Origin of the sequence: Pseudoxanthomonas sp. J35, assembly GCF_000513995.1 — a bacterium.
Classification (GTDB): Bacteria; Pseudomonadota; Gammaproteobacteria; order Xanthomonadales; family Xanthomonadaceae; genus Pseudoxanthomonas.
In genome coordinates, this window is the sequence record NZ_AZVB01000011.1 from 54,857 (window position 1) to 109,760 (window position 54,904).

A 54,904-nucleotide genomic window follows, 5' to 3' on the forward strand; every position below is an offset into this window, starting at 1 on the left:
CTGCAGGAGGACCTGGGTCCGGAGCTGTGGGCGCGCCTGGAGCGCTACGCGCGCGACAACCAGATGTCGCTGGAAGGGCTGGCGCGTTTCGAGCCCTGGTTCATCGGCCTGAGCATCGGCATGGTCGAGATGGGCCGCCAGGGACTGGATCCGGAGCTGGGCCTGGACCGCCACCTGATGGCCGCCGCCGTGCGCGCGGGCAAGCCGGCCGCCGGCCTGGAACGGGCCGAGGACCAGCTGGCGGTGCTGGCCGGGATGGCGCTGGAGGAACAGAAGCAGTTGCTGGCCGAGGCGCTGGACGAGGCCGGACAGCCGTCGCAGTCGCGCGAGCTGTACAAGGCCTGGCGCGCCGGCGACGCGCAGCGCCTGTGGCAGGAAATGGCCGCGGAGATGAAGCGCCGGTACCCGGCGCTGTACCGGCGCATCAACATCGAGCGCAACGATGCCTGGGTGCCGCAGCTGGAGGCGCGCCTGGCGCTGGGCGAAGGCCAGGACACCCTGGCCGTGGTCGGCGCGCTGCACCTGCTTGGCGAGGACGGCGTGGTCGAGAAGCTGCGCGCGAAGGGCTACCGGGTCGAGCGGATCTGCTCGGCCTGCGCCGACTGAGCGGTGATACCCGCCGGCGGTGCCGGTTCCATCACGATGCAGTCCACCGGGCAGGCCGGCACGCACAGTTCGCAGCCGGTGCACAGCGGATCGACCACCACGTGCATGAGCTTGGCGGCGCCGACGATCGCGTCGACCGGGCAGGCCTGGATGCACTTGGTGCAGCCGATGCAGTCCGGCTCGACGATCACCGCGACCTGCGGCGGCTTGCACTCGCCGCGGCGGCGGTCGAAGGGTAGGGGCGGCACGCCCAGGAGCAGGGCCAGCGCGCGTGCGCCCTCGTCGCCGCCGGGCGGGCAGCGGTCCGGGCCGGCCTCGCCGCGCGCCATCGCCTCGGCATAGGGCCGGCAGCCGGCGTAGCCGCACTGGCCGCACTGGGTCTGCGGCAGCAGGCGATCGAGGCGTTCGACCAGGTCGGCGGGGGCGGAGGACGGGACCATGCGTGGCTGTACGAGTGCCGCGGCGCGGGCGCGGGCAGGCATTATCGCCTGCCTGCGTGCGCGGCGGGTTCAGGCGATACGCTTGCCGCGGTACCAGCGTTCGTGGGCGAGGGACAGCATCGGCAGGTCCTTGCGCCTGTCGCCGTAGGCATGGATGCGCGTGTAGCGGGACAGGTCGTAGCGCGCGCGGATGTCGGCGGCCTTGTGCGCGCCGCGGTCGCCGCCGAGGTGCCAGTGGGCCATCAGCCGGCGATAGCCGACGAAGTACCCGGCCAGTTCGGCCTGGTCGTAGGAGAACGGGTACATGTTGAAGAACAGCGTCTTGTACATCGCGTAGCAGCTGTCCAGCGGGTCGCGCACCAGGTGGATGATCCTGGCCTCCGGCAGGGCCTTGAGGATCGCGCCGCAGAACATGAAGTTTGCTGGCATCTTGTCGATGAACAGCGTGCTGCCGGGAATGATCTCGCGCAGGCCGCGCATGTACTCGCGGCCGATCGCGGCCAGGTCCAGGCCTGTGCTGGCCTGGGCCAGGGTCCGGGTGGTGTCGGCGCCGCGCATGCGGGCGCTGTTGTACAGCAGCAGGTGGCCGAAGTCCTGCGGTTCGCCCGCCGAAACCACCTGCCCGGACTGCACCAGCAGCCGTTCGACCAGGGTCGTGCCGCTGCGCGGCATGCCGACCACGAAGACCGGGCCGGCCTCCTGGTGGCCGGGTGTGGGCGCGGCCATGAAGGCCGCGTCGTAAGCCTCGGCCATCTCGGCCATGCCGGCGCACTCGGCGGCGACGTCGAACTCGAAGGTGCCGCGCATCAGGCGCGCACCTTCCTCCAGCGCCTGGAACGACGCCGCGTCCTGGCCCAGGTCCTCCACAGTTCCTTGCCCAGCGCGTACAGCGCGGCGGCGCGGTCGTTGGGCCGGGCCGAAGTGCTGCCCTGGAGCCGCTGGCGGAGGTCGGCGACGTTGTTGCGCTCCGGCGTCTGCTGGCGCACGCAGGCGCGGAGGTAGAGCGCCGATCCGCAGCCCGGATCGCGTGCCAGCAGGCGGTCCAGGTCGGCTTCGGCGGCGGCGAAATCGCCGCCGTAGAAGCGGGAGAACGCCAGTTCGTAGAGCAGGGCGGGCGGATGGTCGAGGAGCCTGGCCGCGTCGGCCAGGCAGGCGATCGCCTCGGCCACCAGGTCGTTGCGGAAGCAGAGGGATCCGGCGTGCCAGAGCAACTCGCCGTTGCCGCCGGCCATCGCGCGCACTTCCGCGACGATGTCGCGCAGTTCGCGCCGGCGCCGCATCGCGGCCAGCACCCGGGCCTTCCTCAGCTTGACCGACGGGGCGCCGCCGCTGCGCGTCAGGGCGCGCTCGGCCAGCGCCAGCGATTGCCGGGGATTGCCCGTGGCCAGCATCGCGTCCGTCCCCAGCAGCAGGACGTTGACGTCATCCGGGTGCAGCTGCAGCAGCTGCCGGGTGAGCCGGACCGCCTCGGCATCACGGTGCTGCCTCAGCAGTCCGAAACGTGGGCGAGCTGGCGCTGGAGCGGGCTGGGGGTGTCGGGGACGGTCGCGGTCGGCATCGATCCAGTGTATGTGGCCGACTGCGTTTGCGGCACCCACCGGCCGTCACGGTTCAGCGCACCGGCATGCCCGGCTGCGCGCCGGCGTCGGCATCCAGCAGCGCCAGGGCGCCGCCGTCGAAGCCGGCCGACAGGATCATGCCCTCGCTGATGCCGAAGCGCATCTTGCGCGGGGCGAGGTTGGCGATGAACACCACGTTGCGGCCGACCAGCTTCTCCGGTTCGCCGTAGCTGGCGCGGATGCCGGAGAAGATCTGGCGCTGGCCCAGTTCGCCGGCGTCCAGCAGGAAGCGCAGCAGCTTGTCCGAACCTTCGACGAAGCCGCACTCCAGTACCTTGCCGATGCGCAGGTCGAGCTTTGCGAAGTCCTCGATACCGATGTACTGCGGCGCGTCCGTGGCCGGGGCGGCCGGCGCGGCCTCCTTCTTCGCCTCGGCCTTCTTCCCCGGCTGGGCGGCGGCGGGAGCGGGGGCGAGGGTGTCCTTGGAGGCTTCGGTCATGGCGTCGATGAGCTTGGGGTCGATACGGGTGAACAGCGGGGCGTAGGCGGCGAGCGTGCGTCCGGCCAGGTCGATGCGGCGGTCCACCGCCAGCTCCGTGCCCAGCCAGCTTTCCGCGCGGGCGATGGTCGCCGGCACGATCGGCTTGAGCACGCCGGCGATGTCGGCGAAGGCCTGCAGCGCGGTGGTCAGCACCAGGTGCAGGTCGGCGCGGCGCGCCGGATCCTTGGCCAGCGCCCACGGCGCGGTGCGGGCGATGTATTCGTTGGCCAGGTCGGCGGCGGCCATGGCGTTGCGGGTGACCGCGGCGTAGTTGTCCTGCGCGTACAGCTCCGGCGCGGTGCCGAGCAGGGCGCGCACCTGGTCCAGCAGCTGCGCGGCGTCCTGCGCCCAGCCTTCGCTGGCGACCGCGTCGTCGCCGGCCGCGCGCAGCACGTTGCCGAAATGCACGTCCAGCAACTTCGCGCAGCGGCTGGCGATGTTGACGAACTTGCCGACCAGGTCGCTATTCACGCGGGCGACGAAGTCGGACAGGTTGAGGTCCAGGTCGTCCACGCCGCCGGAGGTCTTGCAGGCGAAGTAGTAGCGCAGCGCGTCCGGGTCCAGGCCCACGTCCAGGTAGGTGCGGGCCATGATGAAGGTGCCGCGCGACTTGGACATCTTCGCGCCGTCCACGGTCAGGTAGCCGTTGACGTGCAGGCGGTCCGGCTTGCGCAGGCCGTTGCCTTCCAGCACCGCCGGCCAGAACAGGCCGTGGAAGTTGACGATGTCCTTGCCGATGAAGTGGTGCAGCTCGGCGTGGTCGCCCGGCTTGAGCAGCCGTTCCATCGCCGCTTCGTCGAAGCCGGCCTTGTCGCCGCTGCGGGCCAGCGCCAGCAGGCTGGAGAAGTAGCCGATCGGCGCGTCCAGCCAGACGTAGAAGTACTTGCCCGGGTGGCCGGGGATCTCGAAGCCGAAGTAGGGCGCGTCGCGGGAGACGTCCCAGTCGCGCAGGCCGCCCTCGCCCTCGATCCATTCGGCCAGCTTGGCCTTGACCCCGGGCAGGGCGACGTCGCCCTTGAGCCACTCGCGCAGGCCTTCGGTGTACTGGCCGAGCTTGAAGAAGAAGTGCTCCGACGCGCGCAGTTCCGGCGTGGCCCCGGACACCGCCGAATGCGGGTCGATGAGGTCGGTCGGCGCGTAGGTGGCGCCGCAGACCTCGCAGTTGTCGCCGTACTGGTCCGGCGACTTGCAGTTCGGGCAGGTGCCCTTGACGTAACGGTCGGGCAGGAACATCTGCTTGACCGGGTCGTAGAGCTGCTCGATGGAGCGGCGCTCGATGCTGCCGCGCGCGTCCAGGGCCGCGTAGAAGCGCTCGGTCAGGGCGCGGTTCTCGTCCGAGTGGGTCGAGTGGTACCAGTCGAAGGCCACGCCGAACTCGCGGAAGTCGCGCTCGTGGCTGGCCTTGATCGCGGCGATGAAGGCCTCCGGGGTGACCCCGGCCTTCTCGGCGGCCAGCATGATCGGCGTGCCGTGGGTGTCGTCGGCGCAGACGTAGTGCACCGTGTCGCCGCGCATGCGCCGGGCCCTTACCCAGATGTCGGCCTGGATGTAGCCGACCAGGTGGCCCAGGTGCAGCGGGCCGTTGGCGTAGGGCAGGGCGTTGGTAACGAGCGCGGAACGGGACATGGGAGGCCGGGTGCTGGGGGACCGCGATTATCGCACGCGGGCGGGCCCGGCCCGGCTCCGGTGGCTTTCCGGGACTGGAAAAAGCGGCGACCCGGCAGGGGCCGGGTCGCCGGGTCATGCGGGGCGGCGCGGGAGTCCTACTGCCGCAGCCAGGTCTGCGACTTGCAGATGAAGGCCACGCAGCCGGACACCTCCAGCTTCTTGCCGCCTTCGACCAGCTCCATCTTCGACTTGTAGACCTTGCCCTCGTCGGGCTTGAGGATGGTGCCGCCGGAATACTGGCCACCGCCCTCGGCCTTCATGCCGCGGATGATCTCCATGCCGGTGATCGGCTGGTTCTTGCGGTCGTCCTTGCACTTGTCGCACACCGGGTTCGGCTTGCTCGGGTTGAGCAGCTCGACGATGCGGCCGGTGATGGTGCCGTTCGGCGCCTGGGTGATCTCCACGATCGACTTCGGCTTGCCGGTGTCGCCGTCGATGGTCTTCCAGCGGCCGACCACCGGGTCGGCGGCCAGGGCCGAGCCGGCGGCGAACAGCGCCGGCAGCAGCAGGGCGATGACGGAAAGCTTCTTGGAACCGGTACTGCGCATATCCCCTCCAGGACGTGGAAAGCCCGGCCATCGCGGCCGGGCCGTGGCCCCACTCTAGCGCAGGGGAAGCGCTCTGCCTACGCCCGCGTACGGTTCGCGCGGGCGCGGCATGAACCCCGGGTTAAGGGGTCTCGCGGGCCGGCACTTCCGGCTCCGGGGCGTCGCTCTGCGGCGCGGTCGGCGGCACGCGGCTGGCCTCGACCGTCTCCACGCCGCCGACCTCGACCTTGCCGGTGCGCGGTTTCATCCACACCTCGTCCTGCCACTGCCGGTACTGCACCGGATCCCAGTACCTGTCGTTGTAGAAGTGGGTGCCGTCGATCTGCATCGGCACGTCGCCGGGGCCGGTGACGTAGACCTTCACGTTGCCGGCGAAGCCGGTGAGGCTGCCGGTGCCGCGGCGGCGCTCGCGACGCAGCGCGGTGGCCAGGCGTGGCTCGGCCGCCGCGTCTCCGTAGCGGGCGTACACCTCCTGGCCGACCTCGATGGCCCGCTTCTGGCTGGCTTCGTCCAGTTCCTTCCAGTAGCGCTCGCGCAGCACCAGGAAGCCCTCGTAGCCGCGTTCGGCGGCCAGGTCCATCCAGGCGTAGGCCAGCGGGCGGTCCTGTTCGACGCCGCGGCCGTCCCACAGCATCTCGGCGACCATCGCCTGGGAGGGCTTGTCGGCGTACCAGGCGGCGCGCTTGAAGTAGGCGAAGGCCTCCTCGGGCTCGTCCTGCCTGAGCGCCTCCTGGGCGAGGTTGCGGAAACGCAGGTCGGGGTGGCCGGACAGGAATGCATCGGTCGACATGACCTCGTCGGCCATGGCCGGGGTCTTGGCCTGCTGGGGGGCGGCGTACGCGGCCGGCGCGCAGAGCGCGGCCAGCAGCAGCCAGCCGGCGTTCAGGACGTGCTTGCGGTCCATCGGTGTGTCCTCCTGGACGAGGCGCCTGCCGGCGCCAATGCGGGCATTCTCCGGCCGCCACGGGGGCGGCCGGAATGGCCATTGGTCATTGCGACGAGGGTCACGGATGGCCGGCGTGGCCGGCCATCCGCGCCCTGGGTCAGTCGGCGCGGGTCGGGGTGCCGACGGTGGCCTTGCCGCCGATGTGGCGGCCGAAGAAGTCCAGCATCTTCGTGTACAGGTTCACCCGGTTCGGCACGTCGTAGAAGCCGTGCATCTCGCCGGACTGGATGATCATGCCCTCCGGCGGGTTGCCCGCCGCGATCAGCGCCTTGTTCATCAGCTCGGTCTGCTCGGGCACGGCGCGTTCGTCGCGCGCACCGGCGGCCAGGTAGACCGGGATCTTCACCTCCGCCGCGCGGCGGGCCGGCGAGTTCTCCGCCCACTCCTTCGTGTCGGTGCCGTGGGTGCGGCGCAGGTAGCGCAGGCCCGACTCGCGCTGCGGGATGTCGCCCTTCTTGAACAGCATGTCCACGTCGTACACGCCGACGTAGCCGAAGGCGCACTTGAACAGGCCCGGGGCGCGGATCGGCGCCATCAGCGCCGAATAGCCGCCGAAGCTGCCGCCGTAGATGCAGATGCGCTCCTTGTCGGCGTAGCCGTTGCTGATCGCCCAGTGGGTGGCGTCGACGATGTCGTTCTGGATGCCCTGGCCCCACTGGCGGTGGCCGGCATCCTGGAAGGCCTTGCCGTAGCCGCTGGAGCCGCGGAAGTTCACCTGCAGGACGGCATAGCCGCGCGAGGCGAACAGCTGGGTTTCGCCGTTGAAGCGCCAGTGGTCGCGCGGGCCGATCGGGCCGCCGTGCGGGTTGACGATCAGCGGCAGGTTCCGGCCGTCCGAGCCGTTGGGGATGGTCAGGAAGCCGTGGACCCGCATGCCGTCGCGGGCGGTGAAGCTGAACGGCTTGACCGTGGCCATCCCGGCCTTGTCCAGCTGCGGGCGGCTCTGCATCAGGAAGCGCGCCTGCCTGGTGTCGCGGTCGTACAGGTACAGCTCGCCCGGATTGCTGTCGCTGTAGACGGCGACGATGATCTTGCGGCCGTCCTGGGTGTGGCTGGAGAAGTCGACCATCTCGCCCGGGAACGCGTCGGCCAGCGACACGTACAGCTCGGCGTCCGGATGGGTCTCGTCGATCAGCTGGACCTGCGGCGCGCCGGCCTCGGTGACTACGCCCAGCAGGGTCTTGCCGTCGGTGGACCACAGGTAGTCGGAGATCTCCGCGACCGGATCCTGGAACAGCTGCCTGAACTCGCCGGTGGCCACGTCCAGGGTGCCGATGGCCGGCGGCGACTTGTTGTCGCTCTGGATGGCGTAGACGGTGCCGTCCTCGGTGACCTGCTCGACCCACAGGTGCTTGCCGTCGGTCCTGGAGGCATTCACCAGGGTCCATTCGCGGCCGTCGCGGCGGTACAGCTCGGTGCGCTCGTCGTATTCGCCTTCCTCGTCGCGGCTGGACGAGCACACCGAGAAGCGCGGCTGCTTCTGCGCGTCGAGGACGATGTCGCAGTTTTCCTTGGGCGCGCGGGCCAGCGGGGTGCGGCGGCCGCTGATGGTGTCCAGCAGGACCAGCTCGGTGCCGGCGCCTTCGGTGGAGCGCGGCGTGGACGCGCGCATGACCACGTTCACGTCGTCGTCCTTGAGCGTGTCGACCAGGCTGAAGCGGGCGCTGCCGACGGCCTTGCTGCGCTGGGTGGCGTCGCGGGTGCCGTAGAAGATCAGCGGGCGGGGCAGGGTGCCGTCGGCGTTGACGGCGAACCATTCGCCGGTGGAGAACGGCTGCGCATAGCCGCCCATCTTGCGCACGGCGTTGAACATCAGCCGTTCCGGACTGACCCAGTAGAAGGCGCCGACGCTCTTCTTGTCCGGGAGCTGGTTGACCTTGAGGATCTTCAGGTCGGAGGTGCGCATCACGGTCAGCACGTCCTGGTCGCCGTAGTCGACGGTGATGGCCAGGTAGTCGCCGTTGGGCGAGATCTTCGCGGTGCTGTACAGCGGATGCTTGACGAATTCCTCGACCGGCAGCGGCTGGGCCGCGGCGGCCACGCCGGGCAGGAGGGCCAGCGCCAGCAGGGCTGCGTGCATCTTCTTCATCGGGAGTCCTTTCGATGGTGGGTGACAGAGAAAAGCCCGGCTTGCACCGGGCTTTTCCCTTGTTGCAGGTCCTTCGCCGGGGCTTAGAACCGGTACGCGATGCTCACGTAGTAGCGGCGACCCAGCGGGTCGGCGCCCAGCCAGGGATTGAAGAACGGATAGGCGGTGTAGCTGTTGTCCTCGCGGTACTGGTTGTCCAGCACGTTGACGACCTGCAGCTGGGCCTGGACGTTCGGGCCGAACTTCTTGGCCAGGGTCAGGTTGTACAGCATGTACGGCTGCAGGCGCGGACCGTAGTAGCCGCCGGCCGAGTTGCGGCCGGCCACTTCGGCGCGCGACCAGGCCGAGCCGTAGCGGGTGCCGAACACGGTGGTGGTCCAGTCGCCGTACATCCAGCTCACGCTGCCGCGGGCGCGGCTACGCTCCGGATACCAGTAGTTCTGGCTCGGCGGCAGGTCGCGGTAATCGACCAGGTCGTCCGTCGGCTCCTGCTTGAACTTGTTGCTCAGCTGCAGCGAGTACGACAGGTCGAAGTTGAACGAACCCAGGCGGTCGGTATTCAGACGGTACTTGTAGCTCGCGTCGATACCGGTGGTGTCCTGCAGCGCGGTGTTGATGTACGAGTTGTTGATCCGCTGGATGCGCAGGTGGTCCGGGGTGCCGGGGGCGTCGATACGGGTGATCAGGCCGTACAGGCTCTGGCAGAACGCGTTGTCCGGAGCCGGCGAACCGTCGGCGTAGGTACCCAGGCGGCAGGCGGCTTCGCGCTGCAGCAGGGTGCCCGCGTCGAACTGCGAGGCAGCGTCCTTCAGGCGGATGCGGTACCAGTCGACCGACAGGGACATGTCGTCGACGATGTCCCACACGAAGCCGGCGGTCCAGGACTCGCCTTCTTCTTCCTTCAGGCCCGGGTTGCCGGCGATGAGGGTCTGCGACTGGTAGATGGTCGGGTCGCCGGTGACGTTGCACTGGGTGCGGGTACGCGGCCCCAGGGCCTGGGCGACGCCGACGCCGGCACGGCAGGCGTACTCGTCGAGGATGCTCGAGTACGAGGCAGCACCCTGCGCGTAGATCAGCTGCATGTCCGGCGCGCGGAAGCTGGTGGCGTACGAACCGCGGACCAGCAGGCGGTCCGCCGGACGCCACTCGAGGCCGAAGTTGTAGGTGGTGGCCGCGTCGACGTCGGAGATGTCGTCGTACTTGTCCCAACGGGCCGCGATCTGCGCGCTCAGCGAGTTCAGGATCGGCACGCGGACTTCGGCGCCGATGGCGTAGCGGTCGCGCTCGCCGTGGGTCTCGCCCGAGCTGGTCAGGTTGTAGATCGTCTGGTCGTCGAGCGGACGCAGCTGGTTGGTACGCGGGTCGCTCAGCAGGTCGGTGGTCTGGCGGTTCCACTCCAGCACGCCGGCGAAGCCGACCGAGCCGGCAGGCAGCTCGAAGAGGTCGCCGCTGACGTTGAAGTTGACGTTGGAGACGGTGCTCTCGCCGCGGTTGACCACGCGCGTCGCGAACGAGCGGTAGATCTCCGGGGTGATCGGGCTGTTCCAGCGGTCCAGGTTCAGGGCGTGGGCCGCGTAGCCGCTCACGTAACCCAGGCGCGGGCCGAGGAAGTAGTCATGCACGGCCTTGGCCAGCAGGCGCGGGCGGTCGGCTTCGTAGTTGTACAGGCCGTAGCTGGCGCTCAGTTCCCAGTCGAAGCGGTCGGCGAACACGCCCTGGATGCCGGCGGCGACGTCGTAGCTGTACTCGTCGTACAGGGTCGAGGCCGCTTCCGGGCCGCCCAGCTCTTGCGGGGTGAAGATGCGCTGCAGCTGCAGGAAGTTCCGCGCCTGGGTGTCGTAGTAGTACACCGAGGTGCCGCCCGACGCGGTGGTGTTGAAGCGGTCGCCGCTGGTGCCCCAGAACTCGGTGCCGCCGCTCGACTTGGCCTTCGTCGAGTAGTAGTTCGCGCTGGCGAACAGGCGGGTGGTGTCGGTGATGTCGAACGTGCCGTAGCCGTAGGTGGAGTAGAACTGGCGCTTGTTCGAGATCGAGCGCGAGGCGCTGGTGGTGAAGGAACCGCAGATGTCGCCGCGGGTCGCGCTCTTGTAGGCCACCATGTTCATCGCTTCGCACGCCGCGGCGCCCGGGAAGAACGCGTTGGTGCCGACCGCGCCGTCGCCCACGTTGGCGCCACGGATGGCGATATGCGACAGCGACGGGGCCGCCAGGTCGCCCAGCGGGCCGTGGCGGGTATCGGACATGAAGTGGCGCTGGTCGGCGAACACCGGCTCGCGGTCGGAGTACTGGAAGGCCCACACGGCGCTCCAGCGGTCGCCGGTCTTGCCGCCGGTGAACTCGAGGTTGACCGAGTCGCCACCGCCCTCGGCAGTGGTGCCGGTGGTCAGGCGGACGAAGTTGCCGTCGTAGTTCTCGCGCAGGACGATGTTCACTACGCCGGCGACGGCGTCGGAACCGTAGATCGCCGAGGCGCCGCCGGTCAGGACTTCGATGCGCTCGACGATCGAGCTCGGGATCGCAGCGACGTTGACGATGTTGTTGTCGCGGTTGTACGGCTGCGGGTACTGGGCCGGGCGGCGGCCGTTGATCAGGGTCAGGGTGTAGCCCGGGCCCAGGTTGCGCAGGTTGACCACCTGGGCGTTCGGGGTGAAGCCGGTCACGCCCAGGTCGCCGGTGAACGAACTGGTGGTGTTCTGGCTCAGCGTCTGCAGCATGTCGCCGACGGTCTGGAAGCCTTCACGGTCGATCTCCGCGCGGGTGATGACCATGACCGGCGCCGGGCCTTCGATCTCGGAGCGCTTGATGCGCGAACCGACCACCGAGACGCGGTCCAGGGTGGTGGCGCCCTGGCTGGAGGTCTGCTGGTTGGTGGAGGTGTTCGACTCCTCGGTCTGGCCGTCCTGGGCGAACGCAGCGCCGGCCAGCGGCAGCATGAGCGCGGTCAGGAGGGCGGCCGAGAGACGGTGCCTTGCGGGTGCAGGCGCGTATTTCATTATTTAGGTTCCCCTAAGTCATTGATCTAACATCGGCCACCACTCCCGAGGCCGAACCTGAATGAGGCCCCAACAGCGGGCCTGAACGGACATTAACACGCTTTTAATTCCATTTGTATCCGTTTGTCACAATGACCTTGTGACTACCTCCGCGACAAAGCCATGACCCCCGTGACCGATTTCATCCAGTCCCTCCAGAACCTCCATGATCCCGTCACGGGACTGGCCCTGGCGCCGCCCCGCGCGCGCTGGGAGGCCAGGCCTTCCGGCAGCGCCTGCCAGGTCGAACTGACCACCGGTTGGCCGCTGGGCCCGGTGCCGCAGGCCCTGGTGGCGCAGGTCGAGGCTGCCGCCGCGGCCCATGGCTTCGCTGCGGCCAGGCTCGAGGTGCACAACCGGGTTGCCGCCCATGCGGTGCAGGCCGGCCTGTCGCCGCTGCCGCGGGTGCGCAACGTGATCGCGGTGGGCTCGGGCAAGGGCGGGGTGGGCAAGTCCACGACCGCGGTGAACCTGGCGCTGGCGCTGGCGCGGCTGGGTGCGCGGGTCGGCGTGCTGGACGCCGACGTCTACGGGCCGAGCGTACCGGCCATGCTGGGCCTGTCGGGGCGGCCGGAGAGCCCGGACGACAAGTCGATCGAGCCGATGCGGGCGTTCGGGGTGGAGGCGATGTCGATCGGGCTGCTGGTCGACACCGACACGCCGATGATCTGGCGCGGCCCGATGGCGACCTCGGCGCTGACCCAGCTGTTCACCGACACGCACTGGGGCGACCTGGACTACCTGCTGATCGACCTGCCGCCGGGCACCGGCGACATCCAGCTGACCCTGGCGCAGAAGATCCCGGTGGCCGGCGCGGTGATCGTCACCACGCCGCAGGAGATCGCCACGCTCGACGCGCGCAAGGCGCTGAAGATGTTCGAGAAGGTCAATGTGCCGGTGCTGGGCATCGTCGAGAACATGGCGGTGCACGTGTGCAGCAATTGCGGGCACGTGGAGCACCTGTTCGGGCAGGGCGGGGCGCAGACGATGGCCGAGCGCTACGGCGTGCCGCTGCTGGGTTCGCTGCCGCTGGACCTGCAGATCCGCGAGCAGGGCGACGTTGGCACGCCGGTGGTCGCGGCGGCGCCGGATTCGGCCCCGGCGCAGGCCTACCTGCGTGCGGCGCAGGCCATGGCGGCGCAGCTGGCCGGCCGCCCGCGGGCCTCGATCCCGATCGCCTCGACGCTGGCTTGATCCGGCGGCGTCGGGCGGAAGGGCGGAGACAGCAACGGCAACGGCGTTGCGGGCGTCGGCTTCGGACGGAGCCGCGGCGCTCCGCGGGGATGGCGCATCACGCGGTTCCGCCATCCATGGCTCCAACGCGCGAGCGCAGCACATCCATGTGCTGCTTGTGCCACGCCCCCGGAGCACCGCGTCCTCGGGGACGTCCGGGTCGTGGCTTCGTTCTTTAGCTCCCCCTTCTGGACGAGGGGCCATCGAAGGCGTGCGGTGCATCCTGTAGAGCGGGGCTTGCCCCGCTGCTTCTCATGCGGCCGGGGACATCCACCGGCCGCGGGCATCCGCCAGCCCGTGAAGGCCAATGCGCGCGCATGTGCAGCCGGCCCGGCGGCCCTCTACAATCGCCCGTTCACGGGCCAGGCCCGCAGGGAATACCGCATGAGCATCAAGAGCGACCGCTGGATCCGGCGCATGGCCGAACAGCACGGGATGATCGAGCCGTTCGAGCCGGGCCAGGTGAAGCACGCGGCCGATGGCCATCGCATCGTCAGCTACGGTACCTCCAGCTACGGCTACGACGTGCGCTGCTCGCGCGAGTTCAAGGTGTTCACCAACATCAACTCCACGATCGTCGATCCGAAGAACTTCGACCCGAAGAGCTTCGTCGACATCGAGGCCGACGAGTGCATCATCCCGCCGAATTCCTTCGCGCTGGCGCGCACGGTCGAGTACTTCCGCATCCCGCGCGACGTGCTGGTGGTGTGCCTGGGCAAGAGCACCTATGCGCGCTGCGGCATCATCGTCAACGTGACCCCGCTGGAGCCGGAGTGGGAAGGGCACGTGACCCTGGAGTTCTCCAACACCACGCCGCTGCCGGCGCGGATCTACGCCAACGAGGGCGTGGCGCAGATGCTGTTCTTCCAGTCCGACGCCGACGACGTGTGCGAGACCTCGTACAAGGACCGCGGCGGCAAGTACCAGGGCCAGACCGGAGTGACCCTGCCGCGGACCTGACGGTCCCGGCTGGTCGAGGGAAGGGCGCGGATTTCCGCGCCCTTTCATGTTGCGTCGGCGGTGGCTGGTCTGGTGTAGAGCGGGGCTTGCCCCGCTGCTGCCCGCCGTCGATCCGCCTGGAGCGGGTGAGGGCCCGGGTGTGGGTTCGCCGGGCGTGGGTAGCGGGCAAGCCCCGCTCTACGGGACGACGTTGATCCGCCTGCCGGGGCGCTGGTGCCGTCCCGGGTGTGGTTTCGCCACGCGTGGGTAGCGGGGCAAGCCCCGCTCTACCGGCGCTTGAGCAGCATGCCGACGCCGACGGCGACCAGGATCGCCGGCCACCAGGTGGCCAGCAGGGTGCCCAGCCCGCTGTCGATCCATCCCAGGTTGCGGGCCAGGAAGAACAGGCCCAGGACGATCAGGACGAGCGCGGCGAAGACGTTGGAGCCCATGGTGGCGAGGTCGGCGGTCGGGGAAGGAGGGCGCCTATCCTAGCCGCGAACGCCACAGCGCCGCACGCGCCTGCAGCGCGTCGGCCTCGAAGCGCTGCATCGGTCCGCTGCCCCATACCGGGCCCGGCCAGGCCGCGTCGCCGGCATGGCGGCCGACCAGGTGCACGTGCAGCTGGCGGACGATGTTGCCGAGCGCGCCGATGTTGAGCTTCTCCACGCCCGGTTCGGCGCGCAGCAGCTGCGAGACCCGGTTGAGTTCGGCCAGCAGCAGGCGCTGCTGGCTGCCGTCCAGGTCGATCCACTCCGCCGCGCCGGGCACGCGCGGCACCAGCAGCAGCCACGGGAAGCGCGTGTCGTCCATCAGCCGCACCTGCGAGAGCGGGCCGTCGGCGATGAACACGCTGTCGGCCGCCAGACGGGACTCCAGTTCGAACCCGCTCACCGCAGGTGCTCCGCCAGGAAAGCGAGGCTGCGTTCGCGGGCCAGCTCCGCGCTGGGCGCGTGGTAGGCCTTCGGATCGACGTCGCGGTTGAAGGCGTGTCCGGCCGGATAGGTGTACACCGGCATCGACGGCAGGGCCTCGCGGTGCTTCTGCACCGCCTCGGCGGTAATCGACGGGTCCTGCTCGCCGAAGTGGAACATCACCGGTGCCCTGGGCTTCGCGACCAGGGCGGGGTCTTCGAGGAACGGCACGTCGCGCGCGCCGTAGTAGGACACCGAGGGCAGGCCCAGGCGCAGCGCCGACAGCATCGCCACCGTGCCGCCCCAGCAGTAGCCGACCGTGCCGACCGCCTGCGGCGCCTGCGACGCGGCCAGGTGCCTGCGCAGGTGTCCGGCCGCCGCTTCGACGATCTGCATCGCCGCGTCGATGCCCAGCTGGGCGACCAGTTCGCGGCCGCGGGCGAAGCCGGCTTCGTCGTAGCCCAGTTCGACGCCGCGCTCGACCGGGTCGAAGAACGCCGGTGCCAGCACCGCGTAACCCTCCGCGGCATAGCCGTCGGCCACCGCACGCACGTGCGGGTTCACCCCGAAGATCTCCTGGATGACGACCAGGCCGCCTTTCGGCTGGGCAGGAGGTTCGGCCTGCCAGGCCGCGATCGTGCCGGCGGGCGTGTCGAGGGTGGTCCATTGGCCCATGGCTGGCTCCCGTGGAGGGTGGGCCTTCCATTATGGACGCTGGGCGCATGTAGGCCGGAAGGCCGAAGGGAGCAGCCGGCAGCGGACGGGCGTCATCGCCGGCATGCACGCCTACGCCCCGGATGCGCTTCGCTTATCCGGGCTACAGGAACGGAAGCCCCTGCCGGTGGGAGTGCTTCGTAGAGTCGGGCTTGCCCGACTCCCACCGTCTGGGGGAGCAGCGTGGCATGAGGCAGCGGGGTAGGCCCCGCTCTACAGGGGCCCGCCGGCAGCTTGTCTTACGGTCAGGGGCCGGAAGGGCCGGCCGGGTATAATCCCGCGCCCCCGGCCATGCCGGGTCCGCCACCGTCCCGGCCCCAGTCCAGCGTCCATGTCCCTGCAGAACCCCAAGGTGGGCTTCGTCAGCCTCGGCTGTCCGAAGGCCCTCGTCGATTCAGAGCGCATCCTCACCCAGCTGCGGGTCGAAGGCTACGACATCGTGCCCAGCTACGACGCCGCCGACGTGGTCGTGGTCAACACCTGTGGCTTCATCGATTCCGCCGTGGCCGAATCGCTGGACGCCATCGGCGAGGCGATGAACGAGAACGGCAAGGTCATCGTCACCGGCTGCCTGGGCAAGAAGTCGGAGATGATCCGCGAGCAGTATCCCGACGTCCTGTCGGTGTCCGGCCCGCAGGACTACACCAGCGTGATGGAAGCCGTGCACAAGGCGCTGCCGCCGAAGCACGACCCGTTCCTGGACCTGGTGCCGGACTACGGCCTGAAGCTCACGCCGCACCACTACGCGTACCTCAAGATTTCCGAGGGCTGCAACCACCGCTGCAGCTTCTGCATCATCCCCTCGATGCGCGGCGACCTGGTCTCGCGCCCCGTGGACGAAGTGCTGCGCGAGGCCGAGCGCCTGGTGAAGGGCGGCGTGCGCGAACTGCTGGTCGTCTCCCAGGACACCTCCGCCTACGGCGTGGACATGCGCTACGCACCGGGTACCTGGCGCGGCAGGGAATACGCCACCCGCATGAAGGCGCTGTGCGAAGGCCTGTCCGAGCTGGATGCCTGGACCCGCCTGCACTACGTCTACCCGTACCCGCACGTGGACGAGGTCATCCCGCTGATGGCCGAGGGCAAGGTGCTGCCGTACCTGGACATCCCGTTCCAGCACGCCAGCCCGCGCATCCTCAAGCTGATGAAGCGTCCCGGCGCGGTCGACAAGACCCTCGAGCGGATCCAGCGCTGGCGCGCGATCTGCCCCGAGCTGACCCTGCGCTCGACCTTCATCGTCGGTTTCCCCGGCGAGACCGAGCAGGAGTTCGAAGAGCTGCTGGATTTCCTCGACGAGGCCCAGCTGGACCGCGTCGGCGCCTTCGCCTATTCGCCGGTGGAAGGCGCGGCGGCCAACGAGCTGCCCGGCGCCGTGCCGGAAGAAGTGAAGCAGGAACGCCTGGCCCGCTTCATGGAGCGCCAGGGCGAAATCTCGGCCGCGCGCCTGGAAGCCAAGGTCGGCAGCGTGCAGCGCTGCCTGGTCGACTTCCTCGACGGCGAACTGGCGATCGCCCGTTCCATGGCCGATGCGCCGGAGATCGACGGCGTGGTGCAGATCCAGGACGGCCGCGACGCCGGCCTGCAGCCGGGCGAGTTCGTCGACGTGCGGATCATGGGCAGCGACGAGCACGACCTCTACGGCGAAGTCGAATACGCCGAAACCGGCGACACCCCGTCGCTGTCGCTGCGGGTGCTCTGAGCGACGGATTCCGGCGGCTGGGGCCGTGGCGCGCTCGTCGGCGCGCCATCGCCATCACACCTCGTAGTCCACCGCGACGATCGCGAACCGCGCCGGCCCGCCCGGCAGCTGCGCCTCGACCTCGTCGTCGATGCGCTTCTTCAGCAGGGCCCGGGCCAGCGGCGAGTCGATGCTGATCCAGCCGGCGCCGGCGTCGGTCTCGTCCGGGCCGACGATGCGGTAGCGCGCCACCTCGCCGGTGTCGAGCCGTTCCAGTTCCACCCACGCGCCGAAGAACACCGCCTCCGGATCGGCCGGCGCCTGGTCGACCACGCGCAGCGCCGGCACCCGCTTGCTCAGGTAGCGTACGCGCCGGTCGATCTCGGCCAGCTGCTTCTTGCGGTAGGTGTACTCGGCGTTCTCCGAACGGTCGCCCTCGGCCGCCGCCGCGGCCAGCGCCTTGACCACTTCCGGGCGTTGCACCCGCCACAGCTGGTCCAGCTCGGCCTTGAGCCGTTCGTGGCCTTCGCGGGTGATCAGGGCGGTGCTTTTCTCGGGAGGGGGACGCCAGCGGGACATCGGATTGCGGGGACTGCAGGTGGGAAGGATCAGCGGCGGCCGAAGATGCCGCCGAGGATGCCGCGCACGATCTGGTTGCCGATCTGGCCGCCGTACTTCTTGCCGGCCTTGCCGGCGATGCTCTCGCCGATCGAGCTGCCGACGCTGCGGCCGATCGAGCCGCCGACGTTGCGCGTGGTCTGCTTGGCCACCGATTCGACCACACCCTGGCGGCGTCTGGTGCCAAACAGGAATTCGTTGATCTTCTGGCCGAAACCGCCTTCCGCCGGGTCCTTGCCGGCGGCCGGTGCGTCCTGGGCGGCGGCCTGCACGCGCGCGGCCAGCAGCTCGGCGGCCGATTCGCGGTTGACCGCGGTGTCGTAGCGGGTGCCGACCGGGCTGCCGGCGCGCACCTTCATCCGCTCCGATTCGGTGATCGCGCCCATCCGGCAGCGCGGCGGGGCGATCCTCGTCTGCTGCACGGGCGAGGGGACGCCCTTGTCCTGCAGCGTGCTGACCAGCGCCTCTCCGGTGCCCAGCTGCGAGATCGCCGCGGCCACGTCCAGCTTCGGATTGGGCACGAAGGTCTGCGCCGCGGTCTTCACCGCCTTCTGGTCGCGCGGGGTGTAGGCGCGCAGCGCGTGCTGCACGCGGTTGCCGAGCTGGCCGAGGATGTTGTCCGGCACGTCGTCGGGGAACTGCGAGCAGAAGTACACGCCCACGCCCTTGGAGCGGATCAGGCGCACGACCTGCTCGATGCGCTGCTTCAGCGCGGCCGGCGCGTCGTCGAACAGCAGGTGCGCCTCGTCGAAGATGAAGGCCAGCTTCGGCTTGTCGAGGTCGCCGACCTCCGGCAGGGTCTCGAACAGCTCGCTGAGCAGCCACAGCAGGAAGGTCGCGTACAGGCGCGGCTTGAGGATCAGCTGGTCGGCGGCGAGGATGCCGATCACGCCGCGGCCGTCGTGGTTGACGCGCATGAGGTCGGCCAGCTCCAGGGCCGGCTCGCCGAAGAACCGTTCGCCGCCGTCCTGCGCCAGGCGCAGCAGGGCGCGCTGGATCGCCGCCACCGACTGCGGGCTGACCAGGCCGTATTCGGCCGAGATCGCCTTGCGTTCCTCGGCGACCAGGTTGAGCAGGGCGCGCAGGTCGTCCAGGTCCAGCAGCAACAGGCCGCGGTCGTCGGCCAGCTTGAACACGATGTCCAGGACGCCGGACTGGGTGTCGTTCAGCTCGAGGATGCGGCCCAGCAGCGTGGGCCCCATCTCGCTGACGGTGGTGCGCACCGGATGGCCCAGCTTGCCGTACAGGTCCCAGAACACCACCGGGCTGGCGGCCGGGGCCCAGTCGGCCACGCCGATCTCGGCGGCCCGCGCCTGCAGCTTCTCGCCGCCTTCGCCGGGCACCGCCAGGCCGGCCACGTCGCCCTTCACGTCGGCCATGAACACCGGCACGCCGATCCGCGAGAAGCCCTCGGCCAGGGTCATCAGGGTCACCGTCTTGCCGGTGCCGGTGGCCCCGGCCACCAGGCCGTGGCGGTTGCCGTACTTCGGCAGCAGGGTGACCGCGACGTCGTCGGTGACGCCCTTGCCCAGCAGGATCGGGTCCATTCGTTGCCCCAGTGGATTCCAGTTCGTCCGGGGATTCTAGCGGGCCGGGCCGGGTTGCCGCGCCCCGCCGCGCAGGGCTACCCTGCCTGCCGCTCCGTGCCGCAGAAGTCCCGATGTCCGCTGTGCTGCTGAAGACGCGCTGGCCGCTGGCCGCGCTCCTGTTCCTGTCCTGCCTGCCCGCCCCAGCCCTTGCCCAGCGGGTGTCCGCCAAGGACCGCGCCGCTTCCGAGGCGATGGTCCAGCGCATGGCCGCCGCCGAGCAGCGCTACAAGGACGCCGTGGTCCTGGTCCGCAACGGCGACGCGAAGGGCGTGGAGGAGAGCAACGCCGCGCTCGAGGACATGGAGGACGTGGTCGACGCCTGCGCCAAGCAGAAGGGCTGCCCGATGTCGGACATGCTCGCCGCGTGGAAGCGCCTGCTGAAGACCGAAGTGGACGTGGCCTCCGCGGAGGACGAAGGCCTGGAGGAGGACGAGCCGCTGGAGGCCGATACCGCCCTGGCCGCGGACATCCCCGAGGCCGCGCGCACGATCCGCCTGCTTGGCGACGACCGCCGCCACGCCTTCGACCACATGGTCCAGTTCAACCCGGCGATCCAGGCCGGCATCCGTCGCTGGCTGACCGACATGCGCCCGCAGCTGATGACCAGCTACGAGAACTACCAGTACATGCGCCACCTGATGTGGCCGGAGTTCGAGCGCCGCGGCCTGCCGGAGGCGCTGCTGTTCGGGATCATGGCCAAGGAATCCAACGGCCGCGTGCACGCCACCTCGCGCGCCGGTGCCGCCGGTCCGCTGCAGTTCATGCCGGCCACCGGGCGCCGCTTCGGCCTGGGTCCGGACGGCACCGGCTTCGACACCCGCTACGACCCGCGCAGCGCCGCCGCCGCCAGCGCCGCCTACCTCAACGAGCGCCTGAAGCAGCTCAACAACGACCTGGAAATGTCGCTGGCCGGCTACAACGGCGGCGAGGGCCGCGCGCTGCGCGTGCACCGCAACTACGGCGGCACCGGCTTCTGGAACGTCTCCGCCTACGAGCAGTTCCCGATCGAGACCCGCGACTACGTGCCGATGGTGATCGCCGCGGCGTGGATCTACCTGCACCCGAAGCAGTACGGCGTGGTGTTCCCGAAGGTCGAGCCGCATCCGGCCACGCTGAAGCTGGCCGCGCCGGCGAGCATCTACGAGCTGACCATCTGCCTGGGCAACAGCGGCAGCCGCGACGGCTACATGCGCGCCCTGCGCAACCTCAATCCGCGCTACGAGGCCGACAGCTGGATCCCGGCCGGGACCGTGCTCAACGCCACCAGCCACATCGTCGGCCTGTACCAGCGCCATTGCACGGGCGGCGCGCGTGCGCAGCTGGCGCAGGCGCTGGTGCGCGCCGATCCTACCGCCGCCCTGGTCCGCGACACCCCGGCCGGCACGGTGGCGGTGGGCGACCTGGTGCCGCTGCCGGGCGCCGCGCCGGTGCCGGCGTCGCCGGCCAGGGCGAAGCCCAGGCCGGGCAGCTACCGCGTGGCCAAGGGCGACACCCTAGGCCGCATCGCGCAGAAGCACGGCTGCGACGTGAAGTCGCTGGCGCGCGCCAACGGGCTGAAGGCGCCGGGTTACAGCGTGCGCGCCGGGCAGCAGCTGAAGCTGGAAGGCTGCCGCGGTTGAGGCACCACGCCGGATGACCGGCAGCCGGCACGACGGGCGCGCGTGCCGGCGGGTGGCCGGAGGACAGCAGCGGGGCAAGCCCCGCTCTACGGGGCGGTCGCGGACGGCGCGCAGGCGCGCGTCAGCGGCGCAGGTGGGCGAGGGCCTGGCCCAGCTTCACCGGGGATTCGGCGGCCAGGCCCGGGGCCAGGTCGGCCACGCCCGGCGGCAGCAGCACGATCACCGTGGAGCCGTAGTTGAAGCGCGCCATCTCGGCGAAGCGCTCCAGCACGATGCCCTTGCCGCGCCAGTCCTTGCGGGTGATGTCGTCGCCGTACTCGGGGATCTCGACGCCGCTCCACACCGTTTCCACGCCCGAGACCAGCAGCGCGCCGACCATCACCGAGGCCATCGGCCCGAAGTCGGTGTCGAAATGGCAGACCAGCCGCTCGTTGCGCGCGAACAGGCGCGGCACCGAGCGCACCGCGGCGGTGCCGACGCTGAACAGCCGGCCCGGGACGTGCACGGTCTCGCGCAGCACGCCGGTCCACGGCATGTGCACGCGGTGGTAGTCGCGCGGCGACAGGTACACGGTGGCGAAGCTGCCACCGGCGAAGACCCGCGCCGCCTCGGTATCGCCGAGCAGCTCGGCGGCGGTGAAGCCGTGGCCCTTGGCCTGGAAGATGCGGCCGTCCTCGCCGATCGCACCGAGCTGGCTGATGTGGCCGTCGGCCGGCATCAGGATCGCGCGCGGATCCGGGTCGGGCACGCGCGCGCCGGGCTTGAGCGCGCGGGTGAAGAACGCATTGAAGGTGGGGTAGGCGGTCGGATCCGGCTCGGCGGCTTCAGCGAGGTCGACGTTGAAGCGACGGATCGCCGTGTCGATCAGCGTCTGCTTCAGCCACGGGTTTTCCGAGTACGCGGCGCTCCGGGCGATGGAGCTCAGCAGGCGGTGCGGCAGGGCCCAGGTCAGCGCGGTGATCAGGCTCAAGGCGCGGCCTCCACCTGGTTCAGCACTTCCAGGTCGCGGGCGATGGCCAGCGGCTGGAACGGCGGGCGGATCAGCCCTGCCAGGCGGCCCTGCGGGTCGAGCAGGGCGATGTTGGCCGAGTGGTCGACGCTGTAGTCGTTAGGATTCGCGGCGTAGCCCTTGCCGGGCACCTTCATGAACACGAAGCCGAGCGAGGTGGCGAACTTCTCCAGCGCGGGGATGTCGGCCGTCGCCGCCAGGGTGTCCGGGTGGAACGCGTGGGCGTACTCGCCGGCCTTGGCGGGCGTGTCGCGCTCCGGGTCCACGGAGACGAACAGCACGCGCGGCCGGGTCGATTCCGGCAGCGCCTCCCACTGCTTCTGCGCCTGGGCCAGCTCGGCCAGGGTGGTCGGGCACACGTCCGGGCAGAAGGTGAAGCCGAGGAACACCAGGGTCCAGTGCCCGGCCAGTTCGCCGGGGACCAGCGGGGTGCCGTCGGACTGGCGCAGGTTGAAGGCCGGCAGCTGGCGCGGCTGCGGCAGCAGGGTCACGGTCTGCAGCTCCGGTGCGGGCGCGGCGGCGTCGCGGTCGAGCAGGTGGAAGGCGGCCAGCAGTCCCAGGCCCGCGGCGAGCGCGGCGGCCAGGATGTAGGCGGTGGTGCGGTTGAACATGCGCAGGTCCGGCGTCGTTCGGGCCGGACATGATACCGGCCCTGCGGGCGCGGGACGGTGAATGGCGGGCGCCTGGCCTATAATTCCCGGCCCCTTTCCGGTTGCGCCCGCGCGGCGCCGCGCCATGACTGCCGATTCGGCCGCCGAGCTGCACACCATCATCGACCTGATCCGCTACGGCGGCAGCCGCTTCAACGAGGCCGGGCTGACCTTCGGGCACAGCTACGACAACGCGATGGACGAGGCCACCCAGCTGGTCCTGCACGCGCTGCACCTGCCGCACGACCTGAGCCCGGTGTATGGCCAGTCGCGCCTGACCACGGCGGAGAAGCAGAAGATCCTGGGCCTGTTCCAGCGCCGCATCGACGAGCGCGTGCCGGCGGCCTACCTGACCGGCGAGGCCTGGTTCGCCGGGCTGAGCTTCAAGTCCGACCGCCGTGCGCTGGTGCCGCGTTCGCCGATCGCCGAGCTGATCGAGAACGGCTTCGAGCCGTGGCTGGGCGGGCGCGAGGTGCGCCACGCGCTGGACCTGTGCACCGGTTCCGGCTGCATTGCCATCGCCATGGCCCACTACAACCCGGACTGGCAGGTCGACGGCGTCGATATCAGCGACGACGCGCTGGCCCTGGCCGCGGAGAACAGGGCGCGCCTGCACGCGGACAACGTCACCCTGGTCAAGTCGGACCTGTTCGCCGGCCTGCAGGGCCGCCACTACGAGCTCATCGTCACCAATCCGCCGTACGTCACCGACGACGAGACCGACGCGCTGCCGAAGGAATACTCGTACGAGCCGGAGCTGGGCCTGCGCGCCGGCCCCGACGGCCTGGACCTGGTGCTGAAGATCCTGCGCGACGCGCCGCTGCACCTGTCGCAGGACGGCCTGCTGATCTGCGAGGTGGGCGAGTCCGAGCGCCACCTGGTCAAGCTGCTGCCGGAGCTGGACCTGGCCTGGATCGAGTTCAAGGTCGGGCAGATGGGCATCTTCGCGGTCGAGTGCCGCGAGCTGATCGCGCACAACGCACGCATCGCCGAGCTGGCCGCGGCGCGCGGCTGATCGGGCCGTTCGCGATCGACGCCCAGGCGGGAACGGGAGCAACCGCAAGAGCCTGACGGCGCGGGCTGCGGCGGGAGTCCGCCGCCGTACGGGTCCGCCCCTTGGGACGGCATCCTGTCTCTGCGCGGATCCGTGGCACCTCCATATGCCACGCGGTCCATGCCCCCGTGCGATGACGGCTTTCGGGGGGGGGGGGGGCGGGGTCTGCGGTGCCGCCAGCGTCGGAAACGCAGAACAGGCGCAATACCGTTACTGCGGCAACGGTTCCGCTGCACTGCAGCAGGCGTCGCCGATATGCGATGCTTGCACGTCTCCCATCGGAACCCCGCGCGGGGCGCGCCTTGAGCAGCAACACCTTCGGCAAGCTGTTGTCGGTCACCACCTTCGGCGAATCGCATGGTCCGGCCATCGGCTGCGTCATCGACGGCTGTCCGCCGGGGCTGGAGATCGCCGCGGAGGAGTTCGCCCACGACCTGCAGCGCCGCGCCACCGGCAAGTCGCGCCACACCTCCGCGCGGCGCGAGGCCGACGAGGTCGAGATCCTCTCCGGCGTCTACGAGGGCCGCACCACCGGCACCCCGATCGCGCTGCTGATCCGCAACACCGACCAGCGCAGCAAGGACTACGCGAACATCGCCGCGCAGTTCCGCCCCGGCCACGCCGACTACAGCTACTGGCGGAAGTACGGCATCCGCGATCCGCGCGGCGGCGGCCGCAGTTCCGCGCGCGAAACCACCATGCGCGTGGCCGCCGCGGTGATCGCCAAGAAGTGGCTGAAGCAGCGCCATGGCGTGACCGTGCGCGGCTTCATGGCGCAGATCGGCGAGGTGGTGCCGGCGGGCTTCGACTGGAGCGCGGTGGAGGAGAACCCGTTCTTCTGGCCGCACGCGCCGCAGGTGCCGGAGCTGGAGGCGTACATGGATGCGCTGCGCAAGTCCGGCGATTCGGTCGGCGCGCGGGTGACCGTGGTCGCCGACGGCGTGCCGCCGGGCTGGGGCGAGCCGATCTACGGCAAGCTCGACGGCGAACTGGCCGCGGCGCTGATGAGCATCAATGCGGTCAAGGGCGTGGAGATCGGCGACGGCTTCGGCGTGGTCGCGCAGAAGGGCACCCAGCACCGCGACCTGATCTCGCCGGAGGGCTTCGCCAGCAACCATGCCGGCGGCATCCTCGGCGGCATTTCCACCGGCCAGCAGGTGGTCGCGTCGATCGCGCTCAAGCCGACCTCCAGCCTGCGCCTGCCGGGCCCGACCGTCGATGTCGATGGCAACCCGGTCGAGGTCGTCACCACCGGCCGCCACGATCCCTGCGTGGGCATCCGCGCCACGCCCATTGCCGAGGCGATGGTGGCGCTGGTGCTGATGGACCAGGCCCTGCGCCACCGCGCGCAGTGCGGCGACGTGGGCGAAGTGGGTCCGCGCATCCCCGCCGGCGCCGGCGCCCTCGGCGAAGGGCAGGGGAGCTGAGGTCCGCGCCATGCCTGCCCCGCGTCCCCGCGTATGGGTTTCGCAGCCGCTGTTCGACGACATCGTTGACCAGCTGGCGGCCCATTGCGAGGTGGACGCCGTCGTGGAGGTCACCGAACACGACCCGGTCGCGATCGCCGCCGCGCTGCGCGAGGCCGATGGCGCCCTCATCACCCTCAACGAGCGCATCGGCGCCGCCGAACTGGCGCAGGCGCCCAGGCTGCGCGCGATCGCCAACGTCGGCGTCGGCTACAACAACCTCGATATCCCCGCGCTGGACGCGGCCGGTGTCATCGCCACCAACACGCCCGACGTCCTCACCGGGACCACGGCCGATCTCGGCTTCGCCCTGCTGATGGCGGCCGCGCGCCGCGTCACCGAATCCGAGCGCTGGCTGCGCGAAGGGCAGTGGAAGCAGTGGTCGTTCTCGACCATGCTCGGCGCCGACATCCACGGCAGCACCCTCGGCATCCTCGGCATGGGCCGGATCGGCCAGGCCATCGCCCGCCGCGGCCACCACGGCTTCGGCATGAGGGTGCTGTACCACAACCGGTCGCGCCTGCCCGAGGCGGTGGAGCAGGGCGTGGGCGCGAGCTACGTCGACTTCGACACCTTGCTGGCCCAATCCGACCACCTACTGCTGGTGCTGCCGTACTCGGCGGCAAGCCACCACATCATCGACGCGGCCGCCCTGGCGAAGATGAAGCCCACCGCCACCCTGGTGAACATCGCCCGCGGCGGGCTCGTCGACGAACCGGCGCTGGCCGATGCGCTGGCCAACGGCCGCCTCGCCGCCGCCGGCCTGGATGTCTACGAGGGCGAGCCCGTCGTGCGCCCGGAACTGCTGGCGCTGCGCAACGTGGTCCTGACCCCGCACATCGGCAGCGCCTCGCTGGCCACGCGCCGGGCGATGGTGCAGCTGGCCGTGGACAACCTGCTGGCGGCGCTCGGCTTCGGCCCGCGCGCCGGCCATCCGGCCAATCCGGTCACCGCGACGAAGACGCGCACCGCGAATACCGCGGCCGATCGCATTACCGGCATTACCACCATTGCCGGCACCGGCAAAACCGCGGCCGGCAAACGATAGGGAACCTCCATCCGCGCCCGCAGCACATCGCAGGCGCCGCCCGGAAGGAGGTTCCCCGAACCCGGCCCCGCGCGCAGCCGCGCTCTTCCACCGAATCACGAATCCCCAATCACGAATCACGGATCTCAAATGAGCACCACAGAACGTCGTTTCACCGTCGCCGTCGTCGGCGCCACCGGCGCGGTCGGCGAGACCATGCTGGCCATCCTGGCCGAGCGCCAGTTCCCCGTCGGCGAGATCGTCGCCCTGGCCTCCGAGCGCTCCGCCGGCGGCGAGGTCGAGTTCGCCGGCCGCAAGGTCAAGGTCCAGGACCTGGCGACCTTCGACCCGGCCGGCGTGGACATCGCCCTGTTCTCGGCCGGCGGCAGCGTCTCCAAGGAATACGCGCCGAAGTTCGCCGCTGCCGGCGCGGTGGTGATCGACAATTCCTCGGCCTTCCGCTACGACGACGACGTCCCGCTCGTGGTCAGCGAGGTCAACCCGGAGGCGGCGAAGAACCGCCCGCGCGGCATCATCGCCAACCCCAACTGCTCGACCATGCAGATGCTGGTGGCGCTGGCGCCGCTGCACCGCGAGTACGGCATCGAGCGCATCAACGTCGCCACCTACCAGTCGGTGTCCGGCGCCGGCCGTTCGGCGCTGGAGGAACTGGGCCGCCAGACCGGCGCGCTGCTCAACTTCCAGGACGCCGATCCGCAGCGCTTCCCGGTGCAGATCGCCTTCAACCTGATCCCGCACATCGACGACTTCCTGGACAACGGCTTCACCAAGGAAGAGATGAAGCTGGTCTGGGAGACCCGCAAGATCCTCGGCGACGACAGCATCCAGGTGAACCCGACCGCGGTGCGCGTGCCGGTGTTCTTCGGCCACTCCGAGGCCGTGGCGATCGAGACGAAGAAGAAGGTCACCGTCGAGGCGGCGCGCGCGCTGCTGGAGAAGTCGCCGGGCGTGGAGGTGGTGGACGAGCGCAAGCCGGGCGGCTACCCGACCCCGGTCACCCACGCCTCGGGCAACGACGCGGTCTACGTGGGCCGCATCCGCGAGGACTTCTCGCACCCGCGCGGCCTCAACCTGTGGATCGTCTCGGACAACATCCGCAAGGGCGCCGCGCTCAACGCGGTGCAGCTGGCCGAGCTGGTCGCCGCCGGCGGCTGACCGTCGGCGCCCGGCCGGGCCGGTCGACGGCCTGGCCGGGTGCTGCGCCGCGGCGCGCGCCGGCTGCTACAAACGCAGGGCGTCCGTTATAGTGCGCCGCATGAAGAAGAGGGGACAGGGCGCCACGCGCCCGTGGCATTGGCTGCTGGCGCTCGCGCTCGCGCTGCCGGCCGGCAATGCGCTGGCGCTGGGGCTGGGCCAGATCCGGGTGCTGTCGGCGCCCGGGCAGCCGCTGCTGGCCGAGATCCCGATCATTTCCAACGAGCCGGGCGAGCTGGAGAACGCGCGGGCGCGCCTGGCCTCGCCGGAGACCTTCGCCCGCGTCGGCCTGCAGCCGCCGACCGGCCTGGTCAGCGACCTGCAGTTCGAGATCGCCGCCGACGCCCAGGGCCGGGCCGTGCTCCGGGTCACCAGCACGCGGGCGGTGGACGTGCCGGTGGTGGGGTTCCTGGTGGAGGTCGACTGGGGCCAGGGCCGGCTGGTGCGCGAATACTCGGCGCTGGTCAACGCGCCGCAGACCGCCGCGGCGATCGAGGCGCCGGTGATCGAGGCGCCGCAGGCGGCGCCGTCCACTGCCATCGTCCGTGCCCCGCAGGTGGAGGCTCCTGCCTCCGCGGCGCCTGCCGCGCCCCCGGTACAGCCGGCAGCGCCGGCGGCCGCACCGGCGCCGCAGCCGCGCAGCACCCCGCGCGCCAGCGCCGCGCCGGGCGAGGTGCTGGCCCGGGTCGAACGCGGTCAGACGCTTTCCCATGTCGTCGCGGCGATGGACCGCGGCGGCCACAGCTTCGACCAGGCCATGGTGGCGCTGCTGCGCGCCAACCCGGAGGCCTTCATCGGCGGCAACATCCACCGCGTCCGCAGCGGCGCGGTGCTGCGCATGCCCGGGGCCGACGACTTCGGAATGGACGCGGCCGCAGCCACCGCGCTGGTGCGCGAACACACCGCGCAGTGGCGACAGGCGACGCCGGTGCCGCAGCCGGCCGACGCCGGCACCGCCACGGCGGATGCGGCGGCCGCGAAGGCTGTGCCCGCGGCGCAGGCGCCGGCCGCGGCCGGGCAGGGCGCGCGGCTTGAAATCGCACCGGCCGTCGCGGCGGCGGGCACCCAGGCGACTGAATCCGGACTTGGCGCCGGTGGCGAGGGCGACATGCTGGCAAACGAACAACTGCGCCAGGCCCAGGAAGACCTGGCTGCGCGCGACAGCGAGCTGCAGGAGCTGCGCAGCCGCGTCGAGGAGCTGGAGAAGCTGCAACAGCAGCAGGCCAGGCTGATCGAGCTGAAGGACAGCGAGCTGGCCGCCGCGCAGCAGGCGCTGGCGAAGACCAACGATGCCGGCGCCCAGGGCGCCGGCGGCGGCAGCCCGGCGTGGCTGTGGGGCGGTCTGGTGCTGGGGCTGGTGGTGATCGGCGCCTGGTGGCTGGCGCGCCGGCCCAAGCCGAGTCCGATCCCGCTGCAGCGCAACGGCAGCTTCGACGCCGCCGCCCTGGCCGCGGCGATGCCGCAGACCCAGCAGGATCCGGTGCTGGCCGCCGACACGCCCGACCTGGCGCACCACGCCCACGAGGACGCGTTCGCCGCCGCAACCGCCGAGCAGGAACTGCCGGCCTGGCACGTGGACGACCCGGCCGCCGAAGTGATGCCGATCAACCCGGCCCCGGCCGGCCGCGAGCGCCTGGAACTGGCGATCGCCTACCTGGACCTGGGCGATGTGGAAACCGCGCGCACCCTGCTGCACGAGGTCGCGCTCGGCCACGATCCTTCCGCCCGCGACGAAGCGGCCCAGCTGCTGCGCGAGATCGGCTGAGCCAGGACGATCATGCGTTACGCGCTCGGCGTCGAATACGACGGCGGCGGATTCCAGGGTTGGCAGGGCCTGGGGCCGTCCGGGCCGCCGACCGTGCAGGCCACCCTGGAGCAGGCGCTGTCCTCGGTCGCCGACCAGCAGATCACCGTGACCTGCGCCGGCCGCACCGACGCCGGCGTGCATGCCGAATGCCAGGTGGTCCACTTCGACAGCACCGCGCTGCGCGACCCGCGCGCGTGGACGCTGGGCGTCACCGGCCGGCTGCCACCCCAGGTCTGCGTGCGCTGGTGCGTGCCGGTACCGCTGGAATTCAATGCCCGCTTCTCGGCACGGGCGCGCCGCTACCGCTACCGCCTGGTCAACCGCCAGGTGCGGCCGGCGCTGTACCGCCAGCTGATGGCCTGGGAACGGCGGCCGCTGGATGCCGAGGCCATGCACCGGGCCGCCCAGGCGCTGCTGGGCGAGAACGACTTCAGCGCCTTCCGCACCGTGCACTGCCAGGCCCCGCACGCCCGCCGCGACCTGCAGGAGATCCTGGTACGACGGGCCGGCGAGGTGGTGGAGATCGAGGTGCAGGCCAATGCATTCCTCCATCACATGGTTCGGAATATCGTGGGCTCCTTGCTGGAGGTGGGCGCCGGCGCGCGGCCGGAATCGTGGATCGCCGAGCTGCTGGCCGGGCGCGACCGCACCCTCGCCGGGCCCACCGCGCCGCCGCAGGGACTGGTGTTCCTGCGTCCGCTGTATCCGTCCGAATGGGGCCTGCCCGCGGAGGTGACGTTGTGAGCCGCATCCTCTATCGCACCCGGATCAAGTTCTGCGGGATGACCCGTCCGGGCGACGTGCGCCTGGCCAGCGAGCTGGGCGTGGACGCGGTCGGCTTCGTGTTCGCCGAAAGCAGCCCGCGGCGGATCACCGCCGGCGAAGCCCGGCAGCTGCGCACGGCGCTGGCGCCGATGGTCAGCAGCGTGGCCCTGTTCCGCAACAACACCGCCGCCGAAGTGCGCGACGTGGTGCGCCAGGTGCGGCCCTCGCTGCTGCAGTTCCATGGCGAGGAAGAGGATGCGTTCTGCCGCACCTTCCGCGTACCGTTCCTCAAGGCGGTGCCGATGGGCGGTGGCGAGACCTGGGATGCGCGCGCGTTGCAGCAGCGCTGGCCGCATGCCGACGGCTTCCTGTTCGACAGCCACGGCACCGGCGGCTCCGGCGGCACCGGCCACGCCTTCGACTGGAAGAAGCTCCCGACCGGGCTGCACCGGCCGTTCGTGCTGGCCGGCGGCATCACCGCCGACAACGTCTACGACGCGATCCTCGCCACCCAGCCGTGGGCGGTGGACGTGGCCAGCGGCATCGAGCTATCGCCCGGCATCAAGGACGGCGACAGGATGCGGCGCTTCGTCGCCGAGGTGCGGCGGGCGGACTGCAGCTTCAACTAGCGCCCTCGTAGAGTCGGGCTTGCCCGACTCCCCCGCATGATGCGCCCGCGCGCACGAACAGCGCGTCACGCCCGGTAGAGTCGGGCTTGCCCGACTCCTCCGCCTGATGTACCCGCGCGCACGAACGGCTCGGCACGCCCCGTAGAGTCGGGCTCGTCCGACTCCCCCGCCCAATATCCCCGCCCACGTGAGACGCAGCGGGGCAAGCCCGGCTCTACAGGGGCTGTCCCTTTCGCGCCGGGGCGGAGAGGCCGTTGTGCACCATCGGGCTGCCGCCTTCAGCCGCTCCTGCGCACGCGCGAAGAAGCCAGCTGCGCTTCGGCCAGGCCCAGCAGCATGCGCCGGGTTTCGCGACCGGCGGTCCGGAAGGCCAGCAGCAGGCGGCGCTCGAGCGGATCGTCGACCAGCTCCGCATCGGCTGGCGGTTCGGCGGCAGGGGATTCGTCGTAGGCCAGCGGGCCGCGGCCGGTGGCCAGCCATTCGAAGCGCACGCCGGTCACGCAGGCCAGGCGCTCCAGCCGTGCCGTTGCCGGCATCACGCCGACGGCGCTTTCCCAGTTCGCCACCGCGCCACGGGTCACGCCCAGTTGCGCGGCCAGCATTTCCTGCGACAGTCGCGCCCGCTGGCGCGCGATGCGGATCCGCATTGCAAGGTCCATATGCCACCGCCTGCTCGTCCGTGCAGTCCGCCCAGCCTAGTCCCGGCGAACCGGGCCCCGCAAGCGGAGGTCCGGGTGCAAGCGATATTGGCGATTCCTGTGCAGTTCCGCTTGCAGGCTCGGTCCGGCCGAAGCGGCAGTGCAGGCGTGCGCCGCCATGCAAGCGGAACTGCCGTCGGCCGGGCAGTTTTCCGACTTGCGCGCGAGGCCAGGGCGGCGGGAGGATCGGTCGCCCCTCGCTGCCGGATCCGCGCGGCGGGGCGGAGCGGGGCGAAGGATCGCGCCGGATGCGTGCAAAGGAGTGCCGCATGAGCGAAGGGCTTTTCCGCAGGGAAGCACTGGACGCGCGCCGCAGCAGCTGGCTGGGCGGCATCCAGCTGGCGCAGCCGGTGCGGCTGTGGATGCTGACGCTGGGCGCCGCCATCGCGGCCTCGGCGGTAATCCTCTTCCTGGTGCTGGGCACCTACACCCGTCGCTCGACCGTGACCGGCCATCTGGTGCCGACGCGCGGGCTGTCGACCGTCGTGGCGCCGGCCCGCGGCGTGGTCGGCAGCGTCGAAGTGCAGGAAGGCGACCGCGTGCGCGCCGGGCAACCCCTGGCGGTCGTCACCGTGCCGCGCGCCACGCCTGGCAACGGCGATACGCTCGCGGCGCTGGAGGAGCGCCTGCAACGCCGGCAGGAAGGCCTGGACGCCGGCCGCTCCGCGCAACTGCAGCAGTTGCGCGTGCAGGAGGCGGGGTTGCGGTCGCAGCTGGCCACCGCGCGCCGCGAACTGGCGCAGGTCGAGGCGGAGATCGCCACCCGCCGCGAGCAGGTCCGCATCGCCCGCGAGACCCTCGATCGCCTGCGCCAGCTGGAGGACGTGCGTTACGTGAGCCTGCTGCAGATCAAGCAGCAGGAATCGGCGGCGCTGGCCCAGCTCGGCGAGATGCAGGTGCTGGAACGGCAGGCCACGGCGACCCGCCGGATGATCGCCCAGCTCGAACAGGCCCTGGCCGAGCTGCCGGCGCAGCGCGGCAGCACCAACGCCGGTTACGCGCGCGAGCTGGCGGCGCTGGAACAGGAACAGGTGGAAACGCGCGCACGCGGCGAACTGGTGCTGACCGCCGCGGTGGACGGCATCGTCACCACGCAGCTGGCCAAGCCCGGCCAGGCGGTGCAGGCCGGGCAGCCGCTGCTCACCGTGCTGCCCGGCGACGGCGTTCTCGAGGCGGAACTGCTGGTACCCAGCCGCGCAATCGGCTTCATCGAACCTGGCGACAGGGTGATGCTGCGCTACCAGGCATACCCGTACCAGAAATTCGGCCACCAGCAGGGGCGGGTCGAACGCATCAGTCGCAGCGCGCTGGGGCCGGGCGAACTGGGCGACGCGCAGGCGGCCGAGCCGTCCTACCGCGTCACCGTGGCCCTGGCCCGGCAGGCCGTGGTCGCCTACGGCAGGGAAGAGCCGCTGCGGCCGGGAATGCTGCTGGACGCCGACATTCTGGGCGAGCAGCGGCGGCTGGTCGAATGGCTGCTGGAGCCGCTGTACTCGCTCAAGGGTGTCGGCTGAGCCGGAGGAATGGAATCCCCGATGTAGTCCCGGTCATGGCGCAGGAAGCGCCGCAACGAAGAGGAGAAGAGTGATGGACACACTTGGAATGGAATGGTCCTGCATGATGACGGGCACTGACTTTACCGGGACAAGACGCCTGTCCACCCCTAGGAGGCACAGATGAAAGCCGTGGCCATCGTTCTGCTTGCGGGATTCGCTGGCGGCTCTGCAATCAGTCCTTCCGCAGGGCGAGCCCTGGAGTTCTGCAACTCGAACAATCTTCCGGACAGCACCAGGATCGAGATCTCGGTCAGCACCGGGGAGGGCTCGGTTGGGGCTGGAGGTGGCGCTCGACACAGCGCTACCGTGACCGTGAAAACGAGCTGCGGCGAGCTTCGGGAACTCGCCGACGGGAAGAAGCCCCGTGAGGGAAGAATGGTTCAAGACCAAGGAGAGAATGATGCGGAACATTGACATGATCGAAGCCGAAGCTGTCTGTGGTGGGTACCAGGAGGAATCTCCACCCGTATTCAATGAGGCGGTATGGAACCAGTTGCTGCGTTTACTCGAATGGCAGGAAAAGGATCCTTATCGTCGGGAGAAGTGATGCGCTTCATGATCCCTGTCGCGCTTCTGCTCCTTCCTGCGCAGGTTCCGGCGCAGGAGGATGTGGATGCGCCGCCCTTCTATCCTGCTGAGGACGCCAGACGCCTCGCGTACGAGCCCATCGCCTACATGGTGGACGATGAGACTTGCGAGCGGGTCGAGGGTCATCTTCTCGCGGACGGGAGCCTGGCAGGAGAAGGTAAGAAAGGTGCGCTGTTCCGCCTGGATAGTCCCCAGCGACCATTCATGCGGGTCGCGACGCGTGCGGATGGGGTCTATGTGGCAAGGTTTCCAGCCAGTCCTGGCGAAGTCACCCTGGCGAGGGCCTACGTGGTTGACCGTCGTTCAAGGCGATACATCTATGGCAAGGCCACCGTCGCGAAGTGCGTAGAGGGGCGAGCCGAGGTTGGCTTGCCACAATCAGCCGATGGCGGCAGCGGTATTTGAGTCGGAAAGGATTGCCAGACGGACTGGCGACCCATGGACACAGGGAATGTGTCGTAGATCAAGGAGGACACCATGCGCATCGTCGATGTTGCCGACATGGAGCTCGTGGCCGGTGGGTACGAACCTGGCGACTTTCCGGAGCACGATTACGAAGAGGTCGAGAGGCAGCTGCCGCAACTGGTCGATCTGCTCGAGGATCAGGTCCGGCGTAACGGCCCGCGGCATGGTTGACGCACAGCGGCCAGGCTGGACCAGCCTGCTGTTTCTGGTGGGAATTCACGCTGCACAGGCAGCAGTGCCTGTGCAGCTGCCCACATACTCGCGGGCTGTCGATCCGGCGGGATTTCCTGCGGCGCGCATGATCGATGATGCGAACTGCGAGGTCGTCTCCGGCGTGAGGCGCCGCGGCAATGACGGGGTCTTCAGGCTGGTTCCCCATGCCTCGGCCGCCCTGTATCGCAAGGGCAGTCCCGGTATGCCGTTCATGCGGGTCCAGTCAGGCGAGGACGGGATCTTCGCTGTCCGTTTTCCGGCGGTTCCCGGCGAGGTGATCCGGATGCGAGCGTACGTCGTCGAGGAGAAGACCGGGACTGTCCGCTACGGGAATGCAAGAACGATGAAATGCATCAAGGCCAAGGTATCGGTGGGCGAAGTGTTACCGGCGGCAGGGGGAGGGGAACCGCACCCGTTGGCGGCAGAGGAGTAGCCGCAGGACGCACCGGGAGCTTGTATTCGCAAGGAGGCGAGGCAGGTGGGTACGGGATCGTTGAAGCCGGTCATCCAGAGCGAGGCCGCCGAGTGCGGGCTGGCCGCACTGGCCATCGTCGCCGGTGCGCATGGTCTGCACCTGGGGATTGCCGAGCTGCGGCACCGATTCCCGCTTTCGCTCAAGGGCGCGCGCCTGGACCAGCTGATACGCATGGCGCAGGCGCTGGGTTTCTCGACCCGGCCACTGCGTCTGGACATGGAGGACCTGTCCAGGCTGCGCCTGCCGTGCATCCTGCACTGGGACCTCAACCACTTCGTGGTCCTTGCCCGGGTGGATCGCAGGACCGCGACCATCCTTGACCCTGCGTTCGGCGAGCGGCGGATGCGCCTGGGCGAGGTGTCGGACCATTTCACCGGGATCGCGCTGGAGCTCGGGCCGGCGGCCGGATTCCGGCCACTGAAGCCGAAGCCTGCGATCACGGCGCGGCAGCTGACCGGGCCCGTGCGCGGCCTGTGGGGCGCACTGGCGCAGATCCTCGCGCTGTCGGTCGCCCTGCAGGTCTTCGTGGTGCTGTCGCCCTTCTTCATGCAGTGGGTCGTGGACCAGGTGCTGGTGTCCGCGGACCGCGACCTGCTGACCGTGCTGGGCCTGGGCTTCGGTCTCGCCCTGCTGCTGCAGATCGGCGTCGGTGTGCTGCGCGGCTGGTCGGTCGTGTACCTGTCGTCGCGGCTGGGCCTGCAATGGATGGGCAATGTCTTCGCCCACGCGCTGCGGCTGCCACTGGACTTCTTCGAGAAGCGCCACTTGGGTGACATCACCTCGCGCATGGGATCGGTGCAGGCGATCCAGCGCACGCTGACCACCAGTTTCGTCGAGGCGATCATCGACGGCCTGATGGCGCTGGTGACCCTGGTGCTGATGCTGGTGTACAGCTGGAAGCTGGCGCTGGTGACCCTGCTGGCGGTGGCGCTGTACATGGGCATCCGCGCGATCGCCTACCGTCCTGTGCGCGACCGGACCGAGCAGCAGCTGGTGGCGGCGGCCCGCCAGCAGACCCACCTGCTGGAGTCGTTGCGCGGCATGCAGAGCCTCAAGGTCGCCGGCGAGGCGCCGCAAAGGCGCGCCACCTACGAGAACCTGATGGTGGAGACGGTCAACCACGAGGTGCGGCTGGCACGTATGGGCCTGGGCTTCAGTGGCGCCAGCCAGCTGGTGTTCGGCGCCGAGCGGATCGCGGTCATCTGGATCGGCGCGGTGCTGGCCCTGCAGAACGTGTTCTCGGTCGGCATGCTGATCGCCTACCTGGCCTACAAGGACCAGTTCGCCTCGCGGATGGCGGCGCTGGTCGACCACTGGATCGAGTTCCGCATGCTGCGCCTGCATGGCGAGCGCCTGGCGGACATCGTGCTGACCGCGCCGGAAGACGACGGCGTCGAGGCGGAGCTGCCGCCTCCGCCGGACACGCGCATCGAGGTCGAGGGCCTGTCTTTCCGTTACGGCGAAGGCGAACCGTGGGTGCTGAGGGATTGCAGCTTCACCATCGACCCCGGTGAATCGGTCGCGATCGTCGGCGCCTCCGGTTGCGGCAAGACCACCCTGGTCAAGCTGCTGCTGGGCCTGCTCAAGCCCACGGAGGGACGCATCTGCATCGGCGGTTACGACCTTGCGAAGGTCGGTGCGCGCAACGTGCGCCCGATCGTCGGTGCGGTAATGCAGGATGACCAGCTGTTCGCCGGCAGCATCGCCGACAACATCAGCTTCTTCGATCCCCGCTACGACCTTGCGCGGGTCGAGGCGGCGGCACGGATGGCAGCCATCCACGACGAGATCGCGGCCATGCCTATGGGCTACCACGGCCTGATCGGCGACATGGGGAGTTCGCTCTCCGGCGGGCAGAAACAGCGGCTGATCCTGGCACGCGCGCTGTACCGCCAGCCGAGGCTGCTGTTCCTCGACGAGGCCACCAGCCACCTGGACGTGGCCAACGAGCGCCTGGTGAACGAGGCGGTGAAGGCGCTGAGGCTGACCAAGGTGATCGTGGCCCATCGCCCGGAAACCATCGCCAGTGCCGACAGGGTGCTGGTGCTGGATGGAGGGCGCATATGCGAAGCCGCAAGCGATCGCGTGCGCGCCGAAGCCCGGGTGGTGCTGGCCTGAGGTGCCGTCCGGCCGGCGTCCGGGTTCGTCAGTGCCGACGGATCAACTCCGCAGCTCACGCTGGAGCCATCCACCCAGCGCAGTCACCCGCGGTCCTTCTTCGCCCCGGCGGGTGCACAGCGCCCAGTGCCCGCCGGTGTCGATGAAACCCCATGGTGCGACCAGGCGCCCGCTTTCCAGGTCGGCCTGCACGAGTTCCTGCGGCGCAATCGCCACGCCCAGCCCGGCGGCCGCGGCTTCCAGCAGGTAGGTGAGGTGGTCGAAGCCGGTGCCGGCGCGCCAGCGGCTGCCGTCCAGTCCCTGCGCCTCGAACCAGCGCGGCCACGCCTGCGGGCGGGAAGTGGTGTGCAGCAGCGGTTCGTCCAGCAGGGCCTCCGGGGCCACGTCGCGCAGGGTCTCGAAGCGGGTATGGCGCGGGCTCAGCACCGGCCCGATCCGCTCCGGGGCGAGCCGCTGCACGTCCCATTCCGGCGGCCAGGGTGCCTCGCCCAGCAGCAGGGCCGCATCCAGCCCCGACAGCAGGGCGTCGAATCCGGACTCCTGCGCCGACAGGTGCAGCTTCAGCCCGGGCAGGTCGGCACCCAGGCGCTCCAGACGCGGGATCACCCAGCGCGCCAGCAGGCTGCCCGGGCAGCCCAGCACCAGCGCGGCCGGGCGCTGTCCGCGCTGCAGGCTGGTCCAGGCCGCCTGCAGGGCGTTGAAGGCGTCGCCGGCGGCGTCGCGCAGGCGCAGGCCGCTGGGAGTCAGCGCCAGGCCACGACCGTCGCGCAGGAACAGCGGCGCGCCCAGTGCCTCCTCGAGGCTGCGGATCTGCCGGCTGACGGCGCCGTGGGTCACGTGCAGTTCCCCGGCGGCGCGGCTGACGCTGCCCAGGCGGGCGGCGGCCTCGAAGGCCCGCAAGGCATTGAGCGGGGGCAGCGGGCGTGACATGGGTGTGAGTTTATCTCACATGTCTGTTCGAATTTGTCGATTTATCCGGGGCTGACCTGTGCGTTAGGCTGAGGCATCGCCCGCTCACCGACGCCTGCCATGACCGCCACCGTCCAGGACTTCCATGCCTACCCCGACGCCCAGGGCCACTTCGGCCGTCACGGCGGCCGCTTCGTCGCCGAGACCCTGATCGGGCCGCTGCAGGAGCTGGCCGCGGCCTACGACGCCGCCAGGGTCGATCCGGCCTTCATCGCCGCCTTCGAGAAGGACCTCAAGCATTACGTCGGCCGGCCCAGCCCGATCTACCACGCCGAGCGGCTGAGCCGCGAAGTCGGCGGCGCGCAGATCCTGCTCAAGCGCGAGGACCTGAACCACACCGGCGCGCACAAGATCAACAACACCATCGGCCAGGCGCTGCTGGCCGCGCGGATGGGCAAGAAGCGGATCATCGCCGAGACCGGCGCCGGCCAGCACGGCGTGGCCAGCGCCACCGTGGCCACCCGCCTGGGTCTGGAGTGCGTGGTCTACATGGGCGCCACCGACATCGAGCGGCAGAAGATCAACGTCTACCGGATGAAGCTGCTCGGTGCGACGGTCGTGCCGGTAACCAGCGGCTCGGCCACGCTCAAGGACGCGCTCAACGAGGCGATGCGCGACTGGGTGACCAACGTCCAGGACACCTTCTACATCATCGGTACCGTCGCCGGCCCGGACCCGTATCCACGCATGGTGCGCGACTTCAACGCGGTGGTCGGACGCGAGGCGAGGGCGCAGATGCTGGCCGACTACGGCCGCCTGCCGGATGCGATCACCGCCTGCGTCGGCGGCGGCAGCAATGCGATCGGCCTGTTCCATGCCTTCCTCAACGATGCCTCGGTACGCATCGTCGGCGCCGAGGCGGCCGGCGACGGCATCGAGACCGGGCGCCATGCCTCGTCGCTGGCCGCCGGCCGCGTCGGCGTGCTGCACGGCAACCGCACCTACGTGATCTGCGACGACGACGGGCAGATCATCGAGACGCATTCGATCTCCGCCGGCCTGGACTACCCGGGCGTCGGCCCGGAGCACGCCTTCCTCAAGGACAGCGGCCGCGCCGAGTACGTCGGCGTCACCGACGAGGAAGCGCTGGAGGCCTTCCACCGGCTCACCCGCACCGAAGGCATCCTGCCGGCGCTGGAATCCAGCCATGCCGTCGCCCAGGCGATCAAGCTGGCGCGCGAACTGCCGAAGGACAGGCTGGTGCTGTGCAACCTCTCCGGCCGCGGCGACAAGGACGTGCACACCATTGCCGCGCGCGAGGGCATCGCCCTGTGATGCGCGGTGCCGTGGCGCGCGTGGTTGCCAGCGAGGCGGCGGTCCGCGCCGGCCGGCGCGCACGCATGGCCGCCGGCGCCCACGCTGGTGCGGTGCGCCCGCGATGGTCGTGCGTCGGCAGCGCCCCGGCTTCCTCCTTCTTCCAGAACCAGAAGAGCCTCCTCCCATGAGCCGCTTCGAACGCAAGTTCTCCCGCCTCGCCGCCGAAGGCCGCAAGGCGCTGATTCCCTTCGTCACCGCTGGCGATCCGTCGCTGGAGGCCACGCTGCCGGTGATGCATGCCCTCGTCGAAGCCGGTGCCGACTGCATCGAACTGGGCGTGGCCTTCTCCGACCCGATGGCCGACGGCCCGGTGATCCAGCGCAGCTCCGAGCGCGCGCTGGCGCGCGGCGCCGGCACCGACTACGTGTTCGACTGTGTGCGCCGCTTCCGCGAGCGCGATGCCGACACGCCGGTGGTGCTGATGGGCTACCTCAATCCGGTGGAGATCCGCGGCGCGGCGCGCTTCGCCGGCGAAGCGGTGGCGGCCGGCGTCGACGGCGTGCTGCTGGTCGACCTGCCGCCCGAGGAAGCCGAGGACTTCCAGGCGCCGTTCAACGCCGCGGGCCTCGCCCTGGTGATGCTGGCCTCGCCGACGACCAAGGCCGAACGCGCGGCAATGCTGTGCGCGCACGCCCAGGGTTATCTCTACTACGTCAGCTATGCCGGCGTGACCGGCGCCGACCGCCTCGACACCGGCGCGGCCGGACGGCGCCTGCAGGAACTGCGCGCCGGGGCGAAGGTGCCGGTGGTGGCCGGGTTCGGCATCAAGGACGCGGCCAGCGCCAAGGCGATGGCGGCCGATGCCGATGGCGTCGTGGTCGGCAGCGCCCTGGTTTCGGCGCTGGCCGACGCCACCGGTGCGGAGGATGCAGCCGCCCGCGCCCGCGCCTTCCTGGCGCCGCTGCGCCAGGCCGTCGACGGCTGATGAACTTTCCCCTCCCTCCGCGAGAGGGCGGGTCGTAGCCGGACAAGGCCGCAAGGCCGCATCAGGGAACGGGTTGCATCCGCTGCCCGGAGAACGACGCCTTCCGCAAGGTTGTCCCGCTCTCCACCGTGGGAAGGGCAGGGCGGGGAGAGGCTGCGACGCCGCGGCTCACCGGCATCTCCGCGACACCTCCCATTCTCGGATAGGGGCTTCAAGCCCGCGCAGGGATGCGGCTCGCGGCCATCAGGGGTTCCCGCGACTGTTGTCCCCGGATGCGCTTCGCTTGTCCGGGCTGCATCCCAGGCTCCTCCATCACCAAACGCTGGCTACACCTTCGCTGCAACCTCCGGGACGGTGCCTGGTGGAGACCCGAAAAGGTCCCGCGCGATCTCCTCCGTCGGGATCGCGCCTTCCAGCTGCAGCAGGAAGCGCTTGGCCGGCAGGCCACCGCCGAAACCGGTGAGCGAGCCATCGGCGCCGATCACGCGGTGGCACGGCAGCACGATCGGCAGCGGGTTGCGGCCGTTGGCGGCGCCGACCGCACGCGTGGCGGTGGGACGTCCGACCCTCGCGGCCTGCTGCGCGTAGCTGGCGGTGCAGCCGTAGGGAATCGAGGCCAGCGCGAACCAGACCTCGCGCTGGAACGGCGTGCCCTGCGGTGCCAATGGCAGGTCGAACGTGCGGCGGGTGCCGGCGAAGTATTCGTCCAGCTGCGCCTGCGCGCGGTCCAGCAGCGGATGGTCGCCTTCGCGCCAGTCGCTGCGGCGCTGCGGGTGGCGGTTGCTGGGGAACTCGATCGCGTGCAGGCCCGCGTCGCTGGCGGCGATCGTCAGCAGGCCGAGCGGGCTGGGAATACGGCGGAAGTGGATCGTGTTCATTCGGTGTCCTCCGCGGAAGCGGGTGGCGACGCCGCGGCGTCGCGCCACAGGTGGATGACGGCGTAGCCGCGCCAGGGCCGCCAGGCGTCGGCGCGCGCCGCCAGCTCGCGTGTCGGCATGCGGCTGCCGTCGTCCGGCACCGCCTTGCGCAAGACCAGGTCGCCGGCCGGGAATGCATCCGGATGGCCGAGCGCGCGCAGCGCCAGGTACTGCGCCGTCCACGGGCCGATGCCCGGCAACGCGCTCCAGCGGTCGACGAACTGCTCGAGCGTCTGTTCCGGCGCGAAGCCGATGCGCCCGTCGAGCAGGGCGCGGGCGATGCCGCGCACGGTGAGCACGCGGGTCGGCGTCAGCCCGGCGCCTTCGAGATCGCCTTCGAGCAGCGCCTCGGCCACCGGGAACAGATGGCTCAGGCCCGCCGCCAGCGGCGCAGGCAGCGCGTGGCCATGGCGCCGGGCGATCCGCGCGCAAAGCGTGCGCGCCGCGGCGACGCTGACCTGCTGCCCGGCCACCGCGCGCACTGCCACCTCGAACCCATCCCAGCCGCCGGGCAGGCGCAGGCCCGGGCGCTTGCGCAGCAGCGGGCGCAGGCGCGGGTCGGCGGACAGCACCGTGGCGATCGCATCCGGATCGGCGTCCAGGTCGAACATGCGCCGCACCCGGCCGACGATCGCCGCCAGCTGCGCCGGGGCTGCGCCCTGCAGTTCCAGCTTCAGCGCATGGGTGCGTCCGTCGCGGCCGGCCGGCCAGGCGCTGACCCGCAGCCAGCCCGGCGCTTCCGGCGTGCCGAAGGTGCGCGCATAGCTGCGTGCGTCGACGTGTTCGATGCCGGGCAGGGCGCGGGTGCGCAGGAAGTCCAGCATCGCCGCGAAGTCGTACGGCGGGCGGTACGCCAGCCGCAGCACCAGTGGCTGCGCGGGGTCGGCGGCCGGCGCGTCATCGGCGGCGTGCCTGCGCAGGTCGCGCGGCGCCATCCGGTACGCCTCCTGGAACGCGGCGTTGAAGCGGCGCAGGCTGCCGAAGCCCGCCGCCAGCGCGACCTCGGTGATCGGCAGCGGGGTCTCGGTCAGCAGCTGCTTGGCGAACAGCAGGCGGCGGGTGCCATGCACGCCGGCCGGGGCCGCGCCCAGGCGCTGCACGAACAGGCGGCGCAACTGGCGTTCGCCCAGGTGCACGCGCGCGGCCAGTTCGGCCAGCGGGCGCTCGGCGAGGAAGCCCTGGTCGATCAGTTTCAGCGCCCGCGCCACGGCCTCGTCGCCGCGCCGCCAAGCGCCGTCACCGGGCGACAGCTCGGGCCGGCAGCGCAGGCAGGGGCGGAAGCCCGCCGCCTCGGCGGCCGCCGCGCTGGGGTAGTAGTCCACGTTCGCGCGCTTCGGCGCCGGCGCCGGGCACATCGGCCGGCAGTAGATGCCGGTGCTGCGCACGGCGGTGAAGAACAGGCCGTCGAAGCGCGGATCGCGGCTCAGCCGCGCCCGTTCGCAGATCTGCGGATCGGGCAGGCGGCTGGCATCGGGAGCGGGGGAGGACATGGACGCAGGCTAGCACCGCCCACGCCCCCGGACTCGCCGTTTCCGGACATGACTGCCCGGGGCCACGCGGGGGTTCAGGGCGCGCGCAGCGCCGGTCGCAGCGTGGCCGGATCGCCGTCCCCCGGTCGCGCCGGCAGGCCCAGCAGCGAGGCGAGCAGCGGGTACACGTCGACATTGTCGAACGGCGGCAGTTGCGCGCCTTCGCGGAATGAGGGGCCATGCGCCACGAACACCGCGCGCATCGACGGCAGGTCCGGGTCGTAGCCGTGCGCGCCGCGTTCGTGGGGTCCGGCCGCCGCGCGGCGCTCCAGCATCGCCCGCGGCAGCGCGTTCCAGCCTTCGTCCATCTGGCAGACCAGCGGCGGGATGCGCGGGTGGGTGCCGTAGTGCAGGCGCTCCGGCAGCTCGCTCTTGCGCCAGCACTGGTAGTGGTCGTGGCGGCCGAGCAGGCGCGCCTCGACCGCGGCCTCGAAACCGGGATTCGGCGCCAGCCCGATCACCTGGCCGATGCTCACCACCCGGGCTTCCTCGATCGATGCCATGTCCTCCACCGCGATGAAGTGGGTGGGTGGCACCAGGGCCATGCCGTGGTCGGAGACCACCACCACGTCCAGCGCGAGCCCGGCGGCCTGCGCCTTCGCCAGCACCTCGCCGATGGCCGTGTCGACCGCGCGTATCGCCGCCCGGGCCTGCTGCGACCACGGCCCGTGCTCGTGCGCGGCCTGGTCGACCTGTTCGAAGTACACCGCCACGAAGCGGGCGCGGCTGGCGCCGGGGGCGGTAAGCCAGCCGGCCACCGCCTCGACGCGCTCCGCGAGCGGGATCTCGTTGACGAAGATCTGGTTGTGGCGCGGCACCACACCGTCCCGCGGCGCGGAAGCGCCCGGCCAGGCCCACACGCCGGTGACGATGCCGGCGCGCTCGGCGGTGGTCCACAGCGGTTCGGCCTGCCACCAGCCCGGCACGGCCGCCTCGTCGGCATCGCCGACGACGAAACGGCCCAGTTCCGGGTCGTTCATCGAGTTGTGGACGATGCCGTGGTGGTCCGGGCGCATGCCCGTGGCCAGCGTGTAGTGGTTGGGGAAGGTCAGTACCGGGAACGAGGGCCGCATCCATTGCGCGCGCACGCCGCTGGCGGCGAGGCGGTCCAGGGTCGGCGTGTCGCCGCGGCCGAGCGCGTCGGCACGCAGCCCATCGACCGATACCAGCAGCAGCGGTACCGGCGTGCCGGTGGCGGAAGAAGGGCTATCGGAACGATGCGAGGCCGCGCAGGCGGACAGCGACAACAGCAGGAACAGGGCGACGATACGGCGGAAGGACATTGCGCGGCGGGGGAAGGAAGACCTGTAAAGCTTGGCAGAACCGGAGCGTTCCCGCATGCTCGGATCTCATTGCGCGCGCTTGACGACAGCCTCCAGGTCTGCCCATGCTCGACTACCGTCGCCAGCAGGACCGATGAAGATGAAGATGGCAAGCACGCTGTCCCTCGGTCTTTGCCTGGCGCTGTCCGCGCCGGCGCATGCCGCGATCGCCGACCAGAAGCAGGCCCCGGCGCCGCTGCCCGCGGTGAACGCCGGCACGGATGACACCGCCGTTCCCGAAGCGCCGCAGCGCGCCCGCCGCAGCCGCCTGGCCGATCCCGGGCCCGGTGATCGCCCGGCGCTGAAGCTCTCCGCGTTCTACCAGGTGAGCGAGCCGGACATGTCGAAGAAGGACCATTGCCTCAAGTACACCGGCACCCGCACCAAGCGTGAGGAAAGCGGCAAGGGCGCGTGCACGATCGGCGGCGGCCAGGTCTTCGTCCCCGAACGCTGACCGGCCATGCACTGCTGGCGCACATCCGTGCTGATGCTGGCGCTCGCCGGGGCGCCTGCCCTGGCCGCGCCCCGGCGACGACGTTCGAACAGGCGCGTTGCGAGGTGTGGGCACGTGAGCTGTCGTTCGCGCAATCGGTCGCCGAGAATGACCGGGCCGCATTCGCCGGGCACCTGCACCCGCAGGCCGTGTTCGGTGCCACCCGGGCGCGGCCGCAGCGTGGCCGCGACGAGATCCTCGCGGCCTGGACGGGCCTGATCGACGGCACCGCCGCGAAGCTGTGGTGGTATCCGCAGCGCGTGCGTGCCGGCGGGGACGGCACGGTGGTCTCTTCCAGCGGACCTTCGCTCTACCAGGATACGGCGACCGGTGCTTATCGCATCGGCCGCTTCAATTCGGTCTGGCAGCGCGGCGACGATGGCGTCTGGCGGATCGTGTTCGACGACGGCCAGGAGCCACAGCCGGCGGACGAGGCCCAGGTGCAGGCCTTCCACGCCGGCCGGGTCACGGACTGTCCACCGGGCTGACGGGGCGCTGAAGCCCACGGCCGCTGCACGTGCAGCCGCGCTGGCACGTGGCACCATGGCTGCATGGCTACCTGCTTCGAACGTTCGCGAATCGCCCGCGTCGCCGTGCCGGCCCTGCTGCTCGCGCTGGCGGCGGTCCCGGCGCTGGCGCAGTCGGTGCAGCCCAACCGCTACGGCACCCAGCCGCAGCCGAGGCCTTCGACCGACACTCCGTACCAGCGCCAGCAGCAGGCCACCGAAGACGCCCGGCGGCAGCAGCAGGACGCGGTGCGCCGCGGGGAGCAGGACCGCATCGGCGTGGCCATCGACGCCAACCGCCGGCGGCTGGAAGCCGATCGCGCGCGCACCGAGCGGCAGCGCGCCGCCGCGTCCAGCCCGGCCGAATCCGAACGCCTGCGCCAGGACTACGAGATGCGCCGCCAGGCCTACGAGCGCGAACTCGAGGAACTGGAGCGCCAGCGCGCCCAGGCCCCGCAGGCGGCGAAGCCCTCGCGCTGAGTTCCTGCATCCGCGGCACGCACGGGGCGGGTTTGCACGCCGCGCCGCAGCATCGCACGATGTGACCGGAGAGGGCAGCCGCGCCCGCACCACCTGCGATAATGCCGGCTTCGAAATCCGAGGCCTCCGGCATGTCCGATCCGCGTCACGATCCGTCCCGCGTCGTCCGCGCCCCGCGCGGCACCGAGCTGAGCTGCCGCAGCTGGCTCACCGAAGCCCCGTTCCGCATGCTCCAGAACAACCTCGACCCGGACGTGGCCGAACGTCCCGAGGACCTGGTGGTGTACGGCGGCATCGGCCGCGCCGCGCGCGACTGGGCCAGCTTCGACGCGATCCTGGCCACGCTGAAGACCCTCGGCGACGACGAGACCCTGCTGGTGCAGTCGGGCAAGCCGGTGGGCGTGTTCCCGACCCATCCGGACGCGCCGCGCGTGCTGATCGCCAACTCCAACCTGGTGCCGCAGTGGGCCACCTGGGAGCATTTCAACGAGCTCGACCGCAAGGGCCTGATGATGTACGGGCAGATGACCGCCGGCTCGTGGATCTACATCGGCTCGCAGGGCATCGTCCAGGGCACTTACGAGACCTTCGTGGAGATGGGCCGCCAGCACTACGGCGGCGACCTCACCGGCAGGTGGATCCTCACCGCCGGCCTGGGCGGCATGGGCGGCGCGCAGCCGCTGGCCGCCTCGCTGGCCGGCGCCTGCTCGCTGACCATCGAATGCCAGCAGAGCCGCATCGATTTCCGCCTGCGCACGCGCTACGTCGACGAGCAGGCCACCGATCTCGACGACGCGCTGGCGCGCATCGCCAGGTACACCGCCGCCGGCGAGGCGAAGTCGATCGCGCTGCTGGGCAATGCCGCCGAGGTGCTGCCGGAGCTGGTGCGCCGCGGCGTGCGCCCGGACTGCGTCACCGACCAGACCAGCGCGCACGACCCGGTGCACGGCTACCTGCCGGCCGGCTGGACGGTGGAGCAGTGGCTGGCCGGGCAGAAGGCCGATCCGGAGAAGGTGCGCGACGCGGCGAAGAAGTCGATGCGCACCCACGTCGAGGCGATGCTGGCGTTCCACGCGCAGGGCATCCCCACCGTCGACTACGGCAACAACATCCGGCAGATGGCTTTCGACGAAGGGCTCCGGAACGCGTTCGACTTCCCCGGCTTCGTGCCGGCCTACGTGCGCCCGCTGTTCTGCCGCGGCGTCGGCCCGTTCCGCTGGGTCGCGCTGAGCGGCGATCCGGAGGACATCGCGAAGACCGACGCCAAGGTCAAGGAGCTGATCCCCGACGATCCGCACCTGCACCGCTGGCTGGACATGGCCTCCGAACGCATCGCCTTCCAGGGGCTGCCGGCGCGGATCTGCTGGGTCGGCCTGGGCCAGCGCCACCGCCTCGGCCTGGCGTTCAACGAGATGGTGCGCAATGGCGAGCTGAAGGCCCCGGTCGTGATCGGCCGCGACCACCTCGACAGCGGCAGCGTGGCTTCGCCCAACCGCGAGACCGAGGCGATGGCCGACGGCTCCGATGCGGTCTCCGACTGGCCGCTGCTCAACGCCATGCTCAACGTCGCCGGCGGCGCGACCTGGGTGTCGCTGCACCACGGCGGCGGCGTCGGCATGGGCTACAGCCAGCACAGCGGCGTGGTCATCGTCTGCGACGGCAGCGAGGCGGCCGACCGCCGCATCGCCCGCGTGCTGTGGAACGACCCCGGCACCGGAGTGATGCGCCACGCCGACGCCGGCTACGACATCGCCAGGGAATGTGCGAAGGAGCAGGGCCTCAAGCTCCCCATGCTCGGCTGACTGTAGAGTGGGGCTCGCGCACTGCTCCCGTTACGGCGTGCCGTACCCGCGCGCCGGAGGCGGCACCGGCCAGAGGAAGAATCCAATGCCCCGCGTGAGCTTCCAACTGCCCAACATCTCCTGAAAGCTGGCGTCGCGCTGCTCGTGCTCGCGTTGGCCTGCGGCGTGGCGCTGTTCGCGCCCGGGCCGCTCGCCGAGCCCGCGCGCATGGGGCTGTCCTGGGGTGTGCGCGCCGGATTCCTTGGCGGGGTAGTACTGTTCACCGGCCGGATGGTGCACGGCGTCCGGGCCGTGGCACGGCATCGGGCCGGAGGCTGATACCAGGCCGGGAAGGGAATGTTCCCGAGGATCAACGGCGCCGAATGGCACACATGGAAGGAGGCTGCAATGACGCACAGGGAAAAGGTCCAGGCGTTCCACCAGCACATGCGGGCCGTCGGCGTGTCGCCGTTGAGTGCGGACCCGCCGCTGTGGCGGCTGCTGCGGCTCTGCGGACTGGAGCTGGCGCCGCCGCCGTTCCAGCCATTCGCCTGGAACGCACGGCTGATGGGCGGTTTCTTCGGAGTCGGCTGGGGCCTGCTGATGTGGCTGGTCATGTGGTGGATGCAGGGCATGCCGCTGGCGCGGATGGTGGCGCCGGCGCTTACGGCCGGACTGCTGTTCGGCGTGTTCATGGCGATGTTTTACGCCCGTCTCGCCCGCAAGCACCGCTTGCCCGGGTGGGAGGAATACACCGGCATCGCGCAGGAACGCGTGCGGAGCTGAGGCCCGGCGTGTTTCCCCGGTTCGCGCACTGGCGAGCGGCCGGGCCCGTCCGGCGCTAGAGTGCGACGGTCGGTGCGCGGACGAGGTCCCTGGCCATGTCGTTCCTGCTCCCGTTCGCAGCGTTCCTCGCCATCGCCATGGGCGTGGCGCATTCGGTGCTGGGCGAACGCTACATCCTGATGCGCCTGTTCCGGCGCCCCGGCCTGCCGAAGCTGTTCGGCGGTACGGAATTCACCACGCGCACGTTGCGTTTCGCCTGGCACGTCACCTCGATCGCCTGGTTCGGCTTCGCCGCGCTGCTGCTGCAGGCCGGCGGAGAAGGGGCGGCGGATTCGCGCGTGCTCGCCACCGTCGGGCTGACCTTCATTGCTTCCGGCGTCCTGCCGCTGGCCTGCACCCGCGGCAGGCACCTGTCCTGGCTGGTGATGTTCGCCATTGGCGGCATCGCGCTGTGGTGCGCGCGCTGAAGCGCGCCACCGTTCGCCTGTTCCACACGGAGGAACCGCCATGAACCTCGAGCGCCTGGTGCCGATGCAGCCGGTCAGCGACCTGGAGGCGGCCGTGGCCTTCTACGGCAAGCTCGGCTTCCGCGTCGAACAGCGCGACGACGGGCTGGGCTGGGCGCGCCTGCGCTGCGGCCGGTACGAACTGATGCTGGACCGCTCGATCGGCCTGCATCCGGGTATCCCGCGGACCGCGGTGCTGTACCTGTATCCGGAAGACGTCGTCGAGTTCCACCCGCCAGGCCCGGGCAAACGGACTTGACGCGCCGGACCTGGAGACCACGTTCTACGGCATGACCGAGTTCCGCATCGAGGATCCGGACGGCAACCGGCTGTGGATCGGCCAGGGCCGGCGCGCGCCAGGCCACGGCTGAGGCGCGGCCGTATCGCCACGCGCCAGGCGAATCAGCCCGGTTGGCGCGGGAAGGCCTGCAGCGCCGGATCGATATGCGCCCACGGCGACGCCGAACTGGTCCAGATGGCCATGGTCGGGCGGATGCCGCTGGCGTCGTCCAGGGTGCCGACGCGGACCACCACCATGTATTCGAGGTTGCCGCTGTCGGCCACGCTCTCGAAGTGGCGCGGCGTGCCGGTCACCTCGACCGCCGCGCGCGGCACCATGATGTTCACCGCGGCATTGCCCAGCGCCCAGTACTGGCAGTCGCGGCACCAGCACAGCCGGGTGGCGACCGGCTCGGCCGACAGGGTGTAGCGCACCGCACCGCACCGCATCTGCATCCGCCGCTACGGACCATCGGAGTCCTCCCATGGGAAAAGCGCCACTGTAAACCGACCTCGCGGCCATCGCGGCGCGCCCAGGCGTAGTCGCACGCCCGCAACCGGGCCAGCAGCCCGCGGTTCCGTGAGCGCATGCACGCCCCGCGGCGCGCGGGCTTGCGCGCGCCTGGCAGGCCGCGCAAGATCGCCTGCATTCCAGAGGGGGGAGCGGGGATGAGGCCTGGGCGTGCGTGGGCGTGGCTGGTGGCCGGGCTGCTGTTCCCGGCGTGGGCGCAGGCGGCCGTGGAACCGGCCGGGCAACAGGCGGGCGCGGACCGGGCATGTCCGCCGCCGCTGCGGGTGGAGCCGGCCTATCCGGCGGACATGATCCAGGCCCAGCGCGAGGGCGAACTCCTGCTGGCGCTGGCGGTGGACGACTGCGGGCGGGTGACCAACGCCGCCGTGCGTCGCGGCAGCGACCAGCCCGCACTGGACGCCGCCGCGCTGGAGGCGGCGCGGCAATGGGTACTGGCGGAGGACGCGCGCCTGCCCGCTGGCGACGGGCGCGTGCTGGTTCCGGTCGCGTTCCGGATCCCGCCGGCGAAGGCGCATGCCTATGGCGGCCCCGACTGGCCGGAGAGCCACAGGCGCGTGCGTTACGTGGCCGAACTTCTGGATGGATACGCCACCCCGACGGAAGTCCTCGATCGCTATCCGCTGGATCCGGAAGCGATGATCACCCCGCCGTACCCGCGAGTGCGCAGCATGTTCTTCCGCCAGCGCGGCGCCGATCCACGCGAGTACTGGCTGTTCCTGTACCTGCAGGGCAGGCCGGCCGTCGCCGCGCGCTACCGCCTGGTGCACGAGGGCGGCGAGCCGCTGGTGCGGGTGGCGATCCTCTGCGACAACACCGGGTCCGCCTGCACGCGCGACAGCCGTCTGCTGATGCGCGGCCTGCCGTTCGCGAAGGCGCGCTGAGCAGGCGCGGCGGCCGCCGCGCCTACAGCTCGAGCACCGGAGCTAGGCCGCCGAAGATCATCCGCTTGCTGTCGAACGGCGGCGGATTGGTCGCCGGATCCATCGGGTCGCTCTCCATCGGCTTCTTCACTCCCGCGTCGCGGGAGGTTTTGTCCGACGGTTCGATCCAGGAGAACACCACCGATTCGGCCCGGCGTGCCTGCACCGCGCGGAAGGCATCGGTGGCGACATCCCGGTCCATGAGCCGCCGGCGGCCAGCAAGGAGCCGCAGCGACAGGCCGGGCGGACCTGTGGCGGCCTCAGTTCCCGGATGTGCGGGCACCGGCCTCCGCCGGCCGCAGCTGCCGCTGCAGGAAGCCATGCAGGTCGCCCAGCTCCTGCGCCAGCAGCGGAGGAAGCGAGGGCAGCGGAGCGGGCGGGCGCAGCTGCAACCAGGCACGGGCCAGCGCCTCCAGCGCCTCGTCGGCGTGCGCCGCGTCGCTGGCCGGCAGCGGCGCGGCGACCGGGTGGCGTTCGGTGTCCCAGCACGCCGCCAGCACCCGGTAGGCCAGGCGCTGGCAGGTCGCCACCGCCGGCCACCAGGCTGTGGCGGTGCGGCGGTCGGCCTCGCTGCCGGCCAGGGCCTCGTCCACCGACTGTTCGAGCACGAAGATGCGGTGCTGCAGGTCGCGGCGTGCGGCGCGCGCGCGGCAACCGTGGTCGCGTCGCCGGCGGCCAGGTGCCGGCAGACCTCGCGCAGCGCCAGCAGGCACTGGCCGATGCCGTTGGCGAGGGTGCGGCGGTCGGCGCGCGGCGGCAGCAGGCGGAAGGCCAGCAGCGCGCAGGCGCAGCCGAGCACGGTGTCGACGCCGCGGGCCAGCAGCATCGCGCCGATGTCGTCCACCGGCTGGCCGCCGCTGGCGATGGTCAGGGCCACGGCGGTGATGAACACCACGGCGATCGCGTAGTTGCGCACCACCGTGATCTCGATGGTGAACTGCAGGACCATCACCATCACCATCAGCGCCAGCCACGGGCCGGTCGGGTGGATCCACAGGACCGCGCCGGCCAGCAGCAGGCCGAGCCAGGTGCCCAGGGTGCGTTCAAGGCTGCGCAGCACCGTGCGCGGCCAGTCGAAGCCCTGGTAGAGCATCAGCAGCGCCGCGGCGATCGCCCAGTGGGCGCGCTCCAGCTCCAGCGTGCCGGCGACGATGCCGGCCAGCAGCGTGGCGATGCCGATCCGCAACACCATCCGCAGCGCGTTCGAGCCCGGCGCCAGGCCTTCGCGCAGCCGGACCCACGAACGCGGATAGCCGTGCGGCACCGCGTCGGCCGGCAGCGACGGCGGGCGCCGGATCGGCGGCTGCCGCGCTTCCCCGGCCAGGCGCGTGGCGCGCGCCTGCAGGGCGGCGCGATGCTCCGGCGGCGGCGCGGTGGCCAGGGTCGAGGCGAACAGCAGGTGCAGCTCGCGGTTGAGCGCGCGCAGCCGGGCCAGTTCGCCATGCGCACGCGCCGGCACCGGCTGGAAGCCGACCAGCATCTGCCAGCTGTCGTGAAGCGCCAGCGCCGCCTGGCGACGCGCCAGGCGCGCGCCGGCGTCGCCGGCATGGCCGACCCAGCGCGCCACCGCCGCGGCCGCCGCCGCCACCGCCTTGCGTTCCGGTCCGCGCGGCTGCCACAGCATGCCGGCCATGTGCAGCAGTCAGGCGAAGGCACCACCGCCGAGCACCCGCGCGCCGGCCTGCAGCGGCGTGAGGTGGTCCGCCGGGATCGCCGTGCCGGCAGCGCAGGCGAGCACGAACAGGTAGGCGCCCGGCGGGCCGGTGCGGGTGGCGCTGCACAGCCAGGCCGCGAGCATCGCGACCATCGACAGCACCGGCACCACCACCAGCCAGGACAGGTGTTCCAGCCACAATCCGAACGCCACCGCGGCGGCGAACGCGCTGGCCACCACCGCCAGCATCAGCGCGCGGGCGCCGTAAGGGCGGCCACTGCCGTACAGCGAGGTGAATCCGCCGATCGTGGCCATCATGCCCGCGGCCGGCTCGCCGGCCAGCCAGCCGGCGAGGATCGGCACGCCCATGGCCAGGCCGGCGCGCACCGCGAAGGCCCCGCGCTGCGGCGGCAGCGGTCGCACCTGGCGCATCTCCCCCAGCATCTGGCGCACGCTTGGCCGCGGCGGCGGGGCGGGCGGGGGCGGCAGGTTCATGCGCATATCGTAGCGCCGCCGCGCGGGGCGCCGGATGACGCGGACCGGAATGCGCGGGTTTCACCGCGCGTCTGCCAGTCTGCAGCGCATCGGCAAGGAGGGCAGGCGATGGCGATCGAACTGAAGTTCCTGGCGTGGGCGGTGGTGCTGGGTATCGCGCAGCTGCTGCTGGCGGCGACGCTGGCGACCGGCCGGCGCGGCCTGAAGTGGAATGCGAGCGCCCGCGACGCCACGCCGGCGTCGCTGGAGGGCGTGCCCGGCCGCGCCGACCGCGCGTTCCGCAATCTGCTGGAGACCTTCCCGTTCTTCGCCGCCGCGGTGCTGGGCGTGGTCGCCGCCGGGCGCACCGGCCACGGCACCGCGCTGGGCGTGCAGCTGTACCTGTGGGCGCGGCTGCTGTACGTGCCGCTGTACCTGGCGGGCATCCCGTACCTGCGCTCGGCGGTGTGGGCGGTCTCGATGCTGGGCCTGCTGATGGTGCTCTGGCCGCTGCTGCGCTGAACGCGGGAAGCGCGTTTAGCGCCGGTTGTCCCTCGCTGGCGGGCACCGCCTAGACTGGGCGCTGCTTTCGTCACCGTGGTTGCCGTCTGCCGTGATCCCGCGCCTGCGTCCGCTGTACCTGCTGGCCTTCGGCCTGTTGCTGCTGGCCGGATGCCGCAAGCCTGCGCCGGAGGCGGAGCAGCCGATCCAGACCCAGACCGTGGCCTCGCCCGAGGAAGGCGGTGCGGTCAGCCGCGACCCGGTGGCCACGCCGGCGGCGACGCCCGCCGCGCCGGTTGCCGCGCCGCCGGCGAAGAAGGCGCCGGACTGGTCGCCGCTGGAGCTGGCCTCCGGCCAGGCCTGGATCGACTGCGGCCTGGACTACCGCCAGGGCGACGGCGAGCCGGTATCGGCCCCGGACCGCGAGACCCTGCGCCATCTGCTCGAACCCTGCCGCGAGGGCGACGTGGTGCGCCTGCGCTACCGCGGCCGGATCGCTTCGGACTTCACCACCCTGGTCGAACGGGTGACCCGCGTGGCCGACAGCCTGGGCATCGGCAGCCGCGTGCTGGACCTCGATTCCACCGGCGGCCAGGTCGAGGACGCGATCCGCGCCGGCGACTGGATCGGCGGCAACCGCTGGACCATCTGGGTGCGCGAGGACTCGGTCTGCCACAGCGCCTGCGTGTTCGTGCTTGCCGGCGGCGACAGCCGGCGCCTGACCGGGCGGGTCGGCATCCACCGCATCATCCGGCTCAGTTCCACCGCTACCAGCCGCACCGAACTCAACGCCGAACTGCAGGCCGTCTACGCCACCGTGCGCGAGTACCTCGAACGCAACGGTGCCTCGCCGCTGCTGGCCGACGTGATGAAGACCGTGCCCAACCGCAGCCTGCGCCTGCTCACCGGCGACGAGCTGCGCATGTACGGGCTGGACGGCAACAATGCCGCGCAGGACGACCTGGACCGCGTGCGCCTGCTGGACAAGTGCGGCGACGACTTCATGCGCCGCCGCGACGCCTGGGTGCGCGCCTTCGACGAACGCTGCCGGGTCCAGGACCGGGTCTACGCGTTGAATGCCTGCGGCCTGGAACTGCGCCGCGACTTCGGCTTCCCCGACGACGACTGCCCGGCGGAGAGCCCGCTGGCCGAATTCAACGAGCTGCCCGATGCGCTGGGCGAGGTGCCGCAACCGGAGGCGGCCAAGGCCGGCGACGAGCCGCTGCCGACGGTGGGCACGACGGCCGGCGAGGGCGCGTCTGCGGCGGCGCCATCGGCAGAGCAGGGCGGCGGCTGAGGCCGGACCGTACGCCGGCGCGCCCGCCGGCTGAACCGATGCGGGGCTCCTATTCAGCTGCGACGCGACAAGGGCCGGCCGCGGGCGCACAATAACGGCTCTTATTGCCTCGCCGCGCCGTCCCGGCGCGCGCCGCCGGAGCTCCGGATGTCCGCCCCCGACCAAGAATCCCCCGCCGCGCCGAACTTCGGCGACCTCGGCCTCCCCGAGCCGTTGCTGGCCGCGCTGTCCGCGGTCGGCTACGAATCGCCTTCACCGATCCAGGCCGCGACCATCCCCGCGCTGCTGGCCGGCCGCGACGTGCTGGGCACCGCCCAGACCGGTACCGGCAAGACCGCCGCCTTCGCCTTGCCGGCGCTGGCGCGACTCGACCTGTCGAAGGGCAAGCCGCAGGTGCTGGTGCTGGCGCCGACCCGCGAACTGGCCATCCAGGTCGCCGAGGCCTTCCAGCGCTACGCGGTGAAGCTGCCCGGCTTCCAGGTCCTGCCGATCTACGGTGGGCAGGGCTACGGCCCGCAGCTGCACGCGCTGCGCCGCGGCGTGCACGTCGTCGTCGGCACCCCGGGCCGGGTGATCGACCACCTCAACCGCGGCACCCTGGACCTGTCCGAGCTCAAGTGCCTGGTCCTGGACGAGGCCGACGAGATGCTGCGCATGGGCTTCATCGACGACGTCGAGGCGGTGCTGCAGAAGACCCCGCCGCAGCGCCAGGTGGCGCTGTTCTCGGCGACCATGCCGGCGCCAATCCGGCGCATCGCCCAGACCTACCTGCGCGACCCGGCCGAAGTCACCATCGCCGCCAGGACCACCACCTCGGCCAACATCCGCCAGCGCTACTGGTTCGTCAGCGGCATGCACAAGCTGGACGCGCTGACCCGGATCATCGAGGCCGAGCCGTTCGACGCGATGATCGTGTTCGCCCGCACCAAGGCCGGCACCGAGGAGCTCGCGGAGAAGCTGCAGGCGCGCGGCCAGGCCGCTGCCGCGATCAATGGCGACCTGCAGCAGCAGCAGCGCGAACGGATCATCCAGCAGCTCAAGGACGGCAAGCTCGACGTGCTGGTGGCCACCGACGTGGCCGCGCGCGGCCTGGACGTGGAGCGCATCAGCCACGTCCTCAACTACGACATCCCGTACGACACCGAAAGCTACGTCCACCGCATCGGCCGCACCGGCCGCGCCGGGCGCAGCGGCGAGGCGATCCTGTTCGTCACCCCGCGCGAGAAGGGCATGCTGCGTGCGATCGAG

Annotated in this window: 54 protein-coding genes (2 of these 54 cut by a window edge); 31 read left to right on the forward strand and 23 right to left on the reverse strand. The window is 70.9% G+C overall.

The features are described 5' to 3' along the window. Positions 1 to 606, forward strand: partial view of a TraB/GumN family protein gene (locus PSEJ35_RS0108670; RefSeq protein ID WP_051412602.1) — the 3' portion only. Its footprint begins 297 nt before the window's first position; the window shows 606 of its 903 coding nt (coding positions 298–903); the start codon falls outside the window, past its left edge; the stop codon is at positions 604 to 606. Here PSEJ35_RS0108670 and rnfB read toward each other — a convergent pair. The 8 genes from rnfB to PSEJ35_RS15860 form a co-directional block, all read right to left on the reverse strand. After that, positions 567 to 1,046, reverse strand: coding sequence for an Rnf electron transport complex subunit RnfB (gene rnfB / locus PSEJ35_RS15845; RefSeq protein ID WP_084635493.1), 480 nt, complete (start codon positions 1,044 to 1,046; stop codon positions 567 to 569). The genes PSEJ35_RS0108670 and rnfB overlap by 40 nt on opposite strands. A gap of 69 nt (positions 1,047 to 1,115) precedes the next feature. Next, a complete protein-coding gene (locus PSEJ35_RS16660; protein ID WP_051412603.1) occupies positions 1,116 to 1,913 on the reverse strand; it encodes a sulfotransferase in 798 nt (265 codons plus the stop codon). Beyond that, positions 1,853 to 2,437 carry a hypothetical protein gene (locus PSEJ35_RS16665; RefSeq protein WP_051412604.1) on the reverse strand — a complete coding sequence of 195 codons (585 nt, stop codon included), beginning with the start codon at positions 2,435 to 2,437 and terminating at the stop codon, positions 1,853 to 1,855. Before PSEJ35_RS16665 ends, PSEJ35_RS16660 begins: the two co-directional genes overlap by 61 nt. A gap of 220 nt (positions 2,438 to 2,657) precedes the next feature. Next, on the reverse strand, positions 2,658 to 4,772 hold the full coding sequence (metG, locus tag PSEJ35_RS0108685) for a methionine--tRNA ligase (protein WP_028917439.1): 2,115 nt from the start codon (positions 4,770 to 4,772) through the stop codon (positions 2,658 to 2,660). 137 nt (positions 4,773 to 4,909) lie between these two features. Further along, entirely contained in the window at positions 4,910 to 5,362 is a 453-nt protein-coding gene (locus PSEJ35_RS0108690) for a DUF2147 domain-containing protein (RefSeq protein WP_028917440.1), read from the reverse strand. Between the two features lie 121 nt (positions 5,363 to 5,483). Then, entirely contained in the window at positions 5,484 to 6,266 is a 783-nt protein-coding gene (locus tag PSEJ35_RS15855) for a sel1 repeat family protein (RefSeq protein ID WP_051412605.1), read from the reverse strand. A gap of 139 nt (positions 6,267 to 6,405) precedes the next feature. Further along, positions 6,406 to 8,397, reverse strand: a complete 1,992-nt coding sequence (locus tag PSEJ35_RS0108700) for a S9 family peptidase (RefSeq protein WP_028917441.1) — start codon at positions 8,395 to 8,397, stop codon at positions 6,406 to 6,408. Between the two features lie 83 nt (positions 8,398 to 8,480). Beyond that, on the reverse strand, positions 8,481 to 11,390 hold the full coding sequence (locus PSEJ35_RS15860; protein WP_084635494.1) for a TonB-dependent receptor: 2,910 nt from the start codon (positions 11,388 to 11,390) through the stop codon (positions 8,481 to 8,483). A gap of 162 nt (positions 11,391 to 11,552) precedes the next feature. On the opposite strand from PSEJ35_RS15860, the gene apbC reads away from it, so the two are divergent. Both apbC and dcd read left to right on the forward strand, forming a co-directional pair. Next, a complete protein-coding gene (gene apbC / locus PSEJ35_RS0108710) occupies positions 11,553 to 12,623 on the forward strand; it encodes an iron-sulfur cluster carrier protein ApbC (RefSeq protein ID WP_232207618.1) in 1,071 nt (356 codons plus the stop codon). Positions 12,624 to 13,046: 423 nt separating this feature from the next. Next, positions 13,047 to 13,622 (forward strand): dCTP deaminase, encoded by a 576-nt coding sequence (gene dcd, locus PSEJ35_RS0108715; RefSeq protein ID WP_024869618.1) that lies wholly within the window; start codon positions 13,047 to 13,049, stop codon positions 13,620 to 13,622. Between the two features lie 266 nt (positions 13,623 to 13,888). Here dcd and PSEJ35_RS17460 read toward each other — a convergent pair whose 3' ends face one another. Genes PSEJ35_RS17460 through PSEJ35_RS0108730 form a run of 3 tightly spaced genes read right to left on the reverse strand, consistent with a single transcriptional unit; the run spans position 13,889 to position 15,190 of the window. Beyond that, on the reverse strand, positions 13,889 to 14,053 hold the full coding sequence (locus tag PSEJ35_RS17460) for a DUF5668 domain-containing protein (protein WP_028917443.1): 165 nt from the start codon (positions 14,051 to 14,053) through the stop codon (positions 13,889 to 13,891). Between the two features lie 34 nt (positions 14,054 to 14,087). Further along, a complete protein-coding gene (locus PSEJ35_RS0108725; protein ID WP_028917444.1) occupies positions 14,088 to 14,495 on the reverse strand; it encodes an HIT family protein in 408 nt (135 codons plus the stop codon). Then, on the reverse strand, positions 14,492 to 15,190 hold the full coding sequence (locus PSEJ35_RS0108730; protein ID WP_028917445.1) for a dienelactone hydrolase family protein: 699 nt from the start codon (positions 15,188 to 15,190) through the stop codon (positions 14,492 to 14,494). Before PSEJ35_RS0108730 ends, PSEJ35_RS0108725 begins: the two co-directional genes overlap by 4 nt. A 370-nt stretch (positions 15,191 to 15,560) precedes the next feature. Between PSEJ35_RS0108730 and rimO the strand changes: the two genes are divergently transcribed. Next, entirely contained in the window at positions 15,561 to 16,928 is a 1,368-nt protein-coding gene (rimO, locus tag PSEJ35_RS0108735; protein ID WP_028917446.1) for a 30S ribosomal protein S12 methylthiotransferase RimO, read from the forward strand. A 54-nt stretch (positions 16,929 to 16,982) separates the two neighbouring features. On the opposite strand, the gene greB is transcribed toward rimO, so the two are convergent. Next, positions 16,983 to 17,486, reverse strand: a complete 504-nt coding sequence (gene greB / locus PSEJ35_RS0108740; protein WP_028917447.1) for a transcription elongation factor GreB — start codon at positions 17,484 to 17,486, stop codon at positions 16,983 to 16,985. 29 nt (positions 17,487 to 17,515) lie between these two features. Further along, positions 17,516 to 19,072, reverse strand: a complete 1,557-nt coding sequence (locus tag PSEJ35_RS0108745; RefSeq protein WP_028917448.1) for a helicase HerA-like domain-containing protein — start codon at positions 19,070 to 19,072, stop codon at positions 17,516 to 17,518. A gap of 113 nt (positions 19,073 to 19,185) precedes the next feature. Between PSEJ35_RS0108745 and PSEJ35_RS0108750 the strand changes: the two genes are divergently transcribed. Continuing rightward, complete coding sequence (locus PSEJ35_RS0108750) at positions 19,186 to 20,733, forward strand: transglycosylase SLT domain-containing protein (protein ID WP_028917449.1); 1,548 nt, start codon at positions 19,186 to 19,188, stop codon at positions 20,731 to 20,733. Positions 20,734 to 20,854: 121 nt separating this feature from the next. Here the strand turns inward: PSEJ35_RS0108750 and asd are convergent, their stop codons facing one another. Both asd and PSEJ35_RS0108765 read right to left on the reverse strand, forming a co-directional pair. Then, positions 20,855 to 21,703, reverse strand: a complete 849-nt coding sequence (asd, locus tag PSEJ35_RS0108760) for an archaetidylserine decarboxylase (protein ID WP_028917450.1) — start codon at positions 21,701 to 21,703, stop codon at positions 20,855 to 20,857. Further along, entirely contained in the window at positions 21,700 to 22,353 is a 654-nt protein-coding gene (locus tag PSEJ35_RS0108765; protein ID WP_028917451.1) for an SCO family protein, read from the reverse strand. The genes asd and PSEJ35_RS0108765 overlap by 4 nt, the downstream gene beginning before the upstream one ends. A gap of 124 nt (positions 22,354 to 22,477) precedes the next feature. Here PSEJ35_RS0108765 and prmB point away from each other — a divergent pair, with 124 nt between their 5' ends. From prmB to PSEJ35_RS0108800, 7 genes are all read left to right on the forward strand, one after another. After that, a complete protein-coding gene (prmB, locus tag PSEJ35_RS0108770) occupies positions 22,478 to 23,407 on the forward strand; it encodes a 50S ribosomal protein L3 N(5)-glutamine methyltransferase (RefSeq protein WP_028917452.1) in 930 nt (309 codons plus the stop codon). A gap of 341 nt (positions 23,408 to 23,748) precedes the next feature. After that, entirely contained in the window at positions 23,749 to 24,873 is a 1,125-nt protein-coding gene (aroC, locus tag PSEJ35_RS0108775; protein ID WP_028917453.1) for a chorismate synthase, read from the forward strand. A 10-nt stretch (positions 24,874 to 24,883) separates the two neighbouring features. Continuing rightward, complete coding sequence (locus PSEJ35_RS0108780) at positions 24,884 to 25,960, forward strand: D-glycerate dehydrogenase (protein ID WP_028917454.1); 1,077 nt, start codon at positions 24,884 to 24,886, stop codon at positions 25,958 to 25,960. A gap of 129 nt (positions 25,961 to 26,089) precedes the next feature. Next, entirely contained in the window at positions 26,090 to 27,115 is a 1,026-nt protein-coding gene (locus PSEJ35_RS0108785) for an aspartate-semialdehyde dehydrogenase (protein WP_028917455.1), read from the forward strand. Positions 27,116 to 27,215: 100 nt separating this feature from the next. Beyond that, complete coding sequence (locus PSEJ35_RS0108790) at positions 27,216 to 28,919, forward strand: FimV/HubP family polar landmark protein (protein WP_028917456.1); 1,704 nt, start codon at positions 27,216 to 27,218, stop codon at positions 28,917 to 28,919. A gap of 12 nt (positions 28,920 to 28,931) precedes the next feature. Continuing rightward, positions 28,932 to 29,705, forward strand: a complete 774-nt coding sequence (gene truA / locus PSEJ35_RS0108795) for a tRNA pseudouridine(38-40) synthase TruA (protein ID WP_028917457.1) — start codon at positions 28,932 to 28,934, stop codon at positions 29,703 to 29,705. Further along, on the forward strand, positions 29,702 to 30,355 hold the full coding sequence (locus PSEJ35_RS0108800) for a phosphoribosylanthranilate isomerase (protein WP_028917458.1): 654 nt from the start codon (positions 29,702 to 29,704) through the stop codon (positions 30,353 to 30,355). The genes truA and PSEJ35_RS0108800 overlap by 4 nt, the downstream gene beginning before the upstream one ends. A 278-nt stretch (positions 30,356 to 30,633) precedes the next feature. Here the strand turns inward: PSEJ35_RS0108800 and PSEJ35_RS15865 are convergent, their stop codons facing one another. After that, positions 30,634 to 31,002 carry a helix-turn-helix transcriptional regulator gene (locus tag PSEJ35_RS15865; protein WP_232207619.1) on the reverse strand — a complete coding sequence of 123 codons (369 nt, stop codon included), beginning with the start codon at positions 31,000 to 31,002 and terminating at the stop codon, positions 30,634 to 30,636. 320 nt (positions 31,003 to 31,322) lie between these two features. Here PSEJ35_RS15865 and PSEJ35_RS0108810 point away from each other — a divergent pair, with 320 nt between their 5' ends. The 6 genes from PSEJ35_RS0108810 (at position 31,323) to PSEJ35_RS0108830 (ending at position 36,468) form a co-directional block, all read left to right on the forward strand. Further along, positions 31,323 to 32,567 carry an HlyD family efflux transporter periplasmic adaptor subunit gene (locus PSEJ35_RS0108810; RefSeq protein WP_037082870.1) on the forward strand — a complete coding sequence of 415 codons (1,245 nt, stop codon included), beginning with the start codon at positions 31,323 to 31,325 and terminating at the stop codon, positions 32,565 to 32,567. A gap of 457 nt (positions 32,568 to 33,024) precedes the next feature. Next, the gene (locus PSEJ35_RS17760) at positions 33,025 to 33,156 is read left to right on the forward strand and encodes a hypothetical protein (protein ID WP_255326734.1); all 132 of its coding nucleotides are present in this window, start codon (positions 33,025 to 33,027) and stop codon (positions 33,154 to 33,156) included. Further along, the gene (locus tag PSEJ35_RS0108815; RefSeq protein ID WP_028917460.1) at positions 33,156 to 33,602 is read left to right on the forward strand and encodes a hypothetical protein; all 447 of its coding nucleotides are present in this window, start codon (positions 33,156 to 33,158) and stop codon (positions 33,600 to 33,602) included. The genes PSEJ35_RS17760 and PSEJ35_RS0108815 overlap by 1 nt, the downstream gene beginning before the upstream one ends. A gap of 72 nt (positions 33,603 to 33,674) precedes the next feature. Then, positions 33,675 to 33,833: a hypothetical protein gene (locus PSEJ35_RS17225; protein WP_156924777.1), complete on the forward strand. Its 159-nt coding sequence runs from the start codon at positions 33,675 to 33,677 to the stop codon at positions 33,831 to 33,833. Further along, positions 33,826 to 34,308: a hypothetical protein gene (locus tag PSEJ35_RS0108825; RefSeq protein WP_156924778.1), complete on the forward strand. Its 483-nt coding sequence runs from the start codon at positions 33,826 to 33,828 to the stop codon at positions 34,306 to 34,308. The genes PSEJ35_RS17225 and PSEJ35_RS0108825 overlap by 8 nt, the downstream gene beginning before the upstream one ends. A 60-nt stretch (positions 34,309 to 34,368) precedes the next feature. Further along, on the forward strand, positions 34,369 to 36,468 hold the full coding sequence (locus tag PSEJ35_RS0108830; protein WP_028917462.1) for a peptidase domain-containing ABC transporter: 2,100 nt from the start codon (positions 34,369 to 34,371) through the stop codon (positions 36,466 to 36,468). Positions 36,469 to 36,510: 42 nt separating this feature from the next. On the opposite strand, the gene PSEJ35_RS0108835 is transcribed toward PSEJ35_RS0108830, so the two are convergent. After that, on the reverse strand, positions 36,511 to 37,398 hold the full coding sequence (locus PSEJ35_RS0108835; protein ID WP_028917463.1) for a LysR family transcriptional regulator: 888 nt from the start codon (positions 37,396 to 37,398) through the stop codon (positions 36,511 to 36,513). Positions 37,399 to 37,497: 99 nt separating this feature from the next. Here PSEJ35_RS0108835 and trpB point away from each other — a divergent pair, with 99 nt between their 5' ends. Further along, positions 37,498 to 38,712 carry a tryptophan synthase subunit beta gene (gene trpB, locus PSEJ35_RS0108840; RefSeq protein WP_028917464.1) on the forward strand — a complete coding sequence of 405 codons (1,215 nt, stop codon included), beginning with the start codon at positions 37,498 to 37,500 and terminating at the stop codon, positions 38,710 to 38,712. A gap of 166 nt (positions 38,713 to 38,878) precedes the next feature. After that, entirely contained in the window at positions 38,879 to 39,679 is an 801-nt protein-coding gene (trpA, locus tag PSEJ35_RS0108850; protein WP_028917465.1) for a tryptophan synthase subunit alpha, read from the forward strand. A 326-nt stretch (positions 39,680 to 40,005) separates the two neighbouring features. Here the strand turns inward: trpA and PSEJ35_RS0108855 are convergent, their stop codons facing one another. The 3 genes from PSEJ35_RS0108855 to PSEJ35_RS0108865 form a co-directional block, all read right to left on the reverse strand. Further along, on the reverse strand, positions 40,006 to 40,557 hold the full coding sequence (locus PSEJ35_RS0108855) for a methylated-DNA--[protein]-cysteine S-methyltransferase (protein WP_028917466.1): 552 nt from the start codon (positions 40,555 to 40,557) through the stop codon (positions 40,006 to 40,008). Further along, a complete protein-coding gene (locus tag PSEJ35_RS0108860; protein ID WP_028917467.1) occupies positions 40,554 to 42,086 on the reverse strand; it encodes a DNA-3-methyladenine glycosylase 2 in 1,533 nt (510 codons plus the stop codon). Before PSEJ35_RS0108860 ends, PSEJ35_RS0108855 begins: the two co-directional genes overlap by 4 nt. 74 nt (positions 42,087 to 42,160) lie before the next feature. Beyond that, positions 42,161 to 43,408 carry an ectonucleotide pyrophosphatase/phosphodiesterase gene (locus PSEJ35_RS0108865; protein ID WP_037082874.1) on the reverse strand — a complete coding sequence of 416 codons (1,248 nt, stop codon included), beginning with the start codon at positions 43,406 to 43,408 and terminating at the stop codon, positions 42,161 to 42,163. 139 nt (positions 43,409 to 43,547) lie between these two features. On the opposite strand from PSEJ35_RS0108865, the gene PSEJ35_RS0108870 reads away from it, so the two are divergent. From PSEJ35_RS0108870 to PSEJ35_RS0108905, 7 genes are all read left to right on the forward strand, one after another. Continuing rightward, the gene (locus PSEJ35_RS0108870) at positions 43,548 to 43,901 is read left to right on the forward strand and encodes a hypothetical protein (protein WP_156924779.1); all 354 of its coding nucleotides are present in this window, start codon (positions 43,548 to 43,550) and stop codon (positions 43,899 to 43,901) included. A 104-nt stretch (positions 43,902 to 44,005) separates the two neighbouring features. After that, a complete protein-coding gene (locus PSEJ35_RS15870; RefSeq protein WP_232207620.1) occupies positions 44,006 to 44,428 on the forward strand; it encodes a DUF4440 domain-containing protein in 423 nt (140 codons plus the stop codon). A gap of 63 nt (positions 44,429 to 44,491) precedes the next feature. Next, positions 44,492 to 44,926 (forward strand): hypothetical protein, encoded by a 435-nt coding sequence (locus PSEJ35_RS15875; RefSeq protein WP_051412607.1) that lies wholly within the window; start codon positions 44,492 to 44,494, stop codon positions 44,924 to 44,926. 131 nt (positions 44,927 to 45,057) lie between these two features. After that, positions 45,058 to 46,728, forward strand: a complete 1,671-nt coding sequence (gene hutU / locus PSEJ35_RS0108885) for a urocanate hydratase (protein WP_028917470.1) — start codon at positions 45,058 to 45,060, stop codon at positions 46,726 to 46,728. A gap of 336 nt (positions 46,729 to 47,064) precedes the next feature. Next, the gene (locus PSEJ35_RS15880) at positions 47,065 to 47,493 is read left to right on the forward strand and encodes a DUF6404 family protein (protein WP_156924780.1); all 429 of its coding nucleotides are present in this window, start codon (positions 47,065 to 47,067) and stop codon (positions 47,491 to 47,493) included. A gap of 95 nt (positions 47,494 to 47,588) precedes the next feature. Further along, positions 47,589 to 47,960 (forward strand): hypothetical protein, encoded by a 372-nt coding sequence (locus PSEJ35_RS0108900; RefSeq protein ID WP_028917472.1) that lies wholly within the window; start codon positions 47,589 to 47,591, stop codon positions 47,958 to 47,960. Between the two features lie 40 nt (positions 47,961 to 48,000). After that, complete coding sequence (locus PSEJ35_RS0108905) at positions 48,001 to 48,258, forward strand: VOC family protein (protein WP_028917473.1); 258 nt, start codon at positions 48,001 to 48,003, stop codon at positions 48,256 to 48,258. 143 nt (positions 48,259 to 48,401) lie between these two features. On the opposite strand, the gene PSEJ35_RS0108915 is transcribed toward PSEJ35_RS0108905, so the two are convergent. After that, positions 48,402 to 48,734, reverse strand: coding sequence for a GFA family protein (locus tag PSEJ35_RS0108915; protein WP_028917474.1), 333 nt, complete (start codon positions 48,732 to 48,734; stop codon positions 48,402 to 48,404). Positions 48,735 to 48,947: 213 nt separating this feature from the next. Here PSEJ35_RS0108915 and PSEJ35_RS0108920 point away from each other — a divergent pair, with 213 nt between their 5' ends. After that, on the forward strand, positions 48,948 to 49,691 hold the full coding sequence (locus PSEJ35_RS0108920) for a TonB family protein (RefSeq protein WP_028917475.1): 744 nt from the start codon (positions 48,948 to 48,950) through the stop codon (positions 49,689 to 49,691). Between the two features lie 22 nt (positions 49,692 to 49,713). Here the strand turns inward: PSEJ35_RS0108920 and PSEJ35_RS15885 are convergent, their stop codons facing one another. Both PSEJ35_RS15885 and PSEJ35_RS16670 read right to left on the reverse strand, forming a co-directional pair. Further along, entirely contained in the window at positions 49,714 to 51,363 is a 1,650-nt protein-coding gene (locus tag PSEJ35_RS15885) for a DUF1428 family protein (protein WP_051412609.1), read from the reverse strand. A 9-nt stretch (positions 51,364 to 51,372) separates the two neighbouring features. Next, positions 51,373 to 51,879 carry a hypothetical protein gene (locus tag PSEJ35_RS16670; protein ID WP_051412610.1) on the reverse strand — a complete coding sequence of 169 codons (507 nt, stop codon included), beginning with the start codon at positions 51,877 to 51,879 and terminating at the stop codon, positions 51,373 to 51,375. Between the two features lie 108 nt (positions 51,880 to 51,987). Here PSEJ35_RS16670 and PSEJ35_RS0108935 point away from each other — a divergent pair, with 108 nt between their 5' ends. The 3 genes from PSEJ35_RS0108935 to PSEJ35_RS0108945 form a co-directional block, all read left to right on the forward strand. Continuing rightward, positions 51,988 to 52,380 (forward strand): MAPEG family protein, encoded by a 393-nt coding sequence (locus tag PSEJ35_RS0108935; RefSeq protein ID WP_028917477.1) that lies wholly within the window; start codon positions 51,988 to 51,990, stop codon positions 52,378 to 52,380. A gap of 91 nt (positions 52,381 to 52,471) precedes the next feature. Then, positions 52,472 to 53,656: a hypothetical protein gene (locus PSEJ35_RS15890; protein WP_232207621.1), complete on the forward strand. Its 1,185-nt coding sequence runs from the start codon at positions 52,472 to 52,474 to the stop codon at positions 53,654 to 53,656. Between the two features lie 147 nt (positions 53,657 to 53,803). After that, positions 53,804 to 54,904, forward strand: the 5' portion of a protein-coding gene (locus PSEJ35_RS0108945; protein WP_028917478.1) for a DEAD/DEAH box helicase. 732 nt of this gene lie beyond the right edge of the window; only the first 1,101 of its 1,833 coding nucleotides appear in the window; it begins with the start codon at positions 53,804 to 53,806; its stop codon lies beyond the right edge, outside the window.

Bases quoted from the DNA above. Each gene is read 5' to 3' on its own strand.
- rnfB (WP_084635493.1), bottom strand. From the start codon at position 1,046: ATGGTCCCGTCCTCCGCCCCCGCCGACCTGGTCGAACGCCTCGATCGC.
- PSEJ35_RS16665 (WP_051412604.1), bottom strand. From the start codon at position 2,437: ATGCTGGCCACGGGCAATCCCCGGCAATCGCTGGCGCTGGCCGAGCGC.
- metG (WP_028917439.1), bottom strand. From the start codon at position 4,772: ATGTCCCGTTCCGCGCTCGTTACCAACGCCCTGCCCTACGCCAACGGC.
- PSEJ35_RS0108690 (WP_028917440.1), bottom strand. From the start codon at position 5,362: ATGCGCAGTACCGGTTCCAAGAAGCTTTCCGTCATCGCCCTGCTGCTG.
- PSEJ35_RS15855 (WP_051412605.1), bottom strand. From the start codon at position 6,266: ATGGACCGCAAGCACGTCCTGAACGCCGGCTGGCTGCTGCTGGCCGCG.
- PSEJ35_RS0108700 (WP_028917441.1), bottom strand. From the start codon at position 8,397: ATGAAGAAGATGCACGCAGCCCTGCTGGCGCTGGCCCTCCTGCCCGGC.
- PSEJ35_RS15860 (WP_084635494.1), bottom strand. From the start codon at position 11,390: ATGAAATACGCGCCTGCACCCGCAAGGCACCGTCTCTCGGCCGCCCTC.
- apbC (WP_232207618.1), top strand. From the start codon at position 11,553: ATGACCCCCGTGACCGATTTCATCCAGTCCCTCCAGAACCTCCATGAT.
- dcd (WP_024869618.1), top strand. From the start codon at position 13,047: ATGAGCATCAAGAGCGACCGCTGGATCCGGCGCATGGCCGAACAGCAC.
- PSEJ35_RS17460 (WP_028917443.1), bottom strand. From the start codon at position 14,053: ATGGGCTCCAACGTCTTCGCCGCGCTCGTCCTGATCGTCCTGGGCCTG.
- PSEJ35_RS0108730 (WP_028917445.1), bottom strand. From the start codon at position 15,190: ATGGGCCAATGGACCACCCTCGACACGCCCGCCGGCACGATCGCGGCC.
- rimO (WP_028917446.1), top strand. From the start codon at position 15,561: ATGTCCCTGCAGAACCCCAAGGTGGGCTTCGTCAGCCTCGGCTGTCCG.
- greB (WP_028917447.1), bottom strand. From the start codon at position 17,486: ATGTCCCGCTGGCGTCCCCCTCCCGAGAAAAGCACCGCCCTGATCACC.
- PSEJ35_RS0108745 (WP_028917448.1), bottom strand. From the start codon at position 19,072: ATGGACCCGATCCTGCTGGGCAAGGGCGTCACCGACGACGTCGCGGTC.
- PSEJ35_RS0108750 (WP_028917449.1), top strand. From the start codon at position 19,186: ATGTCCGCTGTGCTGCTGAAGACGCGCTGGCCGCTGGCCGCGCTCCTG.
- PSEJ35_RS0108765 (WP_028917451.1), bottom strand. From the start codon at position 22,353: ATGTTCAACCGCACCACCGCCTACATCCTGGCCGCCGCGCTCGCCGCG.
- prmB (WP_028917452.1), top strand. From the start codon at position 22,478: ATGACTGCCGATTCGGCCGCCGAGCTGCACACCATCATCGACCTGATC.
- PSEJ35_RS0108780 (WP_028917454.1), top strand. From the start codon at position 24,884: ATGCCTGCCCCGCGTCCCCGCGTATGGGTTTCGCAGCCGCTGTTCGAC.
- PSEJ35_RS0108785 (WP_028917455.1), top strand. From the start codon at position 26,090: ATGAGCACCACAGAACGTCGTTTCACCGTCGCCGTCGTCGGCGCCACC.
- PSEJ35_RS0108790 (WP_028917456.1), top strand. From the start codon at position 27,216: ATGAAGAAGAGGGGACAGGGCGCCACGCGCCCGTGGCATTGGCTGCTG.
- truA (WP_028917457.1), top strand. From the start codon at position 28,932: ATGCGTTACGCGCTCGGCGTCGAATACGACGGCGGCGGATTCCAGGGT.
- PSEJ35_RS15865 (WP_232207619.1), bottom strand. From the start codon at position 31,002: ATGCGGATCCGCATCGCGCGCCAGCGGGCGCGACTGTCGCAGGAAATG.
- PSEJ35_RS0108810 (WP_037082870.1), top strand. From the start codon at position 31,323: ATGAGCGAAGGGCTTTTCCGCAGGGAAGCACTGGACGCGCGCCGCAGC.
- PSEJ35_RS17760 (WP_255326734.1), top strand. From the start codon at position 33,025: ATGATCGAAGCCGAAGCTGTCTGTGGTGGGTACCAGGAGGAATCTCCA.
- PSEJ35_RS0108815 (WP_028917460.1), top strand. From the start codon at position 33,156: ATGCGCTTCATGATCCCTGTCGCGCTTCTGCTCCTTCCTGCGCAGGTT.
- PSEJ35_RS17225 (WP_156924777.1), top strand. From the start codon at position 33,675: ATGCGCATCGTCGATGTTGCCGACATGGAGCTCGTGGCCGGTGGGTAC.
- PSEJ35_RS0108825 (WP_156924778.1), top strand. From the start codon at position 33,826: ATGGTTGACGCACAGCGGCCAGGCTGGACCAGCCTGCTGTTTCTGGTG.
- PSEJ35_RS0108835 (WP_028917463.1), bottom strand. From the start codon at position 37,398: ATGTCACGCCCGCTGCCCCCGCTCAATGCCTTGCGGGCCTTCGAGGCC.
- trpB (WP_028917464.1), top strand. From the start codon at position 37,498: ATGACCGCCACCGTCCAGGACTTCCATGCCTACCCCGACGCCCAGGGC.
- trpA (WP_028917465.1), top strand. From the start codon at position 38,879: ATGAGCCGCTTCGAACGCAAGTTCTCCCGCCTCGCCGCCGAAGGCCGC.
- PSEJ35_RS0108855 (WP_028917466.1), bottom strand. From the start codon at position 40,557: ATGAACACGATCCACTTCCGCCGTATTCCCAGCCCGCTCGGCCTGCTG.
- PSEJ35_RS0108860 (WP_028917467.1), bottom strand. From the start codon at position 42,086: ATGTCCTCCCCCGCTCCCGATGCCAGCCGCCTGCCCGATCCGCAGATC.
- PSEJ35_RS0108865 (WP_037082874.1), bottom strand. From the start codon at position 43,408: ATGTCCTTCCGCCGTATCGTCGCCCTGTTCCTGCTGTTGTCGCTGTCC.
- PSEJ35_RS0108870 (WP_156924779.1), top strand. From the start codon at position 43,548: ATGAAGATGGCAAGCACGCTGTCCCTCGGTCTTTGCCTGGCGCTGTCC.
- PSEJ35_RS15875 (WP_051412607.1), top strand. From the start codon at position 44,492: ATGGCTACCTGCTTCGAACGTTCGCGAATCGCCCGCGTCGCCGTGCCG.
- hutU (WP_028917470.1), top strand. From the start codon at position 45,058: ATGTCCGATCCGCGTCACGATCCGTCCCGCGTCGTCCGCGCCCCGCGC.
- PSEJ35_RS15880 (WP_156924780.1), top strand. From the start codon at position 47,065: ATGTTCCCGAGGATCAACGGCGCCGAATGGCACACATGGAAGGAGGCT.
- PSEJ35_RS0108900 (WP_028917472.1), top strand. From the start codon at position 47,589: ATGTCGTTCCTGCTCCCGTTCGCAGCGTTCCTCGCCATCGCCATGGGC.
- PSEJ35_RS0108905 (WP_028917473.1), top strand. From the start codon at position 48,001: ATGAACCTCGAGCGCCTGGTGCCGATGCAGCCGGTCAGCGACCTGGAG.
- PSEJ35_RS0108915 (WP_028917474.1), bottom strand. From the start codon at position 48,734: ATGCAGATGCGGTGCGGTGCGGTGCGCTACACCCTGTCGGCCGAGCCG.
- PSEJ35_RS0108920 (WP_028917475.1), top strand. From the start codon at position 48,948: ATGAGGCCTGGGCGTGCGTGGGCGTGGCTGGTGGCCGGGCTGCTGTTC.
- PSEJ35_RS15885 (WP_051412609.1), bottom strand. From the start codon at position 51,363: ATGGCCGGCATGCTGTGGCAGCCGCGCGGACCGGAACGCAAGGCGGTG.
- PSEJ35_RS16670 (WP_051412610.1), bottom strand. From the start codon at position 51,879: ATGAACCTGCCGCCCCCGCCCGCCCCGCCGCCGCGGCCAAGCGTGCGC.
- PSEJ35_RS0108935 (WP_028917477.1), top strand. From the start codon at position 51,988: ATGGCGATCGAACTGAAGTTCCTGGCGTGGGCGGTGGTGCTGGGTATC.